The sequence below is a fragment of the Streptomyces atratus genome (assembly GCF_900119365.1).
GTDB lineage: Bacteria > Actinomycetota > Actinomycetes > Streptomycetales > Streptomycetaceae > Streptomyces > Streptomyces atratus_B.
This window is the reverse complement of record NZ_FPJO01000013.1, coordinates 1-57,671: the sequence shown is the minus strand read 5'-3', so window position 1 is coordinate 57,671 and position 57,671 is coordinate 1. Positions and strand designations below refer to the sequence as shown.

At 70.2% G+C, this 57,671-nt stretch carries 39 protein-coding genes, 3 pseudogenes and 1 other annotated feature; of the genes and pseudogenes, 24 read left to right on the top strand and 18 right to left on the bottom strand.

Annotated elements, in window-relative coordinates:
• The first annotated feature begins 42 nt into the window (after positions 1-42).
• Positions 43-534 (top strand): carboxymuconolactone decarboxylase family protein, encoded by a 492-nt coding sequence (locus BT364_RS21870; protein ID WP_072487024.1) that lies wholly within the window; start codon positions 43-45, stop codon positions 532-534.
• A gap of 281 nt (positions 535-815) precedes the next feature.
• Here the strand turns inward: BT364_RS21870 and BT364_RS21865 are convergent, their stop codons facing one another.
• The 4 genes from BT364_RS21865 to BT364_RS21850 form a co-directional block, all read right to left on the bottom strand.
• Positions 816-2,951 (bottom strand): ATP-binding protein, encoded by a 2,136-nt coding sequence (locus BT364_RS21865; RefSeq protein WP_072486918.1) that lies wholly within the window; start codon positions 2,949-2,951, stop codon positions 816-818.
• Positions 2,948-3,652 (bottom strand): Pvc16 family protein, encoded by a 705-nt coding sequence (locus BT364_RS21860; protein ID WP_072486917.1) that lies wholly within the window; start codon positions 3,650-3,652, stop codon positions 2,948-2,950. The genes BT364_RS21865 and BT364_RS21860 overlap by 4 nt, the downstream gene beginning before the upstream one ends.
• The gene (locus tag BT364_RS21855; RefSeq protein ID WP_072486916.1) at positions 3,649-6,786 is read right to left on the bottom strand and encodes a DUF11 domain-containing protein; all 3,138 of its coding nucleotides are present in this window, start codon (positions 6,784-6,786) and stop codon (positions 3,649-3,651) included. The genes BT364_RS21860 and BT364_RS21855 overlap by 4 nt, the downstream gene beginning before the upstream one ends.
• 214 nt (positions 6,787-7,000) lie before the next feature.
• Positions 7,001-7,729: a helix-turn-helix transcriptional regulator gene (locus BT364_RS21850; RefSeq protein WP_072486915.1), complete on the bottom strand. Its 729-nt coding sequence runs from the start codon at positions 7,727-7,729 to the stop codon at positions 7,001-7,003.
• A gap of 240 nt (positions 7,730-7,969) precedes the next feature.
• On the opposite strand from BT364_RS21850, the gene BT364_RS21845 reads away from it, so the two are divergent.
• The 5 genes from BT364_RS21845 (at position 7,970) to BT364_RS41645 (ending at position 12,435) form a co-directional block, all read left to right on the top strand.
• Entirely contained in the window at positions 7,970-9,262 is a 1,293-nt protein-coding gene (locus tag BT364_RS21845) for a COG1470 family protein (RefSeq protein WP_072486914.1), read from the top strand.
• Positions 9,263-9,782: 520 nt separating this feature from the next.
• Entirely contained in the window at positions 9,783-11,312 is a 1,530-nt protein-coding gene (locus BT364_RS21840) for a phage tail sheath family protein (protein WP_072486913.1), read from the top strand.
• Between the two features lie 39 nt (positions 11,313-11,351).
• Positions 11,352-11,792, top strand: a complete 441-nt coding sequence (locus tag BT364_RS21835; RefSeq protein ID WP_072486912.1) for a phage tail protein — start codon at positions 11,352-11,354, stop codon at positions 11,790-11,792.
• Entirely contained in the window at positions 11,789-12,280 is a 492-nt protein-coding gene (locus BT364_RS21830) for a hypothetical protein (protein WP_072486911.1), read from the top strand. Before BT364_RS21835 ends, BT364_RS21830 begins: the two co-directional genes overlap by 4 nt.
• Positions 12,277-12,435 (top strand): DUF6760 family protein, encoded by a 159-nt coding sequence (locus BT364_RS41645; RefSeq protein ID WP_177328192.1) that lies wholly within the window; start codon positions 12,277-12,279, stop codon positions 12,433-12,435. The genes BT364_RS21830 and BT364_RS41645 overlap by 4 nt, the downstream gene beginning before the upstream one ends.
• A 1,404-nt stretch (positions 12,436-13,839) precedes the next feature.
• Here BT364_RS41645 and BT364_RS43155 read toward each other — a convergent pair.
• Entirely contained in the window at positions 13,840-14,013 is a 174-nt protein-coding gene (locus BT364_RS43155) for a hypothetical protein (protein WP_256260134.1), read from the bottom strand.
• An 868-nt stretch (positions 14,014-14,881) separates the two neighbouring features.
• On the opposite strand from BT364_RS43155, the gene BT364_RS43150 reads away from it, so the two are divergent.
• The 10 genes and pseudogenes from BT364_RS43150 to BT364_RS21780 form a co-directional block, all read left to right on the top strand.
• Complete coding sequence (locus BT364_RS43150) at positions 14,882-15,346, top strand: hypothetical protein (RefSeq protein WP_256260133.1); 465 nt, start codon at positions 14,882-14,884, stop codon at positions 15,344-15,346.
• 62 nt (positions 15,347-15,408) lie between these two features.
• Positions 15,409-15,834 (top strand): phage tail protein, encoded by a 426-nt coding sequence (locus BT364_RS21820; RefSeq protein WP_072486909.1) that lies wholly within the window; start codon positions 15,409-15,411, stop codon positions 15,832-15,834.
• Between the two features lie 60 nt (positions 15,835-15,894).
• Positions 15,895-16,617, top strand: coding sequence for a CIS tube protein (locus BT364_RS21815; protein ID WP_072486908.1), 723 nt, complete (start codon positions 15,895-15,897; stop codon positions 16,615-16,617).
• Positions 16,614-18,380 carry a VgrG-related protein gene (locus BT364_RS21810; RefSeq protein ID WP_072486907.1) on the top strand — a complete coding sequence of 589 codons (1,767 nt, stop codon included), beginning with the start codon at positions 16,614-16,616 and terminating at the stop codon, positions 18,378-18,380. Before BT364_RS21815 ends, BT364_RS21810 begins: the two co-directional genes overlap by 4 nt.
• A gap of 60 nt (positions 18,381-18,440) precedes the next feature.
• Positions 18,441-18,758, top strand: a complete 318-nt coding sequence (locus BT364_RS21805; protein ID WP_072486906.1) for a PAAR domain-containing protein — start codon at positions 18,441-18,443, stop codon at positions 18,756-18,758.
• A complete protein-coding gene (locus BT364_RS21800; protein WP_072486905.1) occupies positions 18,755-19,180 on the top strand; it encodes a GPW/gp25 family protein in 426 nt (141 codons plus the stop codon). Before BT364_RS21805 ends, BT364_RS21800 begins: the two co-directional genes overlap by 4 nt.
• Complete coding sequence (locus BT364_RS21795; protein WP_072486904.1) at positions 19,180-21,141, top strand: putative baseplate assembly protein; 1,962 nt, start codon at positions 19,180-19,182, stop codon at positions 21,139-21,141. The genes BT364_RS21800 and BT364_RS21795 overlap by 1 nt, the downstream gene beginning before the upstream one ends.
• Positions 21,138-21,701, top strand: a complete 564-nt coding sequence (locus tag BT364_RS21790) for a phage tail protein I (protein ID WP_072486903.1) — start codon at positions 21,138-21,140, stop codon at positions 21,699-21,701. The genes BT364_RS21795 and BT364_RS21790 overlap by 4 nt, the downstream gene beginning before the upstream one ends.
• A 4-nt stretch (positions 21,702-21,705) precedes the next feature.
• Positions 21,706-22,938 carry a zinc ribbon domain-containing protein gene (locus tag BT364_RS21785; RefSeq protein ID WP_072486902.1) on the top strand — a complete coding sequence of 411 codons (1,233 nt, stop codon included), beginning with the start codon at positions 21,706-21,708 and terminating at the stop codon, positions 22,936-22,938.
• A 163-nt stretch (positions 22,939-23,101) separates the two neighbouring features.
• Positions 23,102-23,281, top strand: a pseudogene (locus BT364_RS21780) (phosphodiester glycosidase family protein); the annotation flags it as partial.
• 149 nt (positions 23,282-23,430) lie between these two features.
• Here the strand turns inward: BT364_RS21780 and BT364_RS21775 are convergent.
• The 8 genes from BT364_RS21775 to BT364_RS21745 all read right to left on the bottom strand — a co-directional run bounded on the left by BT364_RS21775 (position 23,431) and on the right by BT364_RS21745 (position 34,615).
• Complete coding sequence (locus BT364_RS21775; protein ID WP_072487023.1) at positions 23,431-23,889, bottom strand: CBS domain-containing protein; 459 nt, start codon at positions 23,887-23,889, stop codon at positions 23,431-23,433.
• A gap of 266 nt (positions 23,890-24,155) precedes the next feature.
• Positions 24,156-25,163, bottom strand: a complete 1,008-nt coding sequence (sbnA, locus tag BT364_RS21770; RefSeq protein WP_072487022.1) for a 2,3-diaminopropionate biosynthesis protein SbnA — start codon at positions 25,161-25,163, stop codon at positions 24,156-24,158.
• Positions 25,164-25,373: 210 nt separating this feature from the next.
• Positions 25,374-26,444, bottom strand: a complete 1,071-nt coding sequence (sbnB, locus tag BT364_RS21765) for a 2,3-diaminopropionate biosynthesis protein SbnB (RefSeq protein WP_072486901.1) — start codon at positions 26,442-26,444, stop codon at positions 25,374-25,376.
• A complete protein-coding gene (locus tag BT364_RS21760) occupies positions 26,441-27,445 on the bottom strand; it encodes a TauD/TfdA family dioxygenase (protein WP_072486900.1) in 1,005 nt (334 codons plus the stop codon). Before BT364_RS21760 ends, sbnB begins: the two co-directional genes overlap by 4 nt.
• A gap of 23 nt (positions 27,446-27,468) precedes the next feature.
• Positions 27,469-30,723, bottom strand: coding sequence for a non-ribosomal peptide synthetase (locus tag BT364_RS21755; protein ID WP_072486899.1), 3,255 nt, complete (start codon positions 30,721-30,723; stop codon positions 27,469-27,471).
• 63 nt (positions 30,724-30,786) lie between these two features.
• Positions 30,787-33,315 carry a Pls/PosA family non-ribosomal peptide synthetase gene (locus BT364_RS21750; RefSeq protein WP_072486898.1) on the bottom strand — a complete coding sequence of 843 codons (2,529 nt, stop codon included), beginning with the start codon at positions 33,313-33,315 and terminating at the stop codon, positions 30,787-30,789.
• Positions 33,316-33,523: 208 nt separating this feature from the next.
• The gene (locus BT364_RS41030) at positions 33,524-33,742 is read right to left on the bottom strand and encodes a hypothetical protein (protein ID WP_143166525.1); all 219 of its coding nucleotides are present in this window, start codon (positions 33,740-33,742) and stop codon (positions 33,524-33,526) included.
• 231 nt (positions 33,743-33,973) lie between these two features.
• The gene (locus tag BT364_RS21745) at positions 33,974-34,615 is read right to left on the bottom strand and encodes a ScbR family autoregulator-binding transcription factor (RefSeq protein ID WP_072486897.1); all 642 of its coding nucleotides are present in this window, start codon (positions 34,613-34,615) and stop codon (positions 33,974-33,976) included.
• Positions 34,616-35,186: 571 nt separating this feature from the next.
• Here BT364_RS21745 and BT364_RS21740 point away from each other — a divergent pair.
• Positions 35,187-35,873 (top strand): HAD family hydrolase, encoded by a 687-nt coding sequence (locus BT364_RS21740; protein ID WP_072486896.1) that lies wholly within the window; start codon positions 35,187-35,189, stop codon positions 35,871-35,873.
• A 374-nt stretch (positions 35,874-36,247) separates the two neighbouring features.
• Here the strand turns inward: BT364_RS21740 and BT364_RS44285 are convergent, their stop codons facing one another.
• Together BT364_RS44285 and BT364_RS21730 are read right to left on the bottom strand one after the other, a co-directional pair.
• Positions 36,248-36,505: a hypothetical protein gene (locus tag BT364_RS44285; RefSeq protein WP_143166524.1), complete on the bottom strand. Its 258-nt coding sequence runs from the start codon at positions 36,503-36,505 to the stop codon at positions 36,248-36,250.
• A 58-nt stretch (positions 36,506-36,563) separates the two neighbouring features.
• A complete protein-coding gene (locus BT364_RS21730; protein WP_072486894.1) occupies positions 36,564-37,781 on the bottom strand; it encodes a Dyp-type peroxidase in 1,218 nt (405 codons plus the stop codon).
• 30 nt (positions 37,782-37,811) lie between these two features.
• On the opposite strand from BT364_RS21730, the gene BT364_RS21725 reads away from it, so the two are divergent.
• Positions 37,812-39,179, top strand: a complete 1,368-nt coding sequence (locus BT364_RS21725) for a right-handed parallel beta-helix repeat-containing protein (protein ID WP_079179575.1) — start codon at positions 37,812-37,814, stop codon at positions 39,177-39,179.
• A gap of 108 nt (positions 39,180-39,287) precedes the next feature.
• On the opposite strand, the gene BT364_RS21720 is transcribed toward BT364_RS21725, so the two are convergent.
• The 3 genes and pseudogenes from BT364_RS21720 to BT364_RS39260 form a co-directional block, all read right to left on the bottom strand.
• Positions 39,288-40,109, bottom strand: coding sequence for a hypothetical protein (locus BT364_RS21720; protein ID WP_072486893.1), 822 nt, complete (start codon positions 40,107-40,109; stop codon positions 39,288-39,290).
• Between the two features lie 117 nt (positions 40,110-40,226).
• Positions 40,227-42,827, bottom strand: a complete 2,601-nt coding sequence (locus BT364_RS21715; protein ID WP_079179574.1) for an SdrD B-like domain-containing protein — start codon at positions 42,825-42,827, stop codon at positions 40,227-40,229.
• Positions 42,828-43,452: 625 nt separating this feature from the next.
• Positions 43,453-44,688: pseudogene (locus tag BT364_RS39260) on the bottom strand (IS3 family transposase).
• Positions 44,280-44,408: a sequence feature (AL1L pseudoknot), on the bottom strand. Its footprint overlaps the pseudogene before it by 129 nt.
• A 295-nt stretch (positions 44,689-44,983) precedes the next feature.
• On the opposite strand from BT364_RS39260, the gene BT364_RS21700 reads away from it, so the two are divergent.
• The 6 genes and pseudogenes from BT364_RS21700 to BT364_RS21670 form a co-directional block, all read left to right on the top strand.
• Positions 44,984-45,817 (top strand): PIG-L family deacetylase, encoded by an 834-nt coding sequence (locus BT364_RS21700; protein WP_072486890.1) that lies wholly within the window; start codon positions 44,984-44,986, stop codon positions 45,815-45,817.
• Between the two features lie 480 nt (positions 45,818-46,297).
• A pseudogene (locus tag BT364_RS21690) lies at positions 46,298-46,927 on the top strand (transposase family protein); the annotation flags it as partial.
• Between the two features lie 497 nt (positions 46,928-47,424).
• Positions 47,425-48,039: a winged helix-turn-helix domain-containing protein gene (locus BT364_RS21685; protein ID WP_072486888.1), complete on the top strand. Its 615-nt coding sequence runs from the start codon at positions 47,425-47,427 to the stop codon at positions 48,037-48,039.
• 5 nt (positions 48,040-48,044) lie between these two features.
• The gene (locus BT364_RS21680; RefSeq protein ID WP_177328191.1) at positions 48,045-49,478 is read left to right on the top strand and encodes an MFS transporter; all 1,434 of its coding nucleotides are present in this window, start codon (positions 48,045-48,047) and stop codon (positions 49,476-49,478) included.
• Between the two features lie 317 nt (positions 49,479-49,795).
• Entirely contained in the window at positions 49,796-56,539 is a 6,744-nt protein-coding gene (locus BT364_RS21675; protein WP_256260130.1) for a non-ribosomal peptide synthetase, read from the top strand.
• A 47-nt stretch (positions 56,540-56,586) separates the two neighbouring features.
• A partial coding sequence (locus BT364_RS21670; RefSeq protein ID WP_256260129.1) for a condensation domain-containing protein occupies positions 56,587-57,671 on the top strand: 1,085 nt, incomplete at its 3' end.

Genomic DNA, 57,671 nt, shown 5'->3' with positions numbered 1-57,671 from the left:
GCGTACCGGCGCGGTCGGAAGGAGACCGGAGTGAGCGACGCGATGAGTACACCGGACAGTCGGCGGGTCTTCGTCGACAAGCAGTCCCCCAAGGCGTACCACGCTCTGGTCCAGACTTCCGAGGCGGTCCGTGCGACCGCCGCCGACGCCGGCCTGGACCGTGTGCTGGTGGAACTGGTCAATCTCCGCGTCTCGCAGCTCAACGGCTGCGCCTACTGCCTCGATGTGCACACCAGGGCGGCGCTTCGCGCGGGCGAGTCCACGCAGCGCCTCGGAGTGCTGGCGGCCTGGCGCGACACGGAGGTGTTCACACCGCGGGAACGCGCCGCGCTCGCGCTGGCGGAGGCGACAACCGATCCCGCCGACGCCGCCGCACAGGAGGCCGCCTACGGTGCGGCCCGTGAGGTGTTCGGCGACGACGAGATCTCCGCGGTGATATGGGTGGCGATCACGATCAACGCCTTCAACCGGGTCTCGATCCTGAGCAAGCACCCCGTACGCAGGACACCCGGAACGTCCGCCTCGGGACGCTGACTCCCTCGTGTACGGGGCGAGCGGCTGGAGACGAGCCCCCGGTGGGGCGTCAACACCAGCATCCTCAACGCCGAGGAGTCGACGCTCGACTTCTTCCTCGGGGTGTTCGACGAGGTGATGGACCTCTTCCGGAAAACCGGCGACCCGCGCCGACTGGGCCGAGTTCATCGACGGACTCGTGACCCGCATCAAGACCTGAGCGCACCACGACCCCCGTACGGTCCGAACAGGAAGACCGGGGCAGGCTGCCGTGCCCCGACGCGTACAGGTCTGCGGCGGCGCTATCCCGCGCCGCCGCCCCGCGCCCGCTCCAGCCAGGGGCCGAACTCGCTCTCCCGGACCAGCCGGCCGAGTTTGCGGTACTCCTGGAGCACGGCCGAGACGATCTGCTCCATCCCCAGCGGCTTCCCCGATTCCGCTGCCAGATAGGCGGCCGTCACCGCGCAGGCGCGGATCGACCCTCCCGCCAGCTCGAAGCGGCCCGCGCAGAACTCCAGGTCGAGTCCGGCCTCGCGGGGGACCGCCGTCCCGAGACAGCGGTCCCACAGGGCCAGGCGCTGGACGGCGTCCGGCATGGGGAACTCCGCGATCACATCGAGGCGCCGGGTGAAGGCTTCGTCGAGATTGCCCCGCAGATTGGTGGTGAGCACCGCGATCCCGTCGAAGGACTCCATCCGCTGCAACAGATACGCCGACTCCACGTTGGCGTGCCGGTCGTGCGCGTCCTTGACCTGTGAGCGCTTCCCGAAGATGGCGTCCGCCTCGTCGAACAGCAGGATGCCGTTGACATCGGACGCCTCCGCGAAGATCCTTTCGAGGTTCTTCTCGGTCTCCCCGATGTACTTGTCCACCACCGTGGACAGATCCACGACATAGAGCTCCATACCCAGCTCCGACGCCACCACCTCGGCGGACATGGTCTTGCCGGTCCCGGACTCGCCCGCGAACAACGCGATGATCCCGCGCCCCCGGCCGCCACCCGGCCGCATCCGCCACTGACCGAGCACCTGCTCGCGGTGGCGTGCGCGCAGGGCGAGCTCGGACAGCTCGTGACGGGTCGCGGCAGGCAGCACGAGGTCGTCCCAGCCGACCGCCGGCTCGATGCGGCGGGCGAGCCTTTCGAGCCCTGCCCCGTTCTGCGCCCGGACCGCCGTACGCAGGTCCTGCGCGTCCACCGGACGGTCCTCCAGGACGGCCAGCCGGGAAGCGACGACGGCCGCCTTGCGCACCTGCTCGGAGTCGAGCCGGTAGGAGGCGGTGGCCCCGACGAGCTCCTCGTCGGCCGACGCGCTCCCGGCGGGCAGCCCGACCGAAGCGCCGACCTCGGCGAGCGCCCGCCGCCACTGCCGCGCCACGCCCCCCGGACCGGGGGACAGGACAGGGACCGGAACCGGACTCTCCGCCGTCCACAGCGGATCCCAGTTCTTCTTCCCGTACGCGACCAGGGGAGCACCGCCGACCGCGGCGCAGACGCCGCTGAGCAGCCGGGCTCGCTCGGGCCGCTCGGGGGCGAGCGCCTCCAGCGGCCCGAGGACGACCCCGCCGCCGCTCAGCCTGGCCTCGGCCGCCAGAGTCCGTACGGCTTCCGCCGGTTCGGGAAGAGCCGCCAGGGCCGCGATGTCGACCACCAGCGGGCGGCGCCCCGCGGCGAGAAGCGCCTCGACCGCCAGTTTGCCGGGATCGCCGCCCCGGTCGAGCAGATGCACCAGTCCGCTGCCCGTGCCCACCGCCGCCGCGATCCGCAGGACCTCCGGAGCGGTGTCCGGCCCTTCCTCGGACGTGACCGTCCGGACGAGACCTCGCAGCCTCCCGTCGATCTCGTCGTCGCCCAGCAGATACGCGGTGATCCGGTCCGGCACACGCAGCACCCGCGAGAGCAGCGGGCGGTCGGCCTCCAGGACCTCCAGCAGCCCGCCCGCGACCAGCGGGGCGGACGGCGAGAACCGGAAGCGGCCGGAGCCCGCGGCGGGCAGTCCGCAGAGGTCCAGCGCCAGGCCGATCGTGGGCCTGCGCCGGGTGAGGTCGTCGTTGAGATAGCCGTAGAGCCGCTCGAACCGGTTGTCGATGTCCGGGGCCATCGCGACCAGCAGGAGATCGAAGTCCAGCGGGGCCAGGCCGAAGTTCTCGGCGAGCCGCCGGATCCGGCTACCGGGCGGCGACTGCGGGAAAGGCTCGGAGCCGTACGTGGGGACGGGCGAGAACGCGTCGCGGGACTCCATGATCCGCGCGGCCGCCTCGGGGGTGAGGTACTGCCCCCGGTAGGGATCGTCCGGCTGCGGATCGGCGGCCCGCCGGAGCGCCACAGCGGTCCTGACCCGCTGCTCGACGTGGATCAGCCGCTCCCAGAGCTCCTCGATCACCGCTGTCGGGGCGTCGGCCGGTTCGTGAACGGCACGGGTGCCCTGTGTCGTGGTCATCGGGCCGCGCCTCCGCGCCTGCGCCGGCCGGGCGGCAGCTGCCGTTCCCGTTCCGCGGCGAAGCCCTGACCGCCGGGGTCGGACGCCCCGTCGTAGCGCAGCCGGCGCCCCGGTCCTGCCTCGTCGCCGTCCCGTGCGGGCGCGGACTTCACCACCAGGCCTTCGGTGACCGGCGGGCCGGCGGCCGTCCGTTCACCGGCCAGCGGTGCCCACACCCGCAGATCGATCGCGGCCTTGAGCTCACCGCCGAGCGCGGACCACACGTCCGAGGCGGACGGCCCGTCGGTGCCCGGCCCGGCCGCCTCCAGCTCCACTGCCAGCCCGAGCTCGGCGAGACTGCCCGTGTGCATCCGGGCGGGCAGGACGTCAGACCGTACGAGACAGCGCAACACCTCGGAGAGCAGGCGGTGTTCGTCCTGCGGGCGATTGGTCCAGGCCGTCACCAGATAGGTCAGCTCGTACCAGCGCGGCGGGGTCCGCCAGCCGATGACCATTCCCTCCTCGTCGTGCTCCTCGGCCGCGCCGGTGCGCCGGCGGGTCGCGTCCTCACGGATGCGGTGGAGGAAGACGCTGATCGTGGGCGCGTTGCGCCGGGCGGACCAGTCCTTCGTCGGCGCGTCGAAGACCAGGTCGACGCCGCTCTCCTGGAGGCCTGCGTCGACCAGCAACAGCCGCAGCCCCTCGTCCACTTCGTGGATCATCGGCGCCCCACCTCGTCCGGCGGGACGATGGTGCCGCCGACCACCAGGAAGGACGTGGTGACCGGGCTGAACCCGGGGCCCTTGGCGGTGATCGTGCGCGGCCCCGTCTGGTCCTTCGCCAGGATCAGCAACTGCGCGATGAACGTACGGTCCCGGCGCGGGAGGGTGGGCGGTGCGGCCGCCGTGATCCCTGGCTTCCAGGACAGCTTCACGGGTGCCCCGGGCGGGAAGTCCTTGCCCCGCACGGAGGTGACGAACCCCGGCTTGCCGACGGCAGGTACCGCGATGATCCGGGGCTGGAGGATGCGCAGCGGCTTCCTGGACACGTTGTCACGGGGGTTGGCGTCCGTGCCGGTCGTGGTCAGTGTTCCGGTGATGCTGGTCGTCAGCGCCCGGTCCGGCTTGAGCACGACGCGGACGACCGTGGAGGCGTTCGGTGCCAGGTCGGGCAGCGCGCACACCCCGGCGGTGCAGCCCGCCGGAAGCGGACCCGCCGGGATCCGTGCGGGCAGTCCGAGCTTCAGTCGCAGTCCGGTGGCGAGCGCGTTCCGGCCGTTGCGCACGGTGTATGTCACCACCACCCGGCCGCCGACGTAGCCGGGGCTGGGCCGGGCCCGCACGGAGACCGCGGGCCCAGCCTCGGGCTCGGGCGGCTGGGGGGCCGGGGGCCGGGGCGTCGGGGTGGGCGTCGGTTTCTCGGGCGTTTCCTGGACCGGGACGGTGGTGCCGGTGGCGTTGTCCGTGGGGTTCGGGTCGACCACGGTTCCGGCGACCGACCAGCCGATCCGCTGGTCCCCGGCTGTCACCCCGGTCAGCCGGGCGGTGACCTCCACACTCGTCCCCGGCGGGAGCACACCCAGGTCGCACTGGGGCGACTCGGCGCCACAGGGCCCGGCCGGGGTGGTGAGCTCCTCCAGACGCACGCCGGGCGGGGCGTCGACGGTGAGCACGGTGCCGGGCGAGGGTGCGGGACCCCGGTTGGTGACGGTGACCGTCACCGGGACGGAGGAACCGGTCTCCACCGAGGGGCCGGTGGGCGGCGCGGTCAGGGACAGATCGACCGACTGCTGGAAGGCGGGCTCCTTCTGCCGCCCGCCGATCCTCTCGCCGAACGGCGTCAGCGTGCCGGAGGCGAGGTCGAGCACGGACAGCTGCTCCGGGGAGTTCGGCGCGAGCGCCCGGCGTGAACTCAGTACCAGCCGTCCCGCGTCCGGCGACCAGGCCACGTCGCGGGGCTGGAAGGGACCGGTCCGTGAAGTGTCCGGGATCTCCTGGTGGCAGGCGTCGGGGTTGTTCCGCTGGACGGACGGAAGCACGACCCGGCACTGACCGCCGGTCAGCGAGGTCACGACGACACCGGCGCGCTCGTTGACCCGGCCGCCGCCGTCCTTCCGGTTGAAGGCGAGCGAGCTGCCGTCGGGGGAGAACGCGGGACTGTCGTCGATCTTCTTGCATTCACCGGGGCAGATGGTGGCGCTGAGGTCGCGTTGCTGGTCGAGCGCCGCCACCGGGACGGTCCAGACGTGCTTGATGCCGCCGAGGCCCCGGATCACGTGGTTGCGGGTGAAGGCGAGCGTCGTGCCGTCCGACGACCAGGCCGGCTGCGCGTCGCCTCCGGTCAACTGCCCCTCCGGCGGCACGATCCGGCCTGCGATCGCCCCCGTGGCGACGTCCGCGATGAGAATGCTGCTCGGCCCCGGCTGCCCGTCGACCCGGCCGGGTGAGGTCCTGGTGAATGCCAGCTTGGTGCCGTCGGGGGAGAACGTGGGGTCGGTGTCCCAGTCACGGGGACCGCGCCCGGCGAGCGGCAGCGCCGCCTCGTGGGTGCCGTCGGCGTCGGCCAGCCAGATCCGCTCGACGCGCTGCTTCTCCGGACCCTCGAAGCGGGTCAGGACGATGCGCCTGCCGTCCGGTGTGTAGTTCTGCCGCTCGGTCCAGGGGTCGTAGGCCTCCGCCGGGTTGAACAGCGGGTCCTTGGCGGGGTCGGTGTTGGTATTGGCCTCCGGGTCCTCGTCCAGGATGGAGAGCCCGAGGTCCCGCGGGTCCGAACCGTCCTGCCTGACGTCCTGGAGCGTCACGTCGTTCGCCTCGCGGGTGGTCCGCCGTGCCACGACGGGGGTTCCGGAGTCCGCGGGCCCGAGCCAGGTGGGCGATTCGACCGCACGGTCCTCGCCGAGCGTCAGGCCCGGCTCGTTCCCGTCGAAGGCGGTCGTCCGGTAGACGTGGTCGTAGTCCTTGCACCCGCAGGTCGTGTCGGGGCTGAGGAAGAGCAGGCCGTTCCCGTCCGGCAGCCAGGCGGCCGAGCGGGTGCGCCAGTCGGCCTGGACACCGGCCAGCAGCGGGCGGTCGGCTCCGATTCCCTCGGTCACCCGCAGCCGGGGACCCGTCGTCTCGTCCGTGGTGAGGGTGTACGCGATACGAGCACGGTGGGTGTCGTCGTCCACCGGGTTCCACTCCGGCTCGGTCGCGTCGCCGGGCGGGCCGTCACTGATCACCCTCGCCGCGCCGCCGGACACGGCCCGTTCGTAGATCAGACCGGTCCGCCCGGGACCGGAGTCACAGGAGTACGCGATCCGCGAGCCGTCCGGGGAGAAGGTCGGGGAAGTCTCGTTGTTGGGGGTGTCCGTCAGCCGCCGCAGGCCGGAGCCGTCGACCCCGACGATCCACAGTTCACGCTGGACCACACCGTCCGACCCGCGCTCCGCGGAGTCGAACACCACGGTCCGTCCGTCCGGGGAGAGCTCGGGGTGTGCGGCGTCCCGGTCGGTGGTGAGCCTGCGCACCGCTCCGTCCGCATCACGCACGTACACCTGCGGCCGCAGGCTGTCGCGCAGGCTGGTGAAGACCAGTAACTCACCACGTGCGGAGGGGTCCTGGTCGTAGTGGGCCGGTCCGGGACCGAACAGCGGGGCGCTGGTGGCCGGGTCGGTGACCCGGCCGAGGCTGCGGTGTTCGGTACCGGCGTAGGTGATGCGCCCGGCATCCGCCGGGTTTTCGTCCGCCACCGCGGCGATTCGCGGCGCACTCTGGGGCGCGGTCGCGGAACCCGCCACCAGCAGCGGCGCCAACAGCACCACGGCGCCCGTCAGTCGGCCCAGCCGGGTATGCCTCGCAGGGCCAGCAGTGCCGGTCACGGCCCACCTCACAGTCCTTTTGATGACTCTCCAAGACAAGCATCGTGCGCGGGCGGGGCCGAGGACAGGTCCGGAGTACCCGGAGAGGGGGAAGCGACTGTTGCCCTTTGCGGCGCCTCCCCGGCCCCTCGTCCGGCCGCACGGCCGGGAACACCGGCACACCCCCGCGCGGCGACGTCCTCACGCCGTCCGCACGGGAGCCCGGGGACAGCACTCAGATGAGTCCGTGCCGCATGGTGTAGCCGACGGCGTGCGCCCGATTGCGCAGTTCGAGGCGCGTCACCACCTCGTGCAGAACGTTCTTGACGGTGCGTTCGGAGTACGAGGTCTTCTGCGCGATCTCCGCGGTGCCGTAGCCCTCCGACACCAGCCTGATCATCTCCGCCTCCCGCGTCGTGAGAGTGGACAGCGAGAGCCCCCGGGGGTCGAGGACCGTGCGCTGCAGGCTGCTGACATGGTCGAGGAGCTTGCCGAGCAGGTCGCCCGGCAGCACTCCCTCGCCGTTCGCCATGGCCGTCACCAGGTGCACAAGACTGTCCTGGTTCGCCTCCCCGCGCCTGAGGACGGCGGCGACCCCGCACTCGATCATGGTCTGGAGCGCGCCCGATTCGAAGAAACCGACGACGAGTCCGGTGCGGGTCGTGGTGTTGCGCTGGAGACGCTGAAGGAGCTGGACGGTGCGCTCGTCCACCATGTCCACTACTACTAAGGAGACTTGGGCCCGGTCCGCCTCGGCGTCGGCTATCAGCTCTATCTCGGGCCGCGGACGAATCTGGTGCTCCACACCGGTCCGCAGGATCAGGTCCTCCGCGTACACGGCGACGGAGACCCTGCCCCGGGGAGTCTCCTTGGCCCGGCCTTCGGCGGATCGTTCCGCCGCGGTCGGCCTGCGGTAATGGCCGCGTTCGACGGCCGTGTTCTTCATTTCTGCTGTCGTCGTCATTCTTCTGCGTGCCTGTCTTCCTCAGATACTTCCGTCGTTGCTTCCGTCCGATACGCCTTTCTCCGCACTCGACCGCGCCGCCCTCCGGCACGGCGAGCGGGCCCGCGGAGGGGTCGCCGGGACAACGCGCCGTTGTGCCCCCGGGGCACCACTCGTGCCCGATCGTTGCCCTCGCGTCTCTGCTGCGCGGCCGTCGGTGCGGCTTAACGTCGCAGGGTGACCACATCTGCCGAACTCGAAATGTCCACGGTGACGGTGTCGCCCGGTGCCGAGGCGACGACGACCCTGACCGTGCGCAACGATGGCGACATCGTCGAGGCGTACACGTTCGAAGTGGTCGGCGACTGCGCCGCCTGGAGCACCGTCGAGCCGGCACGGGTGTCCCTCTACCCGGGCACCTCCGAAGTGGTGACCGTACGGCTCGCCCCGCCCCGGTCCCATGAGGTGCGGGCCGGCGAGATACCCCTGGGTGTCCGCGTCCTGCCCACGGAGCACCCGGAGTCGGTGGCGGTCCCCGAGGCCACGGTGGTCGTCGGGCCCTTTCACGAGCTCCGGGCGGAGCTCGACCCGCGCCGCCGCTCCGGCTGGCTGGGCGCCCGGTTCCGCACCTCGGTGCAGAACAAGGGGAACACCGCGGTCGACATCGCCCTCACCGGCAAACAGGCCGGGGAGGAGCTGAGACTGGCCTTCACCCCGGGCCAACGGCGCCTGGAACCGGGCGAGTCCGCCGAGATGGGCCTTCGGGTACGGACCCGGAAACTGATCTGGTTCGGCACGCCGGTCACCTGGCCGTTCGAGGTCGAGGCCGCCGAAGGCACCGAAGGGGACACCGACGGCGAGCTGCCCGGCAGGGCCGAGGCGTTGCCGGGCGAGTTTGCCCAACTGCCCGTTCTGCCCAGGTGGTTGCTGATCGTGCTTGCCGCGCTGCTCGCCCTGCTGCTCGCGTGGTTCGCGCTGGTCCGGCCCGCCGTACGGAGCACCGCGAAGCAGGCGGCGCACGAGGCCGCGCAGGAGAAGACACCCCCCGGCGGGCAACAGGGTTCGGCAACAGGGGGCAGTACGGGAGACCCGTCCGGTGGTCAGGGAGACGACAAGGGGCAGGGCAAGCCGAACGGGTCCGGAGGCTCCGGTTCGGGCGGTTCCGGTTCGGCAACGGGCGGGGGAACGGGCGGCACCCAGCAGAGCTCGGCGACGATCGATGTGCAGACCGGATCCGGGGCCAAGAAGAACGGGACGTACCGGGTTCCGAAGGGGAAGGTATTCGGAATCACGGACATCGTGGTGGCGAACTTCCAGGGAGACGAAGGAGTACTGACCATCTCCTTCGGTGAACGGAAGATCACCACCATTGCGCTGGAGACCTTTCGCAACCAGGACTACCACTGGGTCACCCCCATCCAGATCCAGGAGAACGACACGGTCACCGCGTCCGTCACCTGTGCCAAACCCGGCACACCGGCGACCGGAACCCAGGCTTCCGAATGCCATCAGGTGCTCAATGTCAGCGGTGTGCTGAGCGATCTCGCACCGTAGGAACAAGGCTCCTGGCCTCCTGCTTCCCCCACGGAGGATGAGAACAGCAGAAATCCCGACCGAGGGAAACCCGGCTTGCCGGTCGTTGGCAGTTTTCCTTCTCCCGTGCACAGGAGAGGTCAGCCGGCCCGTCCGGGTTCCGTGATGTCTGCAGTGGGTGAGGAGTTTCCGGCCACGGGCCCCTCGGAGATCTCCGGAAGGGCACGTGGAGCGGCCAAGGATCGGATTCGGTTTCCTGGTCCTGAGCGGATAGTCGCTGCCCGCGAATACTGGCTGATTTCCGCCCGTCCCCCTGTCGGCGGACATCTTCCGGAAATCCGCAGTACACGTTGCTGTCACATGACTGGACCGGGAAATGCGGCGACCGAAGCGACCGGTCCGCAAGGGGAAGCATTTCCGTCGCCCGGGTGCCTGGGAAGGCAGCACCGTTGCCCCGTGTCCAGGACTTTGAGACCTACTGTCCGCCACGGCCGCCGAGGAAGACTCGGCGGCGAACGAATGACCACGCGAAGGAGCGAGTATGCCGTCGTACCTCACCCCCGGTGTATACGTGGAGGAGGTGCAGTCCGGAGCCAGGCCCATCGAGGGAGTCGGCACCGCGGTCGCAGCCTTCGTCGGTTTCGCGGAGTCCGGCCCCTTCCACCAGCCGACGCTGGTGACCAACTGGGACCAGTACGTCCAGACCTTCGGCACTTTCACCGCCGACACCTATCTGACCCCCGCGGTCTACGGCTACTTCGCCAACGGCGGCGGCGCGGCCTACATCGTGCGCATCGGCGGCCCCGCGCAGGACCCGGCGGAGCAGTCCGTGTCCGGGTCGGCCACGCCCGCCGCCCTCGGAGGGTTCCAGGTGTCCGCGCGGCCCGGCGCGAGCGCGGACCTCTCCGTCGAGGTCACCGACGCCGAGGGCGAGAACCCTCCGGAGGACCGGTTCCGGCTGCTGGTGCGGCAGGCCGGCAAGGTGGTGGAGACCTACGACGTCTCCAGCCGCAAGAACGTCAAGGGCTATCTCGTCACCCAGGCCCGCCAGTCCAAGCTCATCGAGGTCACCGAGCAGCCCGGCGCGACCCAGACCCGCCCCGAGAACCAGAGCCTCTCCCTCGCGCCCGCCGCTGCCGCCCCCGGAACCGGCGTCGCACGCGTCGACCCGGCCGAGTACGTCGGCGACGCCGCCGCCCGCACGGGGTTCGCGGGCCTCGAAGCGATCGACGAGATCACCATGGTCGCCGTTCCGGACCTGATGAGCGCCTACCAGCGCGGGGACATCGACGCCGAGGGCGTCAAGGCCGTACAGCTGGCGGTGATTTCGCACTGCGAGCAGATGGGTGACCGGGTCGCCGTCCTGGACACCCCGCCGGGCATGAACGCCCAGCGTGTCCGTACCTGGCGCAACGACGACGCCGGATACGACTCGCGCTACGCGACCGTGTACTACCCCTGGCTCAAGGTCTTCGACCCGGCGACCGGCCAGAACGCCCTGGTGCCCCCGAGCGGTCACGTCGCCGGTGTCTGGGCGCGCAGCGACGGCGAGCGCGGTGTGCACAAGGCCCCCGCCAACGAGGTCATCCGCGGCGCGCTGGACCTGGAGATCCGCCTCAGCAAGGGCGAGCAGGACCTGCTCAACCCGATCGGTGTCAACTGCGTACGCGCCTTCCCCGGGCGCGGCATCCGGATCTGGGGAGCGCGCACCCTCTCCTCCGACCCGGCCTGGCGTTACCTCAATGTGCGCCGCCTCTTCAACTACCTGGAGGAGTCGATCCTCCTGGGCACCCAGTGGGTGGTGTTCGAGCCGAACGACGACCGTCTGTGGTCGAGCATCCGGCGCAATGTCACCGCCTTCCTCACCGAGGAGTGGCGCCGGGGCGCCCTGTTCGGCCGCACGGCCGAGGAGGCGTTCTACGTCAAGTGCGACCGTGACAACAACCCGCAGGAGTCGATCGACCTCGGTCAGGTCGTGTGCGAGATCGGCGTCGCTCCGGTGAAGCCCGCGGAGTTCGTGATCTTCCGCCTCGCGCAGTTCTCCGACAGCACCAGCCTTGTCAACGAGTGACCCGACAGGGTCCGTAAACGGAACAGGTGACACAGAGTCATGGCAGAGGGCGATGCTCTTTCCACCCACGTCTTCGGCGTGCAGCTCGGCGGCTATCTCGTCGAGTCGATCCAAGAGATCAGCGGCCTGACCGTCGAGGAGGAAGTCGTCGAGGTCCGTCAAGTGACCGCCGAGGGCAAGCAGATCATCCGCAAGCAGCCCGGCGCGCGTCAGGCGGGCGAGGTGACGATCACCCGAGGACTCGACAAGAGCAGCGAGTTCACCAAATGGATCAAGGAGACGCTCAACAACGGTGCGGTCGACACCGCGCGCCAGAACCTGACCATCGAGATCAAGGACTCGAAGGGTGAGACGGTCCGGCGCATCCAGCTGATGCAGGGCTGGGCCAGCAAGTGGGAGGGCCCCTCGCTGAAGGCCGGCGAATCCAGTGCCGCCACGGAGTCGGTGACCATCACCTTCGAGGAGATCGTGGTCGAATGAGGCGCAGGACCGTTACGTCGGGCGGACTCGACGAAGTCCTCGACAGCCTGGCGTCCGCCCAGCCCGCCGCGCGGGAGGAGGCTGCTCCCGCGCAGCCTCCGGCCCGTGAACAGCAGGGGATGCGTTCGGAGTTCGAGTTCGAGCTCCCGCGCGGCTACGTCGACGACGAGGGCCAGGTCCACCGGCGCGGCTCGATGCGGCTCGCGACGGCGCGGGACGAGCTGCGCCCGCAGATCGACCTGCGGGTGAAGGAGAACCCGGCTTATCTGTCCGTGGTGCTGCTGAGCCAGGTGATCACCCAGCTCGGCACCATCACCGATGTGCACGCCGGGGTCGTCGAGCGGATGTACGCCACGGATGTGGCGTTCCTCCAGGATTTCTACCGCCGGATCAACAGCGAGGGCCACACGCACGCCGCGGTGACCTGCCCGCTGTGCCACGGGTCGTTCGAGGTGGACCTGTCGGGTGGGCGCCTGGGGGAATCGTGACGTACGCGCCCTCCCGGTTGCGGGAGGAGATCGCGTACGTCGCCTACCACTTCCATTGGCAGCGAGAGGACATCCTCGACCTCACCCACGGCGAGCGTCAGGAGTGGGTGCGGGAGATAGCGCGGATCAACACCCGCGTCAACGAAGGCGGGTGATCGTGTGGGGTTCGGAGACTGGTTCCGCCGAGGGGACCGGCAGCAGCCCGGAACGCCGTCCCCGGTCGGGGCCGGGGCCGACACCGGGCGAAGCCCGGAACCGGAGGCCGGCCGGAGCGACAGCGGGGCCGATCGGCGCAACGGTGGTCGGGGCGGCGACTGGGACGGTGGCTGGCGGCAGGTCGCGCCGCCCACGGTGACCGTCGCCCGGTCCTCGATCGGGGTGAGCGACGGACTGCGGTTCAGGGACGGCCTCGCCTCGTGGCAGGACCTCGCGTTCGGCAGCGAGCTCGGCCATGCCGTACTGCCGTCCGCGCCGGTGGGTCTCATCCATGGTGTCGCCCGTCCGGGCGCACCGCGCTCCGAGTCCGCCGGTGGACCGCTGCTGCTGCGTGCCGCCCGGACCGGTGCGGACGAGGAGTCGGAAGCTGCGGCGGGCCCGACGCCTGCGACCGTCCAGCGGACGAGCACCAAGACGTCCTCCCGCGCCCCGTCTCCCCGGTCTTCGTCTCCCCGTACCTCGTCTCCCCGCTCCTCCGGGAGCGGAGCATCGCGGCGGCGGGCCGGCGGGGACGGCGCGACCGCTCCGGAAGCCACGGCAGGGGCAGCCCCTGCGACGAGCACGGCACCGGCCGCGACTCCGGGCCCGGCACCGGAGCGGGCCGCCACGTCGGCATCGCAGCATCCGGCGGACACCGCACCGGCACCCCTCTCGCTCCAGCGGGCCGAGCCCGCGGCCGTACGTCCTCGGCGGATCGCCCCGCCGCTGATCGTTGCGCGGCGTCCGGCGATGGCACTGCGGCAGATCGCCGGAATCCTGCCGCCCACGGCCTCCGCACCGGGCACTTCCGTCACCACCTCCACCGTGCGGCAGGGCGCGTCGCAGCAGACCGCGCCCGCCGTCGCGCCTGGTGTCGCACCGCCGTCGGACCGCACCACTGACCGTCTCACCGCCGACAGCATTCCCACCGCCGACAGTGCCACTGCCGCCCCGGTGCGCCCCGCTCTGGGCAAGCCCCTGCGGGAACTCCCCACCGGGGCCATTCCCTCCGGCCCGCCGGCGCCGAGCGGGGTCGTCCCGTCCGCCCCGGCAGGGCAACAGCCGGCGGACATGCCGGTACTTCAGCGCCAGGAATCGGACACGGCAACCCCGGCGGTGACCGCGCCTTCGTCGGATGCGACCGAGCCGTGGGTACGCCAGCCCTCGTCCCCGTCAAAAGCCCGGGCCCCGGAGGCTCGGGCCCCGCAGCCGTCGCAGCCCGACAGGCCCGGCTCACAGGCTCGGGCCCGCGGCGGGATCGGCACCCCTCTCCCCGGGCTTCCGTCGACGGCCCGACTTCGCAACGACGCTCCGCTGCTCGGCGACCGCCGTGGGACACCCCAGCCGGGAGCCACAGGCCCGCATCAGGGCGCGTCGGGGCAGACTGCGCCCGCCGCACCGGTCATGCCGATGCCGAAGCCCCCGAACGCGCCTTCCGAGATGCCGGTGCGCTCGTCCGTCGTACCTGCTCCGCCCGGTGAGCCCGCACCGCAACCCGCGGCCGTCCAGCGTGCGGTGGACGCCTTGCGTGCGGGCAAACCGGCCACCATCTCTGCCTCTTCCGCTCCGGCTCCTGTTGCGCCGGTCCGTGTCCGCAGGATCATCCCGGAACGGGAGCAGGGACAGGTAGCCGGGCCCGCCGCTGGTGCCGGGGGGTCGACGACGCCCGTCGTCCAGCGGTCGCGGGCTCTCCTCGCGGGCAGGTCCCTGAAGGTGAGCACAGGCTCCGGCGAGGGCTTCTCGGGGCCGACGGCAGGCAGCACTGCGCGGCCGGTCGTGGTGCCCACCTGGCGTCGCGATGTCCAGCAACCGGGGTCCGATGCGCCGTCGCCGTCGCTGACGTCGGGGCCCACTAGTTCGCGTCCCGCCGAACCCGCTGCACCGCACCGGCCCCGTGGAACCGGCCCGGGGCCGACGTCCGGGGGCGTGGTGCCCGAGAGACCGACACCCGGCGGCACCGTCCAACGCCTCGTGCCCGGAAACCCGCCGCCCGGCCCCGCGCGGAGCGGGACGCCTTCAGGCCGGCCGCCCGCGGTTGAACCCGTTCGCGTTCCCGGCACAGGACGGGCAGCAGGTGCAGCACCCGAGGCCAAGACCGGAGCCGCACCCGATGCAGGGCCGGCCGCCGACCGGAAGGCGCGCGGGCCGGCGGGCGGCGGAACCCTCGTGCGGCTCGTGCAACGTGCGGTACGAGGCGGTGCGACAACGTCGCCGTCCCGCCCCGAGCCCCGCCGGCCGGAGCAGCAACTCGCGGAGCCACGTCCCGCCCACCGTCCCGCACCGCCGTCCCCGGCACCACGGCCCGTACCCGCCACCCCGTCCGCTTCGTCCGTGCCGTCCGCCGCTCAGCCGGTTCCGGTTGTGCGCCCGGATCCGCCCGGCCCGCACCGGCCGGGAGCGACCGTCGTGCCCGTACAGCGGATGCCGCTGCCGGTGGTGCCCGAATCCGCCGCTCCGGTGGCCACCGGACCGATGGAGGGAGCCGAGGCGGCCCTCCCCGGGCCACCGAGCCTTGCGGTACGGGTTCCGCAACGCGCACCGGCTCCGGCAGCCGGAGCCTCCGGCGCCACCGGAACTTCTGGTGCCTCCGGGGCCACGGCCGAGGTGCTTCAGCGCGCGGCCGCCGCCGCCGGAATCACCGGCGTTCCGGTGCGGGCGGCCCCGGTGAAGGCTGCCCAGCAACCGGGAAGGACCGGGCCGGCCGGACCGGCCGACTCGCCCTCCGAGGAGGTCCCGGCCGCGAACCGGGTCACCGCGGCGGACATCGAGGAACTGGCCCGCCGTCTGCTCGACCCGGTGAGCCGGCTGATCCGGGCGGACATGCGCAGAGGGCGGGAGCGTACCGGGCGGCTGTACGACGGACGTCGCTGACGGCGGTACGAACAGCCTTACATCGCACGGTACTTGAATACATCAGAGAAGAAGAGAAGCACATGACGGACAACATCTTCGCGACGAGCGTGTTCTTCAAGCTCGTCATCGGGGGCAGCGATCTGGGGGCCTTCCACACCTGCTCGGGTCTGGGCGCCGAGGTGGAGATGGAGCAGTACGCCGAGGGTGGCAACAACGGCTTCACCTGGCAGCTGCCGGGGCGGATCACGTGGACCAACATCACACTGACCCGCCCCGTCACCGCCGACACGCTCAAGATCGCACGGTGGCTGAACGAGACGATCCAGCGGGTCGAGCCCAAGGACGGCGAGATCGTCGCACTCCGTCCGGACCTCAGCCGCATCATCAGCTGGCAGGTGCACGGAATCGTGCCGGTCCGCTGGCAGGGGCCGTCCTTCGACCCCGCCAACTCCCAGGCGGCGATCGAGACACTGGAGATCGCACACGAGGGCCTGGAGCCTTCCTGATGAACCGTCATATTCCGTAGCAGGCAGAGGTATCAGAGAAGACAGGGAAGGAGGAGCGCCATGTCACCCGCTGTCCGTACCAGCCGTGCTCGCGCCCAGCTGACCATCATGGAACCGCCGACGACCGTCGGTGCCAAACCGGGCGGGAACCTCGCCCGGATCACCCTGCAGTTCAACCCCGCGAAGCTGTCGTTGAGCAAGAGCACCGAATGGCGGCGTACGCCGTCCCGGATGGCCGGGCAGTCCGCACTGCCCGAGTTCGTGGGCAGCGGGCCCCGGGCGCTGTCCCTGGAGGTCTTCCTGGACTCCACCGCCACCCATGACAACTCGGTGGAGAAGGCGGTGGAGCAGCTGATGCTGGCATGTGTGCCCACCCCCAGCAGCCTGGCCCGCAAGACACCCGCCAGCCCCTGGGTCCGCTTCGACTGGGGCACGTCGAAGACGACCTCGTTCGACGGCGTGATGTCCAACCTCTCCGTCTCGTACACCCTGTTCGACGTAGACGGGAAGCCGTTGCGCGCCACCTGCGCCCTGTCGATCGAGGAGGCGAGCGTGGACCCGGCGGGCCAGAATCCCACGTCCGGCTCGCGGGAGGCACGTCGTACGCACCGGGTCGTCGCCGGTGACAGCCTGCCGTTGCTGGCCTGGCAGGAGTACGGCGACGCCACCGCGTGGCGCACGATCGCCGAGGCCAACGACGTGGACGACCCGATGCAGTTGATCCCCGGCACGGAGCTGGTCGTGCCCGGACTGGAAGACCACGCCCCGGAGGGCAGCCGGTGACCGCCCCCGGCCGCTCCTTCGCCGCGGACCCCATCGTCGAGGCCCCCGGCGAGCTGCCGGCGGCCTGGGCCGCCCAGCTGGTGAGCTGCGTGGTGGACGAGAACGTCGGCCTGCCGGACACCGCCGTGCTGACGTACCGCGACCCCGATCACAAGCTGCTCACCGCCACCGGGCTCACCATCGGCACCCCGCTGAAGATATCCGTGGTCACCGTGCAGGAGCGGGTGCGCGAGCGGCTGTTCACCGGTGAGGTCACGGCGGTCGAGCTGGACAGCGACACCACCGGTTCGTTCACGGTGGTCCGTGCCTTCTCCAAGGCCCACCGGCTCCAGCGCGGACGGAAGGTGGCGGCCTTCCGCAACATGAAGACCGCGGACATCGTCCGAAAGGTCGCCGCGGGCGCAGGGCTGGCGTGCGGGAAGATCGAGGCCGCGCCCATCACGTACAAGCAGCTGACCCAGCCCAATGTCTCGGACTGGGAGTTCCTCCAGTACCTCGCGGGCGAGAGCGGCGCGCAGGTGCGGGTGGACGACAAGGGCCTGTTGCAGTTCGTGAAGCCGAAGCCCGCCGCCTCCGCCCCCTCGCCCGCCACCTCTGCCACCCGGCACCCGATGGTCCTGGAGTACGGGCGCAACCTGCTGGCTCTGCGGGCCGTGCTGACCGGTGCGGACGGGGCGGACAGTGTGGAGGTGCGCGGCTGGAACGTCGACACCAAGACACGGCTGGTCGCCCGCCAGCAGTCCGTCCGCAGCGACACGGTGTCCCCGGGGATGAGCCCGTCGCTGGCGGCCGGGGCGTTCGGTCCGAACGCCCGGATGACGGTCACCGACACCCCGTACCGGACGCAGGCCGAGGCCACGGCCGTGGCCGGTTCGGTGGCCGCCTCGGTGAGCGCCGGATTCGGCGAGATCGAGGCGGTCGCCGAGGGCAATCCCCAACTGCGGGCGGGCGAGCCGGTGGCCCTCGGCAACGTCGGGCCCGCGTTCGCCGGGCGCTACACGGCGACCGCAGCGCACCACGTACTCGAACCGAACGGTGGCTACCGCACGACCGTGCTGGTGAGCGCGGCCCCCGACCGCTCCCTGGCGGGACTGACCAGCGGCGCTAACGCACCCTCGCGAGGCCCCCGCATGCCGGGTCTCGCGATCGGCGTGGTCACCGACATCCGCGAGGGCAAGGCCGAACGGGGCTGGGTCCGGCTGAAGTTCCCCTGGCTCGACGACACCTATGTGACCGACTGGGTCCGTACGGTGCAGTGGGGCGGCCAGGGCGGCGGCGGGGTGTTCAGCCCCGAGGTCAACGACGAGGTGCTGGTCGGGTTCGAGCAGGGGCTGCTGGACAGCCCGTATGTGCTCGGCGGTCTCTACAACGGGGTCGACAAGCCCTCGCCGCACGACGTGCCGCTGGTCGACCCGACCAGCGGAAAGGTCAATCGTCGTTCCCTGGTGTCCCGTTCGGGCAACCGGCTGGAGCTGCTGGACGCCCCGCGCGGGCCGTCCGGTGTCCGGCTGGCCACCGGCGACAAACGGCTCGAAGTCACCCTGGACGAGCGGCGGAGCGAGATCGCGCTGACGGTGTACGCCCGCGGCGGCACCCGGGCGCTGAGCTCCGTGACGCTCTCCGCGTCCGGGATCACACTCGACGCCGGAACGGGCGACGTGAACATCAAGGGCAGCTCGGTGACCGTCAACGGCAAGACGGGGGTCACGATCGACGGCGGACTGCTCGGTGTGCTCAAGGCCAAGCTCATCAGGATCAACTGACGCCCCACCAACCGTCCGACACCCCCAGAAGTCCCTTTCCCAGCAAGGAGAACACCGACCATGCCCCCCGCAGCCCGCACGGGCGACAGCACCGCCCACGGCGGCCTCATCGGCACCCCGCCCCCGGGTGCGGTGGCCGTCGCCACCGTGCTGATCGGCGGCCGGCCGGCGGCCGTCACCGGGAGCCTGCACGTGTGCGTCGTTCCCCCGCACGCCGCGCTCGGGCCGGGGAATGTGATCACGCCCAACCCGGCCGCCGCGGTCACCGGTCAGGTCCTGATCGGCGGGCTGCCCGCCGCCCGGATGCGGGACAACACCAGCTGCGGCGCGCCCATCATCAGCGGTGCGCTGAACGTACTGATCGGGGGCCCGATGTGAGCGGCGGCGGATTCATCGGACGCGGCTGGGGCTTCCCCCTGCGGGTCGGCGCCACGGGCGGCATCGGCATGGTCGAACGGGACAAGGAGATCGAGGAGGCGATCGGACTGGTGCTCGGCACGGCGCCGGGCGAGCGGCCGATGCGCCCGGAGTTCGGCTGCGGCATCCACGACTACGTCTTCGCACCCGGTGACGGCGCCACCGCCGGGCGCATCGCCCACGAGGTCCGCACCTCGCTGGAGCGGTGGGAGCCGCGCATCGAGGTGACCGACGTGGTGATCGCGTTCGACGCCATCGAGGAGGGCACCTTGTACATCGACGTGCACTACACCGTGCGGGCCACGAACGACCTGCGCAATCTCGTCTTCCCCTTCTACACCATTCCGTCCTCCGAGGGCTCCGAAGAATCGGGAGTGCGCTGATGGCCCTGCCCTCACCCAACCTGGACGACCGCCGCTTCCAGCAGCTCGTCGACGAGGCCAAGCGGTACGTCCAGCAACGCTCACCCGAGTGGACCGACCACAATGTGTCGGACCCCGGGGTCACGCTCATCGAGACGTTCGCGTACATGGTCGACCAGCTGCTGTACCGGCTGAACCGGGTACCGGACAAGAACTACTCGGCCTTCCTCGACCTGCTGGGCGTCACCCTGTTCCCGCCGACGGTGGCGCGGGCGGAGGTCGACTTCTGGCTGTCCGCGCCGCAGCCGGAGACCGTACGGCTCCCGTCGGGCACGGAGGTCGCCACCTCACGCGGCGAGTCCGAGGAGGCGGTGGTGTTCTCCACCTCCGAAGAGCTGCCGATCGTGCCGAGTTCGCTGGTCCGGCTGGTCACCGCGCCGGTGTCCGGCGACCAGACCGACCGCACCGCACCGCTCGGCGCCGGCAAGGACATCCCGTGCTTCCAGTCCCGCCCGGAGCCCGGTGACGCCCTGCTGTTCGGGCTGCCCACCGCCGTGCCCCGCTGCATCGTCGCCGTACGCCTGGACAGCCGGGTGGAGGGCGTCGGCGTCGACCCGCGCCAGCCTCCGCTGGTGTGGGAGGCGTGGGACGGTGCCCGCTGGGTCACCTGCCAGACCGGCACCGACAGCACCGGCGGGCTGAACAGGCCCGGCGAGGTGATCGTGTTCGTCCCTGCCGGACACACCACGTCGGTGACCGCGGGGACCCGGGCGGGATGGCTGCGCTGCCGGGTCACCGCGCCGGAACCGGGCCAGCCGTTCTACTCCGAGTCGCCGACGATCCGGGAGGCCGAGGTGTTCACCGTCGGCGGCACGGCGGACGTCGAACACGCGGAGACCATCATCGACGTCCCGCTCGGCACCTCCGAAGGCGTCGCCGGGCAGCGGTTCTCCGTGAGCAGGGCACCGCTGCTGCTGGACGGGGAGCCGCCGGTCGTCCAGGTGTCCTCCGCGGACGGCTGGCAGAACTGGACCGCGGTGGAGCACTTCGGCGCGTCCTTGCCGCACGACCGGCACGTGCGGATCGACGCCGTCTCCGGCGAGTTCGCGTTCCCGCCGGAGGTACGCGAACCGGACGGAACGATGCGCGCCTATGGAGCGGTGCCCGAGAAGGGCGCACAACTGCGGGTCCCGCGCTACCGGACCGGCGGCGGCGCGGCCGGGAACGTGGCCCGGGGCGCGATCAGTGTGCTGCGCAGCTCGGTGCCGTACGTGGCGGGCGTGGACAACCGCGAGGCAGCCAGGGGCGGGGTCGACGGCGAGACCGTGGAGAACGCGAAGGTCCGGGCGCCGAACATCCTGCGGGTGCAGGAACGGGCGGTCACGGCCGGGGACTACGAGGCCGTCGCCCGCGAGGCCGCGCCTTCGCTGCGCAGGGTCCGGTGCCTGCCCGCCGTCGCGGGCGAAGCGGGCGCGGTACGGGTCCTGGTGGTGCCCGACGCGGTCGCCGACGAGGGCGGCCAGCTCCGCTTCGAGCAGCTGATCCCGTCGGACCCGGTGCTCGCGGCGGTCACGGAGCGGCTCGACGAGCGGCGACTGGTCGGCACCCGGCTGGTGGTGGAACCGCCCGCTTACCAGGGAGTCACCGTGGTCGCCAGGCTGGTGACGGCCGACGGCGACGTGGACCGGGTCCGGGGGGACGCGGTCGCGGCGCTGTTCCGCCACATCGACCCGCTGCGGGGCGGTGCGGACGGGACCGGGTGGCCGTTCGGCAGGCCGGTGCAGTACGGCGAGATCTTCGCCGTGCTCCAGGGCGTGCCAGGGGTGTCCCTCGTGGAGGAGGTACGGATGTTCCCCGCTGACCCGATCACCGGGCGGCGCGGGGCGGCGGTGCAGCGGATCGACGTCGCCCCGGGCGCCCTGGTCTTCTCGCACCAGCACCAGGTGGAGGTCATCGCGAGCGTGGCCGGTGACGGCTCATGACCAGAGCCGCGGTTCCGGGGCTCGCCAGCCGCTACCCGATCGGTGGGCTGCTGCCCGCGCTGTACGCGGACGACGACCTGGCCCAGCGGTTCACCGCGGGCCTCGACACCGTACTGGCGCCCGTCCTGTCCACCCTGGACAACCTCCCGGCCTACTTCGACCCGTCGCTGGCACCGGCCGACTTCCTGCCCTGGCTGTCGTCCTGGGTGGCCGCCGACATCGATCCGGCGTGGCCCGAGGAGCTGCGGCGGGCCGTCGTCGCGCGCGCCGTCGAGCTGCACCGACGCCGCGGCACCCGTCGCGGCCTGATCGAACACCTCCGGCTCTGCTTCGACGTGGGCGCCGATGTCCAGGACGGGGGCGGCGCCACATGGTCGTCCCGGCCGGGCGCCGAGCTGCCTTTGCCACCTACCGGAGAACTGCTGGTGCGCGTCTGGGCGTTGCACGGCGGACCGGTGGACGCGAACCGTGTCCTGGACGTCGTCGCGGCCTCGTGCCCCGTACACCTCACATGCCGGGTGGAGATCCTGCCGGGCCCGCCAGACGAGACAGGAGGCTGACGCGATGCGTTCGTGTCCGGCGTGCGGTTCGGCCAACCGCGAGGACGACGAATTCTGCGGGAACTGCGGCTCCTACCTGGGCTGGTCGTCCAGGACGCCGCAGAACGCGCCCGCCGCTGCGGAACCCGCCGCTCCCGCCCGGCCCACCGAACCGGCGGGCCCGGCAGCCGAGCCCGCGACCGGAAGCCCGGCCGAGCCCGTGACCGGCCCCGCGACCGTTCCCGACCCGCAGCCCGAGGCCCCGCAGCCCGAGGCCCCGCAGGCCGGGGATCAGCCCTCCCCGCGCCCCGAGCCGGCGCGCTCGCGTGCACCGGAACCCGCCGCGCAGCCGCACGCGGAGCCCACACCGGCACCGGTGCCGGAACCGCGACCGGCACCGCCCGCCCCCGTACGACCGGAACCACCGGCGCAGCCCGCTCCTGTCCGGCCGCAAGCACCGCAACCACCGGCACCGGACGAGCCCGTGATCGCGGTGCAGCCGGCCAGGCCGATCGCCCGGCGGCCTGTCGTGAGGCCCGTGACGGAGGACGAGGAGCCGGACGGGCCGCCGTGCCCGGCATGCGGTACCCCGAACCTGCCGGGACGCAAGTTCTGCCGTCGCTGCGCCGCACCGTTGCAGACCAGGGAGCAGCCCGCGCCGCTGCCGTGGTGGCGTACGGTGTGGCCGTTCCGCCGCCGGGTGAGAAGCGGATCGGGCCGGGCGCTGCGACGGACCATGCTGGTGCTGGTGGTCGTCGGGCTGCTGTTCGCGGGCTTCCTGCTCCTGCCGGCCGGGCGCTACGTCTTCGAGGACGTACGGGACAAGCTCGGCGCAACGGCGGAGATCAGCCCGACCGGGGTCACCGCGAGCGCACACGCTCCCGGCCATCCGGCGTCCGCCGCCGTCGACGGACTGACCGACAAATACTGGGGAGCACCCACGCTCGGCTCGTCGCTGACGTGCACCTTCGACAAGCCGTTCAGGCTGGTCGGCGTCGTGGTGTACCCCGGTGTGTCGACGGAGCCCGAGGAATTCCGGCAGGGAGCCAGGCCCACCCGGGCCGATCTGATCATCACCTCTGCGGACGGTGAGGTCCACGAGAAGACAATGACGCTCACCGACAAGCCGGGCCGGCAGACGGTACGGACCGGCATCAGCGACGTCATCTCCGTCCGGCTCGTGCTGAGGGCTGCGTCCGGCCAGGGCGAGGGGCGGCCGATCGCGGTGGGGGAGGTCGAGATCTTCGAGCGCAGCTGAGGCCGGACACCACCCGGAGCAGGCAGGGCGGCGCCGCCCTGCCTGCTCCGGGGAGGCGCTACCCGGCGCGCCCGTCCAGCAACTGCTCAGGCACGAACCCGGCCTCCGCGAGCCACTGCCACAGCCCGCTGGGGATCGGGAAGCGTGCGAACGACCCCGCCTGCTGAGCATCCCCGAGAGCGCCGCCGTCGCCAGGGCACTCGGCCTGCGCGACGCGGTCAATCTCGACGGTGGCGGGTCGACCACGATGGCGGTCGACGGACAAGTGATCAACAATCCGTCCGACGCGGCCGGTGAACGCCCTGTCGGGGATGCACTGCTGATCCTGCCGGACCGGGACTGACCCGGCCCGGTCCGAGAACACCACAACCATCGACCGCCGGGAGCCGCCATGACCGCCGTCCCGATCCGCCGATCCCGCCTCCTGCTCTTCCTCGCCGTGCTGATGATCATCCGCCACGGATGGACACCTCTGTGGGGTTCGGCGAGACCTCAGTCCCCGGACCCGCCGGACATCCCGGCGCCCGCGTATACGCGGCTCGCGAACTCGGCGATCTGTTCGTCGCTCAGATTCTTCGCAAGATTCGCCTCCGTGATCATGCCGACCAGTCGGTGGCCACCCTGGACGTCGATCACCGGCAACCGCTTGATCTGGTGTTCCTCCATGGTCGTCAGGACATCGCCGGCATCCGCTTCGGCATCGATCCAGTGCACCTTGCCCTTGAGCGATCCGGCCTGCACGGTTGCCGGGTCGATGCCCTCGGCGCAGCATTTGACGACGATGTCACGGTCGGTGATCAAGCCTGTGAGCTTGTTGTTGTCGCCGCAGATGGGCAGGCAACCTACGTTCAGATCGCGCATCATCTTCGCCACGTCGAACAGCGACTGATGCGCACCGACGCACTGCACGTTGCCGGACATGATGTCTCGCGCCCGCAGTTTCTCAGTCATGGTTTCCTCCCGTTCCGACAGCGTCGCCTCCTCCGTCATCGATCACAACACGAATGGCTCAACACCGCTCCTCAAAAGCGTCATCGATACAGGGATCCCGAGCGTCGCACCCGACCGGATCGGCCCGAGCGGCCGAGGCGGACACCGGGAAGGGCCGGGCCCCGTCGGTGCTTCCGGCTCCTCGGACGGCGCGCCCTGGACTCACGTGCCTGGAGCCTGTGAGGGTCGCCATTGCGGCTGCCGGTCCGCAGGCCCGCCCGACGGACCTACCGTGCCGCCGGCGGGGGAGCGGCTGCCCAGGAGTCGGCGGTCTCCTTGGCGGATTCGAGCACGTCCTCACCGTAGAGATCCTGCAGCCAGTTGGTCTGGTAGATGGTGTCGAGGTAGCGCTCGCCGAGGTCCGGGCCGACGGCCACCGCGGTGAGTTCGCGCGCGTCATGCCGGGCCAGCCAGTCCGTTGCGCCGCTGATCACCGTGCCGGTGGAGCCGCCGAACAGGAATCCGCGCCTGGCCAGACGATGACAGGCACGTATGGTGTCCGCCTCCTCGACAAGAATCACCTCGTCGACATAGGACTCGTCGAGCAGCGGCGGGCGCATGCTCATGCCCAGACCGGGAATCATCCGGCGGCCCGGCGAACCGCCGAAGGAGACCGAGCCGACGCTGTCCACCGCGATGATCCGCACGGGCCGGTGCCATCCCCGGAAGTAGCGCGCACAGCCCATCAGGGTCCCGGTGGTGCCGGCTCCGATGAACAGCACGTCCAGCCGCGGGAACTGACGGGCGACCTCCGGCGCGGTCGTGCGGTAGTGCGCCTTCCAGTTGCTCGGATTGGTGTACTGACTGAGCCACACATACCGGTCGTCGGAGGCGCACAGCGCGCGGAGGTAATCGAGCCGCGCGCCGAGAAAACCGCAGCCCGCCTCCTGTTCGGTGATCACATGCACCTGGCTGCCCAGCGCCTCCATCATCATTCTGTTCGACAGATTGCCGCGGGAGTCCGTCACACACAGGAACCGGTAGCCCTTGCTCGCCGCGATCATGCTCAGCGCCACGCCGAGGTTTCCGGACGAGGACTCGACCAGGATCGATTCCGGCGTCAGGATTCCATCCCGCTCAGCGGCCTCCACCATCTCGGTCGCGGCCTTCAACTTGATCGAGCCGGCGAAGTTGAAGCCCTCGCACTTCAGGAAGAGCGAGTGCCCGAAGATCGACCGGAGGTCGACATAGAGATCCTCTTCATTGAAGGCGTAAGGAGTGGATATGACGGGCACCATGGTCTCCTCTGTCTGGTGCAGAGCACTTTCGGAACCATCCGGCCGTGGGCGGGCTCCTCGCCTGTGCGGGCGGGACCCCGTCTCCAACCGGCGGGGCGGGGCCCTGTGCCAGCGGCCGCTGTCTCGTGCGTCAGGACCTGCTGCGACGTGACCTGGTGGTCTCGCCCGGGGTCGGCCTTGAAGGAGCCTCCTGCGCTCTCGCCCGGCTCATCCGTACCGGCTCATCTCGTGGAAGAAGTCGTCGACGACGTACAACTCTCCATTGCGGGCCACTTCGGTGTAGACGTACTTGCCCACCGCGAGGTCGAGCACCCCGAGGCCGAAGGGCGAGAACACCACCGGCCGGTCCGTCGGCACCGTCACCCGCCCGGCCATCACGTCGTCCAACGTGCCGTGCAGGAAATCCCGGTTGCCGGTGAGCTGCTCGGCCAGATGCGGCGACGTGTCGGCCTTGAGGCAGTGCTCGACATCATCGACGATGTTGGTCGAGGCGAGCAGGATCTCCGGCGCGAGGTCGCGCAGCGACACGTGCAGCACCAGCGGATTGTGTGCGAACCAAGACAGGTCACTGACGTGTGGTTGACCGGCGACCGTGGCGAAGACGACCAGGTCGCTGTTTCGGATCAACTGCTCGGCGCTGTCGTGCACGGTGATCCGGCCGACGGTGTCCGACTGCTCCAGGTAGCACCGGAAGCCTGCCGCGCTTTCGGCGGACAGGTCATGTACGCCGATCTCGTCGAACGACCAGCCGGTGCCGACCAGGAAGGTGTGGATGTAGCGGGCGATCAAGCCCACCCCGAAGAACCCGACGCGCGTCGGTCGCGGCCGGTCGCGGCTGAGCCAGTCGGCCGCCGACGCCGCCGACGCGGCCGTCCGGGTGGCGCTGATGATCGAACTCTCCAGACAGGCGAACGGGTAGCCGGTGTCGTGATCGTTGAGGATCAGCACCGCCGATGCCCTTGGAATACCGGCCGCTACGTTCTCCGGGAAGCTGGAGATCCACTTCAGGCCGTCCACCCGTGTCTTCCCACCGATCGAGGAGGGCAGCGCGATGATCCGGGAGGACGGGCGGTCGGGGAAACGCAGGAAGTACGACGGCGGGTTCACCGAATCACCGGAGCCGTGCACCCGGTAGGTGGCCTCGACCAGCTCCGTGATCCGCTTCTCGCATCCGTGCAGCGTGCGCTGGACCTGGGCACCGGAGATCACCGCGAACGGTGGCACGGTGACCGGTGCGACCCCTGCGGGCTTTCTCGGGGTGGAATCGACGGCTGTCATCGCGCGGTCACCTCCACGGTCGGCGAGCAGTCGTCCAGACGCACCGGATCGGCCATGGCGACCAGCACCTCGCGCGGTCCCTCGAAGGGCTCCCTGCTGTGCGCGGTGCGGACGTTGTCGACGATCATCAGGTCGCCGGCCTGCCACGGTTCGCGTACGGTGTTCGCCTCGTAGACGCTGTTGAGCAGCTGCACGACGTCCTCGCCGATCGGGTCGCCGTTGCCGAAGCGGGTGTTGAACGGCAGCCCGTCGGCGCCGTAGACGTCCACCAGGTACTCGTGCACCTCGGGGGCCATCGTCCACTCGTTGAGGAACGCGATCTGATTGAACCAGCAGCGTCGGCCGGTGACCGGGTGGCGCACCACGGCGCTGCGGCGCTGTCTGGTGCGCAGTCCACCGTCGGGCTGCCACTCGAACGAGATCGCGTTGGCGCGGCAGTAGCGCTCGACGGCGCCCCGGTCCTCGGTGCCGAAGGCCTCGGCGACGGACGCGCCGATCTCGTCGTTGTAGCTGCGGGTCAGCAGCCAGCCCTCGCGCTCGAACCGCTCGGTCAGCTCGGTGGGCAGCGCGTCGAGCACGGTCGGTGAGTCGGCCACCGCGGTCGCCCCGCCTTCGGGGGGAGCGCTGAGACAGGCGAACATCATCAGGCCGGGGAACTCAAGCGTGTAGCTCAGCTCGTGGTGCATGCACATGGGCTGGTTCGGCGGCCACTTCGATGAGGAGTACACCCCGTCGGAGTAGGCCTCCCGGGGCGCGAAGGCCTCCCGCTCGGTCATCAGACCGGTGGCCAGCTTCGAGAAGACGGCTCCGGTCTCGGCCGCGTCACGCAGCCCGAGGCCGCGGACCAGGACCGAACCGTGCTCGGCGACGACTGCGCGCAGCGCGTCCCGGCGCTCGGCCGCCCAGGCCGGCGCGTCGCCGGTGGCCTCGGCCCGCAGCCGTGGGGGTTTGCCGGATTCCAGTTCCACGTCGACCAGCGACGCCGTGGATGTGGACGACATCTCGATCTCCTTTCGACTGAGACTCAGGAAGAAGCGAACAATTCGGTGGCCTGCAGCACGGCCTTTGCCGCCTCGGCCGGACGGGTACGCAGGAAGTAGTGGCCGCCGTCGGCGAGCTCGTGCAGGTCGACCTGTCCGGCCAGAAGCTGCCAGTCGCGGTACCGGCGCGGGTAATCCGCCGTGCTCGGGTCGTCCGCGGCCACGACCACGGTGACCGGCACGGACAGCTTCTGAGCGGGCGGGCGCTCCAGGGCGTCGGTGAAATAGCGATGAGCGGACACACAGTCGTGCCGGCAGGCGGCGCCGACGTGCTCGGCGTGCTGCGCACCCAGCTCACCGAGTGCGGTGCAGCCGCCGTCCGCACTCAGGTTCGCGGCGATCTCGGCGTTGCTCCGCCCGGCCATCTCGTCGACGGTGGCGCGCCGGTCCTCGGCGTCACCGAGCAGTTGCGCGCCGAGAAACACCCGTTGGACGTCCACCCCGCGCTCCCGCAGCTTTCTGGCTGTCTCCACGGCCAGCGCGGCGCCCGAGGAGTGGCCCCACAGCAGGACCCTGGTCAGACCGCGCCCGGTGATCTCGTCGACGACCTGCTCGACCACCTGCGTCATCGGCGCGAGCGGCTCGCTCTCGGCGGCCACGTCGTGACCGGGCAGCTCGACGGCGTAGACCGCCGGTCCACCGTCCGGCAGTGCCCTGGCCATCGGCTGGAAGTTCACCGCGTTGCCGCCGGCGTAGGGGAAGCACACCAGGGCCGCGGTCTGCGCACCGTCCGATTCCGACAGCGGCTGAAGCAGCCCGCCACGCCGCTCGGACCTGCCGTCGACCAGCCCGGCCAGATCGGCGAGGACCGGGTGCCGGGTGACGTCCTTGAGGGACACAGCACGGTCCAGGACGATGGCCAGCTTCACTGCCGACAGCGACGTGCCGCCCCGGTCGAAGAAGTGGTCCCGCCGTCCGATCTGGTTCTGCGGGATGCCGAGTACCTTCGCCCAGGCGGCCGCCAACTGCTGCTCGGTCGGCGTATCCGGCGCGTGGAAGTCGCCCCGGACGACACCGAGTTCTCCGGCGAGTGCCTGCAGAGTCCTTCTGTCGATTTTGCTGTTGGCCGTCAGCGGCAGAGTCTCCCGCCAGTGGAAGGCCGACGGGACCATGTACGCGGGCAGCGACGCACCGAGCCGGTCCAGCACGATGTCGACATCGAGCGGCCGCCGACCGGAGTAGAAGGCCACCAGGTGCTTGCTCCGGTCGGCCCGCTCGGCGACCACGACCGCACCGTCGCGGACACCGGGCACCTGCAACAGGGTGTTCTCGATCTCGCCGATCTCGATCCGGAAGCCACGGATCTTCACCTGGGTGTCGCGGCGGCCGAGGAACTCCAGCTTTCCCTCGGGCGTCCAGCGGCCGTAGTCGCCGCCCCGGTAGAGACGGGCGCCCTCACGGTGCGGATCGGCCAGGTAGGCCTGCCGGGTGCGCTCGGGGTCGTTGACGTATCCGCGGCCGACGCAGACGCCGGAGAAGACGATCAGACCGGGGGCTCCGAGCGGCACCGGGACCAGGTGCTCGTCGACGACGTAGACGTGCACATTGTTGACCGCGGGACCCAGCAGGACCCGGTCTCCGCAGGGCACGCGGTCCATGACCTCGTGGTTGGTGTCGTCCGAGGTCTCGGTCAGCCCGTAGGCGTTGACCAGCTTGATCCCGGGCTGGGCGGCGAACCAGCGCTGCACGAGCTCCTTCTTCAGCGCCTCGCCCGTGACCGACACACACCGCAGGTCCGGCAGCTCGCGGGGGTGCTGATTCAGCCAGGACACGACCACGTCCAGGTAGGAGGGTACGACCTGGAGGACAGCGACCCGGCCGTCGACGATCTTGTCGACGAACCGCTGGACGTTCAGGATCACCTCCTGCTCCACCAGCAGGGTCCGCCCCCCGACCAGGAGCCCGGACACCAGCTGCCACAGCGAGATGTCGAAGCACTGGGGCGCGGTCTGGGCGACCACTTGTCCCTCGCCGATCCCCAAGTCGTCGATCTTGGCGTAGAGGTGGTTCAGCATGCCCGCGTGCTCGCACATCGCGCCCTTGGGCTCACCTGTGGAGCCGGAGGTGAAGTAGATGTAGGCGAGCTGGTCCGGAGCGACGGGGAGGCCCAGATCATCGTCGGGATGGTCTTCCTCGTAGGCCGCGCCGACGAAGAGCTTCCGGACCCCGGGCAGTGAGCCGAGGGCCTGGTCGAGCGTGGCGGTGCTGCCGGGTTCGGTCAGCACGAGCCCGCATGCGGCGCGGGAGAGCATGGTCGCGAGGCGGTCGACCGGGAAATGCGGCTCGATGGGCAGGTACACGCCGCCGGCCTTGAAGACCGCGAGGACGGCGGCCATCCAGTCCAGGTTGCGCTCGGTCACCACCGCGACGGCATCCTCGGGGCGCAGTCCCCGCGCCAGCAGGGCCCGGCCCACCCGGTTGGCGCGCGCGTTGAGTTCTCGGTACGTCAGTTGCAGCTCCCCGTGCACCGCGGCGACGGCGTCCGGGTGTGACGCCACCCGCTGCTCGAACAGTTCGTGGAACCGGTGGTCCGGCAGTTCCCGGCGCGGACCGGCGAGTTCTTCGAGCTGGAAGTGGAGTTCCCCGGCGGAGAGCAGGCTCTGCCGCCCGTGCTCGGCGTCCGGATCGGCGGCGATCAGCGCGAGTGCGGTGAGGTGGTAACCGGCGATCCTGACGGCGCAGTCCTCGTCGAGCGCGTCGGTCCGGTACCGCAGCCGCAGCACAAGGTGGCCGCCGCGTTGCGAGAATCCCACCCACAACACGGTGTTACGGGTGACTTCGCCGCCCATGCCATGCGGATCGAACACGACCTCGATCGACGGCTCGGCCAGGCCCAGTTCGCGCCTGAGCTCATCGACCGGGAAGTCCTTGTGCGACAGCAGTTCCGACGCGACTCGATGGGCGTCCAGCAGCAGCGTCCGCCACGAGTCGGGCTCGGTCGTCAGCCGGCACAGCAGCGGCCGGTCGCCTTCCGCACCGACATATCCGGTCGCGACCTCGTGCTCGCCGGACAATGCGGCGATCACCTTGGCGTGCGCTGCCAGCAGCACCGAGTCGAGCGGCAGCGCCAGTTCCTCGGCGAGCCGTTCCAACGCCGCCACGACGTCGTCCGGGATCGGCGCCTCGTGTTCGTCGATGCCCTTCACCGGATTGAGCGTCCACCGCGGGATTTCGGTGAATCCGCCGGCGACGAGCACATCGCGCCAGAATTCCCGGTCGGCCTGCGCTTGCATTCCCATCTGGCCGTCTCTTTCCATTCGCCTTCGCTACCGTGCTGTTCCGCGCCGAGAAGGACGGAGCTGCTATCCCTCCCGCGTCAGCGCCTCGGGCTGATGGGGGGCGTCTCGCATCTCCGTGGCGGGGTTTCCTCCCCAGCGTGCGTGCTGGGGGACCTCTTCGCCCTTCATGAGGAAGGAGTCGGGTGCGAGCACCGCGCCGGCGCCCACCGTCACGCCGTAATGGACATGGGCTCCCACGCCGATGGTGCAGCCGGCGTCGAGGGTGCTGCGATCGGATTTGAAGGTGCCGTCCTCCTGCGAGTGGCACTGGACCTTGCTTCCCGCATTGAGCGTGCAGTCGTTCCCGATGGTGGTGAGCGTCCGCTCCGTCATATAGCAGCCGTCATCGAAGACCCTGCTGCCGATCCGAACCCCCAGCATCCGCCAGATCACGTTCTTGAAAGGCGTGCCGTTGAAGATGTTGAGGTAGGTGTCGGGCACCTTCCAGAGGCGCTCGTGCCACCAGAAGTAGGGGTCGTAGATGGAGCACACCTGTGGTTGCAGCGCGCGGAATGCCGCGATGCCGCGCTCCACCAGTACGAAATAGACGGCGGTGAACCCGAGGCTGAACACCAGGAATGCGGCGATCAGTACATGCCCGTAGGAGTCGTACAGCTCGGCGTTCGCCAGGCCGAACATCGTGAGCACGAAGAAGTGCAGCCACCGCACGAGAAGGAAGAAGACCATCGAGCGGATGTTGTAGCGGTTCTTCGCAGCGAGACTGCGGCGCAACTCGTCACCGGTGCGCAGATGGTCGAACCGGGAATCACGCTCGACCGACCGGGGAATCTCGAAGCACGGCGAGCCGAGCAGTCCCACCCCCTCGCGCACCTCGCCCTCGAGCGGAACCATCACCTTCGTCGCGAGGAGACAGTTCTCGCCTGTCCTGGCCCCCGAGGGATAGGCGATGTTGTTCCCGAGGAAGCTGTATGCCCCGATCGAGGCCCGGGACACCCGGAACGACGTGCTCGAATAGTCGGCGTTGACGATGGAGAGCCCGTCGGCGACCATCGTCCCGCTCCCGACCGAGCACAGGAACGGGGTCTCGTGTTGCACTTCCGTGCCGAAGTTCGACCCGGTCTGCTCGACCCGGGACAGGTCGTATCCGATGCCGCGCAAGTAGTGGACGATGTAGGAGCTGTCACCGAACAGCCATGTGAAGAACTTGATGTTGGTCATGCGCCCGATCGCCCGGTGCACCGAGTAGTGAAACCCGTACAGCGGATAGACCTTGTCCGGCTTGACGACCAGGTTCAGCAGGCGCGGAACAGTGAACATCACGGTCAGGCCCACGACGACGAAGCCGAAGAACAGCAGCAGGGAAAGGAGCAGCGCGTCGATGTAGAGATCCGGCGATGTGAGCTGCACCGTGCCCGGTTCCAGCCGGTCGTGCAGCGCCGGCACCAGGGTTACCAGCATGTACGCGCCCCCGACAGCCAGTGGCACGTAGAGAAAGAACAACTGAAACACGGTGATGAGACCGAAGCCGGCCCGGCGCAGCGTGCCGCATGTGGCCGGCTCGATCCTCAGGTAGTCGTGCTGCGTGAGCTGTGCCGGGGACCCGTGCCAGCGCTGACCGCCCGGCACCGCCTGGCCGCTGTACAGCGTGGACGTGTGGCCGAGTTGAGCCCCGTCACCCATCGACGTGTCGATGTCGAGCACGGTCTTCTCGCCGATGAACACGTCCCGGCCGAGGGTGACCCGGCCGGTCTGGATACGGCCGGCGTGCGCCCGGTAGCAGAGGAAGAACGAGTCCTTGCGGATCACCGTGCCGGCACCGACTGTGAGCAGGTCGGGGCAGACCGGAACGCTGTGGGAGAGGATCGTGACCCCTTTGCCGATCCGTGCGCCCAGCGCTCGCAGGTACAGCACGTACAAGGGATTGCCGACGAAGAACATCATCGGGTTGGCGTGGATCAGCACCTTGACGGTCCAGAAGCGCAGATAGGTCAGACCCCAGACCGGGAACTCGCGCGGTTTCCAACGGCCGATGAGGAGCCATTTGGCCGCGATGGGGAAGGTGCAGAGAGCGACGAGGCCGACGCCCCCGAAGACGAACGACCGCAGGTAGACATCGATCACACCCGACCCGGCGGAGACCCAGGAATAGCCTCGGTCGGCAACAAGCCCGGCGAGGAACGAGTAGCCCAGGAAGAGCAGGAACTGCAGGGTTCCGCACAGTGCGTACCGCACCGTGCGGACTGGGGTCACCACCTCGGTCGGTGCCGGGACCGACGGCTCGACGGGCGCGGCATTCGCGAGCCCCGTCGCCAGGCTGCGGATCGTCGGATGCCGGTAGATGTCCTTCATCGACGCCGAGGGAAGGTCCGCCCGCTTCCTGACACGTGCGCAGAAATGGGCCATTACCAAAGAGTTGGCGCCGAGGTCATCGAAGAAATGGCCGTCGATCGGCACCCGTTCGACGCACATGACGTCAGCCAGCACCTCTGCGAGGTCCTTCTCGATGCCGGTCTCCGGGCTGGTGTACTTGCGTATACCGACCGCGGATTCATCCGGCCCGGGCGTCAAGACGTCGAGGGATTTCTCCTCCATGCGAGCTCCTTGAGGAACTTTCGAGCGTCGCCGCCATTACGGTCGGCGCCCCGTACTCGCGTTTTTCGATGGCCGGAGCGAGTGGTCCGGAATTCACGAGGTCGGGATCAGTTGTCCGGTATCCCGAACCGCTGCCTCAGTCTTAGCCGACCACCGTCGGGCTGCCACTCGAACTCGGCCGCACCGGTGCGGCAGCAGCTCTCCCGGTTCACGCCTCGTCCACGACCTTGCCCGGCGGTACGGCGAACTGCGCATGCGCCTCGATGTACTGCATGCGAGTGGTGCATGCCTGATCCGGAAGGGGCTGCGCAGGGGCGCGGGCGGTGACGACGTCCGGCGCATCGCAGTTGTGGGGCGACGGAGCGACATCCGCGCGCTTCTCAGTGGTGGCGCGGTGGCACGCGCGGCCGCAACCATCTGATGTCACCCGATCAGCGAGGTACGCCCGCGAGCCAGCAGAGTGATCCTGGTCAGCCTCCGAGACCATTCACCCGCTGGTGTCATAGTGCGGCTGACGTATCACGAAGCGATTGTGCAGGACGGAGCCGGACCGCTACAGCCTTGCGCCGCATGACCGGCTGGTGATCGAGCCCGGTGGCGGCGTCACGGGTGCGGCACGTCTCTGTGGAGACCGGGACCGACGGTTCGGCCGGGAGGTTCACCCGGTGGGCGTCGGCCGGTGGTGCGCCAGGGCCCGCGCCACCAGGGCGGCGGGCTCGGGGCGTGCCTGCAACGCCTTCAGGATCAGCAGCCACCACCGGTGCAGCCGGTCGGAGAGATCCTCATGCTCCGCCATCTCCTCGGTGAGGTCGTACAGCCCGAAGAACGCGCACACCAACGTCGCGGCGGTGCCCGACGGCTCGACTTCCTCGGCCAGTTCGCCGTCGGCACGCGCCTCGGCCAGAAGGCGCGTGACGGCAGCTGTCCAGACGGCGAAGGGCGTGGGTATGGCGACGTCGATGGTGCGGCGCTCAGCCCACAGACGCGCGCCGGCCCGGGTCATGACGTCGTCGCGCAGTGCCTTGGCGATATCGAAGCTGAGGGCGACCAGCTTCTCCAGCGGCGGGACCCCGGGGGCGGCATAACGGTCGGCCAACAACGTCCAGGCTGCGAACTGTTCGCGCACGACCGCCAGTGCGAGTTTCTCCTTGCTGGAGTAGTGGAAGTAGACGGCTCCGCTGGTGCGCCCCGAAAGGTCGCTGATCTCATTGATGCTTGTCCGTGCGTACCCTTGTTCAACGAAAAGGTGTGCTGCGGCTTCCAGTAGAGCCCTTCGGGTCGCGCGCGCCCTGTCCTGCATATGTGTTCCGCCCTCGTTCGTCAGTTCCCATTTTTTTGATCCGGGAAGGTCGTGCGCCGCGGCGCACTGACGGCGCTCCGTGCCGTTAATGCGTGGAGATTATTATTGTTATTGGGCTGTGTGTGAGTACGGCCAATGGCGGAAAATCACCCTTCGCCGGTGCTGCCGGGCGCGGTCACCGATCTGCGGGGTTCGGCGTATGCGGCCAAGTCCTGTTCTGTCCAACGGAGTTGAAGGGGTGAAAGGCCTCATTCAGCTGTCGCCGATTGTCGCGCGCGCATCGCGAGTACTTGGAAATGTGCGTGCCGTCAAACACTCAAAATGATGATTGCGCCCTCTCGGTCGGGAAATTAACGTAGTCACCACGATGTTTCTGGGGTCATCCGGAGAAGATCGGACGATGTCCATCGCTGGAGGGCCCGGAGGCGAAGCATCAGCCTTCATGCGTGGTCGAGCGGGGCTCGTTCGACGGCGCACCTTCTGCGGCCGAGCGGGCCTCTCCGTAGTCCCCTGCTTCTTACTGCGAGCACTGACGACGCGGGGTGGCGCGCTCTTCGAGAACGGCAGGCAAATGACACCTCGTCATATCTTCACATGGTCCCCGGCTGCCATCGTCTTCGACTGTGACGGAACCCTGATGGACACCGAAAGACACTGGCAGGACGCGCGCAGCCGGGTCTTCGGAGAGTTCGGGCTGAAGCCCCGCCCGGGCTTCGCCGAGCGGGCCAAGGGCGTGCACTACACCGAATGCGGCAGCCTCATGGCCAGAGAGACCGGGAAGCCGCAACTCGCGGACGACATGGCGCAGGCGCTCCTGAGCCACTTCATGGCGCTCGTTGCCGAAGACCCCGTGACCATGCCGGGTGCGGCGGCACTGGTCCGCCTCGCCGCCCGCCATGTCCCGCTCGCGGTCGCCAGCAACTGCCCTTTGGATGTGGTCGAGTTCAGCCTTGCCCGGGTTGGTCTGCGCAGCTACTTCGCCCATGTCGTCGTCGCGGGTGACGGTCTGCTGCCGAAACCCCATCCGGACGTCTACGCCACCGCGGTCCGCCTGTGCAGCGTGCGGCCGGAGGAAGCGATGGCTGTGGAGGACTCGGTCACCGGCGTCGAGTCGGCCCGGAGAGCAGGCATGCGCGTGCTCGGCGTGGGACCTCGACCGGCCGAAGAGGGCGCTGACCAGGCCGACCTGTGGCTGCGCACTCTGGCTGATCCGGAACTCCAGGCATGGGCCCATGCCTGGGCGAACGGGGCCGCCTAGTACTCCAGCGGGATTCGGTTCCGGCTGTATGGGTGCGGACCTGGCGGAGTGTGCACGTCGAGCGGGCCAGAACATGAGGTCCTGTCCCGCTTCTGCGCCAAGTTCCTTGACGGCCTGCAAGAGCACGCCAACCGCCTCATTGAACAGCCGATCAAGGAGTGGGCTCGCGTCGGCCGAGACGAATCACCGGCCGAGCGTGCCAACAGGTGCCTGACAGAGGAAATCCCTGGTCAGGCACCTGTTTTCGTGCCCCTGGAAGAAGCCGAGCCTCTTCGCCGAGTACGACACGAGCAGGTTCTTGGTCCGCTGGTCAACCGTCGCTGACCTGCTGAGTTGGGCTCGCCTTCGCCAGCCGGTAAACCGTGTCGTCGTCCTCATGGCCGAGGGGTGTACTCGATGAAGCGGACCGGATCCCGGCGCTCACGGTCGCCTGCCGCGACGATCTCCGACAGGCAGGAGCCGTCGTCGAAGGCTTCGAGGACCGGGAGCACGATGTTCTTGCGGACGCGCCACAACAGGTCCGCGCCCGTGCCCGAGGCGGCCCGCCACAGCTCGAAGCCGGTGATGCCGCGGCCGGCCATCAGCAGCATTCCCGGCCCGAGCCGGCCCAGCTCCCGGCTCTTCCCAGGCACGTCCCAGCTCTGACCAGCCGTTCCGGGGCACTTCCGGGCGGAGGGAGCGAGGCGGACTTCACGTCCAGAGCTGTTCGCCGAGAGTCCCGGCGGATGCTGCGCCGGGCAGGACGTAGGCCACCGCCGAGGCCCGGTGTTGGAGGAACGGGGTGAGGGCGTCGCGGGCGGCCAGCCGGTTCTGGATGCGGGTGAACTGGGCGGAGTCGCGCATGAAGGCGCAGAAGAGAAGGCCACGGTCGGTCGGGCCGTCGTCGTAGCTGTAGCTGCGGCGGAGCATACGGGCACCGCCGTCGAAGCGAGGGCTGGCGAGACGCACGTGGGCGGTGGCGGGGATGACGTAGGAACCGTCGGGGTTCTTCGCGTAGATGTCCGGCTCGTCATGCTCGGCGGTGCCACTGAGGGCGACGCCGTCGCGGGCACGGCGGCCGATCGCCCGGTCGCGCCGGCTCTCGGAGAGGGCCGCGAAGCCGGTGACGTCCATGCGGATCCTGCGGTAGACCAGAACGGTGCCGTTCCCGTTCCCGTGGGCTCCGGGAGGGCCCCAGACCCACTGCTCGGCCGCCGCGTGATCGGGGTTGGCGGTGCCGTCCTTGGAGCCGAACAAGTTGCGCGGGGTGGTGCCCGGGGCCGTGTGGGGCAGGAAGCCGGACTGTGTCCAGCGAGGCACGGCGCCGACCGCGTGTGCGGCCCCGCCGACGAGTTCGGCAACGACGGTGAGCGTCCAGCGGTCCGCTGCGCACAGTTGGACCAGAAGATCGCCGTTGCTGCGGCGCGGGTCGAGGCGGTCGCCGGGGAACGGCGGCAACTCCTCCAGTGAGGCTGGGACGTTGAGGTCGAGCCGAGCGGCGAGAGCAGGGCCGATGCCGACCAGGGAGGTGAGCCGGGTCGCGCCACCGCCTTGGAGCCGTGGGTCCGGCGGGGCGTCGGAGGCCGCGGTGGCGAGCGTGCTGGTCAGCGCGCCGAGGACGCTGCGAAGGGCCTTCCGGCCGGTGGCGGCCGAGGTCTGGGGGAGGTCGAAGGAGAGCAGGTACGTCGCCGGTTGCTGGGGCGCCGTGACACCTGCCTGCCGGGCGCCGTGGAAGGGAATCGCGGCCTCGGCCGGCGGGGCGCCGGTGGTGGCACGGCCGGCTGTCCGGTCGTCTCTCGCCAGTTCGTCGGCTGCCGCGCCGACCCCGGCGGCCAGCACCGCTCCGGCTGCGAGCAGTGCCCGACGCCGCCCGAAGCCGGTTGCCGCGGGTCGGAACGGATCCTGCGCATTTCCCTGTTCGGTGGGCATAGGCCTATTGGAGACGATAAAACATCTGACATGCAAACCCTGTCTGTGGAACGCCTGTTGAACCGCTCGGCAGTCCCGGCACCGGTGTTCCGGGCGGCGCGGCGTCTGTCGGCACTGGTCGTCTCGGTCGCGTTGGCGGCCACCGGATGCTCCGGTGCGGGGTCGGCGTCCGGCGATGCGCGGCATCCGGCGGGGAGCGTGCTGCGCGTCCCGCAGGATTTCCCCTCGGTGCAGCAGGCGGTGGATACCGCTCGTGAGGGCGAGACGGTCCTGATCGGCCCAGGGGTGTACCGGGAGAGCGTGCGTGTCACCAAGCCCCGCTTGGTGCTGCGCGGAACGGACCGCAACAAGGTGGTCTTCGACGGCGGTCTGCGTCTGGCCAACGGCATCACCGTGACCGGCGCCGGCTCGGTGGTCGAGAACCTCACCGTGCACGGATACCTCGCCAACGGCGTACTGTTCACCGGCGTCACCGACGAGCGGTTGCAGCAGCGCGGCGCCGGCGGCTCTGCCTACGACCCGCTGGACACCACCCGCTTTCCTCCCGTCCGGGGCTTCCGCGCGACCCGGGTGACGGCGTATAACAACGGCCTGTACGGCATCTACGCCTTTGACGCGCGCGACGGAGTGATCGAGGACTCCTACGCCTCCGGGCACGCCGACTCCGGCATCTACGTCGGCCAGTGCAAGCCCTGCGGCACCGTCGTCCGTGGCAACACCGTGGAGCGCAACGCGGTCGGCATCGAGCTGACCAATGCCTCGGACAGCCTGTCGGTGCTGGGCAACCGCGTCGCCCGCAACCGGGTCGGCGTCACAGTCAACTCCAACGACCTGGAGGCCCTCGCCCCGCAGCACGGCGCGGTGATCGCGGGCAACGTGGTCGCCGACAACAACGCCGCCGACACGCCCGAGCAGGCGGACGGGGGCTTCGGTATCGGCATCGGTATCGGCGGCGGCACCGCGAACCGCGTCCAGCGCAACCTGGTCCGAGGAAACCGGGCGGCCGGAGTGGTCGTCACCGACCCGCCGGGGCATCCGGCGAGCGGCAATCGCGTCGAAGGCAACCGCGCCACCGGCAACGGCATCGACCTCGTGCTGGCCTCGGCCGACCCCGGCAACTGTTTCGCGGGCAACCGGCCCGACACCCAGAGCCCGAACGGCCTGGAGGGTCGCGCAGGCTGCGGCACCCGCGGCCGGGGCGCGCTGCCCACCGGCCGGACCGCGCCGGTGCAGGCGCCGCCCGGCGTCCCGTTCAGCCGGGTGCCGGCCCCACCCGCCCAACCGTCCATGCCGGACCCGACGGCCCCTGGCAGGCCGGCGACCGGCCTGCCAGGGGCCGTCGACGCGGCCGCGTATCCGCTCCCGAAGGACGTGGACGCCGTGCCGTACTCACGCTGAGCATGGCGCCGCGGTGGACTCGGCCCCCGTTCACCGTGCCGCCCCGAAGGGTGGGGCGAGGAGGGCCGTCGGCAACCCCGGAAGCCGGGGCGCATCGGCACCGCGATGTCAGCCGGTGCCCCACGGCGCCTCGGGGAGCTTCGCGCGGCCCTCACGTCCGGAGAACTCCACGGTGGTCGGAGTTCCCAGGCCCGGCATCCGCATCGTCACCCGCCGCAGGCCGCCGTCAGCGTCGACCCAGTACGTCAGTGGCGACCGTCCGTCGTCAGGACCCGCACCGGGCGTGACGCCCTGGGCGCGCGGCCCGGCGAACCGGTCGTAGTTGCGGCCGTCGACGCGGTCGCGACCCAGCCAGCGAGCTCCGGACTGTGCGAGCAACAGCGGGTTGTCGGGGCGGTCCGCGCCGAGTCCGATCAGCAATTGGAGCCCGGCGTCCAGGGGATCGGTCGTGTAGGAGCGCGCGGACCAGCCCGAGCGCGGGATGTGCTCGGCCTGCTGCCAGGGCGGTCTGTTGTCGCCCTTGGGCACGGAGGCCAGGCCGAGGCCGCCGGTGTCCCAGACGATCAGCCCGTGGTCGAGCTGCCCGGTGGCGGGCCCGGAAGTGCCGGAGGATCCGGTGACTTGGTAGCTCCCCACGGCCTGGTGGGTTCGGTAGTCCACGACCCCCTTGACCCGCACCACCACTCCGCCGCCCTCGGTGGCGGTCAGGGTCACCGCCACGGGACTGGCCTGGTGCAGATTCAGCCGCGACAGCGCCAGCCTGGACGCCTCCTCCATCGTCACCGGTCGTTCGGCGGTGGTGTCGTCGGAGTAGGTCCGGTAAGCGGCCATGCCGCCCACTGCGGCGCCGCACGCCGTGATCGCGATCAGTGTTCTCAACCAGAGGGCCCGACGTGGCGTACGGCCGTCGGCCTTCCTCTTCCGAGCCATGCGGTCGCCTTCTCTCATCGGTCGGTCACACAGGAGGGCGGGTTCGCGAACCGCTGGTCCGCGAACCCGCCCGGGCCGGCCCGGACAGTCACCGGTGCCGGTCGCCCCGTTCCGGGGCTAGCGGTGCTGTGCCCTTCGCCTGCGCATCAGTACGACCAGTGCCGCACCGAGGACTGTGAGCGCGGCGCAGCCGGCCAGGGCCAGCGGAACCACCTGGCTCATACCGGTGGAAGCCAGGCCCGAGTCGGGTGCGTGGCCGGGTGCACCCGGTGCCCCTGGCGCCCCCGGCGAACCCGGCTTGCCCGGTGTGTCCGGTACCGGCGTCGTCGGTGTCGGTGTCGGCTCGGTGGCGGGAAGCCGTCGGTTGACCGCTGTCACCGAGACCCCGTCGTCGAGGTTGTCGGAGGTCAGCACCAGCGGCCCGAACACGGTCACGTCCGGTGCGACGTAACCTGCGGGCGGGCTGACCTCCTGCCAGTAGTACATGCCCGGTGCGCCGGTGCCGCGGCAGATACCGTCGGTCCCGGTCATGCAGGGCTTGCCGACCTTCGTGTCCGGCTCCGCCCCGGTGGTCTGCAGTTCGTCGGAGCCGTTACTCTCCTTCCACAGCTGGAATTTCGCCCGGGCCAGCGCTCTGCCGTCCTGGTCGTGCTTGACCAGGCGCAGCACGCCTTCCTGTTGCCGGAAGCCGAAGTCGTAGGTGTGGTCGTTCTCTCCGGGCCCGCCGGTGGTCAACGCCCGCTCCGGGAAGCGCGCGTCGCGCGGGACGATGCCCTTGGAGTCGATGAAGTGGTTGTCGCCGACATCCGCTTCCGTGGGCACCCACCGGTAGAGCGGGCCGTCCTTGGCGTAGTCGGCCGGTTTGTCGAGGCGGATGGTGTACTCGGTCCTCGGCTGGAGGCCACCGGTGACATTGGAGTCGTCGAAGTAGTACTCGCCACGCGCCGTCGTCTCGGTCGTCCCCACGCGCTTGCCCGACTCGTCGTACAGGTTGACGGTCGCGCCCACGACAGGGCGCTGGACCGGGTTCTGGATGCCCTTGCGCTCGGGGTCGTACCAGACCCGGTTGCCGATCTGGAGCGGGGCCTGGTCGCAGAGCACCTCCAGGTCGCCCATCGAGGCGCCCTTGCCGAACGGGGCGATGCTTCCCGGTGGGTTGAGGCGCAGGCCGCCCTTCGGGTCCTGCTTTCCGTCGCGCTTGACGAAGGCGGTGCCGTACCCGAAGGCGGTGCTGTTGGGGTCGAAGCCGGCGGTCGCGATGGTGTCCTCGACCTTGGAGAGCGCCATGCCCGCGAAGGACGCGTTGTGATGGGAGCCCATCCGGCTGTTGTCGAAGAAGCGGGTGCCCCGGGGGGAGAGTCCGCAACCGTTGTTGGTGTCCATCACGTACACCCCGTCTGCCAGGCATGCCTTGTTCAGGTCGCCGCCTGACAAGACGTTGGCGGGTGCGTTGGGTGTGGGACCGGCCGGGGCGCGGTCGCCGAAGCGGTCGCGGAAGGCCAGCAGCATGGAGCCGTCGGCCTCGAATCCGATCTCGCCCAACTCCGGTTCGGGTTGGGCCAGATAGCTCTGGCAAGCCTGTCCGTTCTGGGAGGTCGGGAAGGTGTTGGTCCAGGGGAACCAGCCCGCGCCGTCGCACGGGCCATTGCCGACCGTGGACTCACGCGGGTAGTCCAGCGGCTGGTCCAGCACCGCCTTGCGGAACGCTCCGGTGGCGAGGTCGAAGGGCATGACCACCGCGCGCAGGTCCGAGAGCTTCCCGGTGGACTCGCCGGAGCACACGCCGCCGAGGTAGCCGACGCCGTCCTGCAGGCCGAGGCCGAAGGGGCGCCAGTCCCCGGCCGTCGAACAGCCCGGGTCCGGGATGGCGTGGACGGCCTTCGGCGCCGAAGCGGTCGCCGCCGTGGCGTCGTAGCGGTAGAGCTTGCGGTTGTTGAGGTTGACGACGAACAGGTCCTTGCCGTCATCGGTGATCTTGATGCCGCCCAGGCTCTCCTTGCCCGGAACGGCAAGGAAGGCGTCGTCGGTACCCGACCCGTGCGCCGTCGTCCCCGCGTCCGGGACGACGGCGAACAGCGTGGTTTTCTTCTGTGCGAGGTCGGTCACGTAGATCCCCCCGGCGCCGCCCGGACCGTAGTCCGTGGTGCGCTTGGCCACTGCAGAGGAGAACACCCGCTTGTCGGCCTTGTTCCACGCGATGCCGAACAATGTACCGGTCTCGGCGTTGGTGGCGATGTTCGTGACGTTGACGTCGACGCCGTCCTGGCCGCGCGCGTTGTACGGGAAGGAGACCAGCGTGCGCTGGGTCCCGCCCTCACGCGTGGCGGGCTGACAGGTCGTCATCAGTGGCGCGTTCTTCTGGCAGTAGTCACCCGGACTCCACAACCCGGTGGTGTATGCCACGTTCTTCCCGCCGGAGAGGTCGACGAACTCCTCATTGCTGCTCAACTGGTTGGGGGCACCGTCCAGTCCCTGGCGCGAGGCGAAGGCCGGGAACAGCGCATCCGGCTTCGGATTCACCACCTGCACCCGGTACTTGCCGCTGGTGGTCCCACCCGCCGCCGGAGTCAGTGTCACGGTGCCGTCGGCCGCCGTGACCCCCTCGATGCCCGTTCCGGCGTCGTCGGTGAGGGTCACCCTGACGCCCGCGAGGCCCGGTTCCAGCGCGGGTGTCCACACTCCGCTGTTGTCGACGGCCCGGATCACCCGGACCGTCACTGACCCGTCCTCCGTCTGTGAATGCGCCGCAGGCGCGACGGCTAACGAGCTACTACCGATTCCCAAGGCGAGCGCGGCCAGGCAACCGACGGTGCGGCGACCGAGCATGCCCGGCCGCCGCCGACGCGGCTCGGGCGCGGCTCCCTTCGCTTGTTCATTCGTAGATGTCATCTCCTGCTCTCAGCGTTTAGAAGGGCCTGATGCCCTGCTCGTGAGGGAGTACCTAGAGATGCGGAGAACCGCCTTGACAGCGATCTTAGAAGGGCTTTGAGCAAGATCGTGGCGGAATGGCGAACTTGTCCTCCGTCGAACTGTCACGCGACGGCCTCCGAGCGCATCGCAGGCGGGCGGCGACGTGGCGAGCGAGGCGCAGACCGTACGGGCGACGGTGGAGTCAAGCCCCGGGTTTCGTGGAGAGTGAGTTAGACCGACCGGCAATTGGGGGGTGGGTGAAGGAGCGGGGCTGGGCACGCACATCTGCCGCGTTGTCGTCAATCAACAACTTCCCCAAGCTCTCGGCTTCGCTCGAGCAGGGGAGACCCCATTGCGTTGCCTCAATCCTCCGCCTTGCAGCTGCATGCACCCAGCCCCGCTCCTTCACCCACTCCCCAATTGCCGGTCGGTCTTAGCTGGTTTTCTGGAGTGATGCTGGGGGTTGGGCCGCGTAGTGGGCGGCTTCGTGCTCGGCGGGGGTGACGTGACCGAGTTCGCCGTGCAGGCGCCGCTGGTTGAACCAGTCGATGTACTCGGCGACGGCGATCTCGACGTCGTTGATGGACGTCCAGGGGCCCTTGTTGCGGATCAGTTCGGCCTTGAAGAGGCTGTTGAACGCCTCGGCGAGGGCGTTGTCATACGAGTCGCCCTTGGAACCGACCGAGGCCACGGCCGCCTCGTCGGCGAGGCGTTCGGTGTAGCGAATGGCACGGTATTGAACGCCGCGGTCGGAGTGGTGCGTGAGGCCGGTGAGGTCGGCGCCGGTGTGCCGACGGCGCCAGATCGCCATCTCCAGCGCGTGAAGGGCGAGGTCGGTGTAGAGCTGGTGGCGACCTGCCAGCCGACGACCAGGCGGGAGAAGACATCGATGACGAAGGCCGCGTGGACCCAGCCGGAGAACGTTCTGATGTAGGTGATGTCGGCAACCCACAACTGGTTCGGGGTAGTTGCGGTGAACTGCCGCTCGACCAGATCGGCCGGACGGTCGGTCTCCGGAGCAGGGCGGGTGGTGCGTGGGCCCTTGGCCCGGATCACGCCGCGAAGCCCCGCCTGACGCATGAGGCGTTCGACCGTGCAGCGGGCCACCTCGACTCCCTCGCGGACCAGGGCGGCGTGGACCTTGCGGGCTCCGCAGACACCGTAGTTGTCGGCGTGGATCCGGCGTATCTCCTGGGGGAGTTGCTCGTCGCGCAGGCTGCGGGCCGACGGCGGACGGGTGTGGGCAGCGTATCAGGTGCTCGGCGCGATCGGCGCATCCGTCTCGGCGAGGACGTCGCAGATCGGCTGGACGCCGAACGTCTCCTTGTACTGGTCGGTGTAGGCGATCTTCATCGCAGTGGACGGTCCAGCTCCGCGGCGAAGAAAGCCGAGGCGGACTTCAATATCGCGTTCGCCCGCCGCAGTTCCTTCACCTCCCGCCCCAGCTCCGCGATCCGGGCAGCCTCCGAGGTAGTCCCGGGCACGAATCCCTCGTCGGTCTCGGCCCGTTTCACCCAGCCCCGCAGGGCCTCGGGGTGCACGTCCAACTGGTCGGCGATCCGCTTGATCGCTCCGGCCCGGCCGGGTCCTTGCGGACCTCGATGGCCAGACGCGTCGCGCGTTCACGCAGTTCGTCGGGGTACTTACGGGGAGCAGCCGTGATCGGCATCCTTCCGGGTCTTGATGATCTCCATCAAACCCGGGGCGGTTCGACGTGGCGCTGAGACGTGCAGGTCGCGCCTGTACCGCGTTCGCGTCGAAACTCCGACGCCTGACAGGCCAATTGGCTGCGCCGGGAACAGCGGTCCGGTCGGCACGGTTGCATCGACCGAGGACCGGCGCCGTACGGGCGGGGAGACACGGAGACTGCAAGGGTGTCCGCCCCGCCAGGATCCGGGCCCCAGGGGCGCGGTGCGCCCGCCGCGCCCTCGGACCAACCCGTATTTCTGCAGGAGGACTGTTTCATGATTGACCGGCCCTTGACGCTCATGGCAGTACACGCCCACCCCGACGACGAGGCCACCGGAACCGGAGGGGTCCTCGCGCGGTACGCGGCGGAAGGCATCCGCACGGTTCTCGTGACATGTACCGACGGCGGTTGCGGTGACGGACCGGGGGGCGTCAAGCCGGGCGATCCCGGGCACGATCCGGCGGCCGTCGCCCTGATGCGCCGCCAAGAACTCAAGGCGAGCTGTGACGTCCTGAAGGTCAGCGATCTGGAACTGCTGGACTATGCCGACTCCGGGATGATCGGCTGGCCGAGCAATGGCGCCCCCGGATCCTTCTGGCAGACCCCCGTGGAGGAAGGTGCTGCCCGACTTGCGGAACTCATGCGTCACTACCGACCCGATGTGGTCGTCACCTACGACGAGAACGGCTTCTACGGCCACCCCGACCACATTCAGGCCCACCGCATCACGATGGCGGCGCTGGAGATGACCGCGCTGACACCGAAGGTGTACTGGACGACGATGCCTCGCTCGATGATGCAGCGGTTCGGGGAGACCATGCGCGAGTTTCATGAGGACATGCCGGAACCGGATCCTGCCGAGGCCGCCGCGATGGCCGAGATCGGTCTGCCCGACGATGAGATCACCACGTGGGTGGACACCACCGCATTCAGCGGTCAGAAGTTCGATGCGCTGGCCGCGCACGCCAGTCAGGGCGAGAACATCTTCTTCCTCAAGATGGGCAAGGAGAGATTCGGCGAGTTGATGGGCATGGAGACCTTCGTACGTGTCAAGGACGCCACCGGCGCGGCCGTACCCGAGAACGATCTCTTCGCCGGACTGCGCTGATCCGCTGCGTGTCGTCATTACCGTGTTGACGCCGGCGTGGACTGGACAGTTCGCCAGTCGGGTGGCGGCCGGCACGGTACTGGGTCTCCTGCCCGCAGTCGGGCTGTCCACGACGCCCGAATGTCGCAGAGCGGGAACCATGAGTGGCGACAACTCGCCATGGACGGGCTGCTGTTTGCGGGTGGGCTTCGGGCCGCTTCGGAGCCGGACTCCTTTGCTGTACACATGACCGTGCTGTGTGAAGACGCAGGGTGCTCGGTCCGGCCAGTTGGTGACATCCTTCTCTGGAGGACCTTCGGGCTGCCTGTCGAACTCACCGTCGCTGAACGCACGTCTGGGCTGGTTCCGATCGGGGGCGAGGAGTGAGCTGATTCCGACCTGTCGGCGGTGTCCGTCAGTCGGGCGGGCTCTGCGACGCGATGAAGCTCCTGGCAGGAGGTGTCACGACCAAGGTCCACCGTGCCCCACCAGGAGCTTCGCGTGTTTGTCCACCCGTCGTCGATTGGTCTGTCCAGCCGGACCCTGCGCTGCCTGAGCGCTCAGCTGTGTGCCCGGGGGCGACCGGGACGTGCCGGCGGCGTCTGCCCGCAGACCGGCAGGCCCTGCCCGTCTTGGCTCACCTGCGGTGCGGCGATACCTGTGCCCGGCTCGCCGCCGGGTTCCGCATCGGCATCGCGACCGTCCATCGCTGCACACGCGAGGTCATCGACGTCCTGGCCGCCCTCGCCCCGACCACGACCGAGGCGATGAAGACCATCCGGACCAAGGCGTTCGTGATCCCGGACGGCACCCTCCTGCCGATCGGCCGGATCGCCGCCGACACCCCGTACCGCTCCGGGAAACACAGCGCCACGGCATGAACGCCCACGTCCTCACCGTTCCGTTCGGTCGGCTGCTGCGGGCGTCCCCCGCCCTGCCCGGGTCTGTCCACGACCTGACCGCCGCACGCACCTGCGGGATCACCGACGCGCTCGCCGCGGCCGAGCCGAAGTGCTGCGAGGACAGGGCGTACCAGGGAGTCGGCCACCCCTACGGAAGCTTCGCTGCAGCACCAACCGCATCACCGCGATCGTCCAGACCGCTCTCGTCCTCCATCACGCATGGCGTGAGGTTGGCAAAGGCTCAGTGAGGTGGGCGATGTGGAAGTGCCGGGAGGGGAAGCGGCCGAAGCCGGTGGTCTTGCCGCACCGGATACGCGTCTTCGACGCGGGCGTGTGCGCGGTGGTGGACTTTTAGGTGCTGCAGGGAGCCCTCGCCGCAGAGGGTGTCGGGGAGGAAGGGTTTGGGGACCTGGAGCGCATCCTGGACCGGGCGAACGCGGCCGGCGCCCTCATCGACCACGCGCTGTGTTCCGGGAGCCCAGGCACCCCGTGAGCGGAGGCGGCGCCATGGGGGCCGGCGGGCGCCCCGAGGTCGACCGCGACGCGCTGCCGTTCCTCTACGTGCGCCGTAGCAGGAAGAGGTCCCTCCGGCGGTACGGAGTCCAGCCGTGAGTCGGTGCTGGTATCAGTCCGCGTACCGCCGGAATTCAGCCACCTCCTCGACTGCAAAGACTTCTGTGCACAGGAGTCTGTGCACAGAAGTCTTTGTCATCTACCTTGGGCCTCATGGAACCTCCTGAGCAGCCCTCCCAAGTGCAACTGACCGCTCGTAACCTGCGGGGTGTCGCACATCCGCTGCGGGTGCGGATGCTGACGGTCCTGCGGACGGAGGGGCCGGCCACGGCCACCACGCTCGCCCGGCGGTTGAACCAGAACACCGGCGCGACCAGCTATCACCTGCGCCAGCTAGCCGAGTACGGCTTCATCGTCGAGGCGCCGTCCCGGGGCGGCCGCCGTGAGCGCTGGTGGCAGGCGGCGCACGTCAACACGGTCGTACCGGACGATTCGGTGCTGGCGGGCGATGACGGTCTCGGCACCGCCTATTTGCAGGCGCTCGGCCAGGTCTGGTCCGACGCGATGACGACCGCCATCGACGCGACCACCTCGCTGTCGCCCGAGTGGCGCGACGCCCAGGACTTCGGCGACTACGTGCTCACGCTCACCCCGGCCGAGGCCGAAGAGCTGTCGGCGGATATCCACCAACTGCTCCGCCGACGCAACTCCTCGCCCGAACCGGCAGGTTCGCCGCTGCCCGAGGGCGCGGCGCGAGTCGCCTTCCAGTTCCAGTTGTTCCCCACCGGCGCAGACCGGCACGTCTCCCACCCCACCGACTCGGAGTGAGAAAGATGACCTCTCGGCACGCGGCCGCCCAGCAAGCGGCGGACAGTGGCACACGCAAACCATCTCCGGACGCCCCGGACGCCCCGGACGCCCCGGACGCCCCGGACGCCCCGGAGGGCGGGCCCCGGGTCCTGCGCGGACTGGTCGGCATGCTGTCGGCCAACGCGGCTTCCCTGTCGGCCAATCGGGTGCTCTCGATCGCCCTGCCCTGGTTCGTCCTGACGACGACCGGCAGCGTCGGCAAGACGGGTCTGGTCGCTTTCTTTCAGATAGTCCCCTACGTGGTGGCCCAGGCGCTGGCGGGGCCGATCATCGACCGGGTCGGCCCCAAGCGCATCAGCGTGGCCGGCGACCTGGCCTCCACCATCGCGACGGCCACCGCCCCGTTGCTCTACCTGACGGGACACCTGTCCTTCGGTCTGCTGCTGGGGCTGCTGGCCGTGGTCGGCGCGGCGGACGGCCCGGCCAACGGGGCCAAGGGGCTCTTCGTGCCCGCGGCCACCCGCGCGGCCCGGGTGCCGCTGGAACGGGGGACCGGTCTGTCGGCGGCGGTCGAACGGACCGCGACGACCATCGGACCGGCCGTCGCCGGTGTGGTCGTCGCCTCCTTCGGCAGCCTTTACGCCCTGTGGATCACCGCCTGCCTGTTCGGTGTGTCGGCGCTGATCGTCTCCACCACCCTCAGCGACCCGGTGCCCGAGCCGCACGAGACGCCGGTCGAGGAGGCCGAGGGCTATCTCTCGCGGCTGCGTCAGGGCGCCGTGTTCCTGCGCGACGCCAAGCTGCTGCGGTCCATCGTGTGCATGCTCGCCGTGACCAACCTGCTCGACCAGGCGTTCATGTCCGTGCTGCTGCCGGTCTGGGCGAAGGAGACGGGCAACGGTGCGGGAGCCATTGGCCTGGTGGTCAGTGTCTTCGCCGCGACATCGATCGTCGCCGCGCTCGTGGCCGCGGGAGTGGCCGAGCGGCTGCCCCGGCGTACCGTCTATCTGATCGGCTTCACGCTGGGCGGCGTCCCGCGCTTCGTGGCCATGGCCACGGGGGCGCCCCTGTGGCTGGTGCTGGTGGTGCTGGCGGTGGGTGGCCTGGGCTCAGGCTTCGTCAATCCGATCGTGGGGGCCGTGACGTACGAACTGATCCCCACTCCGCTGCTGGGACGGGTCAAGACGCTGGCTCAGGCCGTCACCTGGGCGGGCATCCCCTTCGGCGGACTGCTGGGCGCGGGACTGGTGACGGTGGCGGGCACCTCGGGCGCGCTGTGGATCGTGGGCGGGCTCTACCTCGTCGCCATCGGTGTGCCGGCCCTGAACCGGGAGTGGGCGGGCATGCGCAAGCGGACGGTGTCCGACGCGAGCCCTGTCGGCACCGAGCACGGGAATGGGAGCATGGCCGGTAAGGCTTCGGTTCCCGGGGAAGCGGCGGCCAAGGAAGCCGCGTAGGCGGCGGTACGGGACCGGCACCGGCCGGGCGGTGGACCGCCTGTCGGCCGCCGGTTCCGTGTCCCCGCCTCTGCCCGGACGGCAGATCTCCGCCACGGCGAGCGGAACTCCGCTGACCGGGCGCGGTGTTCACGCCCGGACCGGCGTAAGTGCCCACGCCCGACGGGTAGAAGTGCCCACGCCCGACGGGCAGAAGTGGCCACGTCCGACGGGCAGAAGTGACCAGTTATCTCCTCCAGATCGCTCTGCGAGCATCGGATTCGGCTGAGTTTCCGAGGGTTTTCGCAAACGGTCGATGACGAGGAACTGGTGGACACATGACGACGAAGCCGATGATGGCCGCGGCCTCCGGCCAGAGGGCCGAGCAGGGCGGTTTCTCTCCTGCGGAAGCCCGCATCGCAACAGTGTGGAATGCGGTGCTCGGCGCCGAGGTGACCGGGGCGGAGGACGAATTCTTCCGGCTCGGCGGAACCCGCCCGCAGGCGGCGGAAATGGCACGCCGGATCGCGGAGGAATTCGGTTCGGAATTCGGCGCGGAAACACTGCCGGAGCCGTTGACGGTGCGGGGGGTGGCGTCGTTCCTCGCGGAGGAAGCTCTGCTGCGGACCCACCGGCTGTTCGAGTCGGCCGACTTCGATGCCGAGGGCGCGACGGACGCCATGGACGCCCTGGTGGCGGCCGGGGCTCCGGACGACGCTCCGGTCATCCCCCGCGCGCCCCGGCACGGACGTCCGCTGCCGCTGTCGTTCGCGCAGCACCGACTGTGGTTCCTGGACCAGTTGGAGCCCGGCCGGGCCGAGTACCTGATCCCCATGGGACTGCGCATCCGCGGCCCGCTGGACGTCCCTGCGCTGCGCGCGTCGCTGTCGGAGCTGGTGAGCCGGCACGAGGTGCTGCGCACCCGCTTCGCCAGCGACGCGGACGGCAACCCCGGCCAGGTCGTCGACCCACCCCGGCCGCTGCCGCTCGCCGTTCACGACCTGCGGTCCGTCGCCGGACAGGACGCGCGCGAGGAGGAGGCCGCCGCGATCGTGGACACCGAGGGCTTCCGCCCGATGGACCTCGGCACCGGACCGATGGTGCGTGCGCTGCTGATCCGGCTGGCCGACGAGGAACACCTTCTCTATCTGACGGTACATCACATCGCCTTCGACGGATGGTCGGCGGGGGTGCTGTCCCGGGAGCTGACCGCGCTGTACGGCGCGCGGGCCGCGGGCAAGGCCGCCGGCCTGTCCGAACCTCCCCTCCAGTACGCCGACTTCGCGGCCTGGCAGCGCCAGTGGTTCACCGGCGAGGTGCTGGCGGAGCAACTGGACTACTGGCGCGCCCGACTGGCCGGCATCGAACCGCTGGAGCTGCCCACCGACCGCCGACGTCCGGCGCGGCGCAGCGGCAACGGTGCCATGCTCACCTTCCGCGTGCCGGCGGAGACCGCCGACGGCGCCCGCAGGCTCTCCCAGGAGACCGGCGCGAGCCTGTTCATGACCCTGCTGGCGGTCTTCCAGGTGGTGCTGTCGCGCTACAGCGGCCAGGAGGACATCACGGTAGGCACCCCGATCGCGGGCCGCAACCGGGCCGAGATCGAGAACATGATCGGCTTCTTCGTGAACACGCTGGTCATGCGCACCGACCTGTCCGGTGACCCGACGTTCGCCGAACTGCTGGCCCGGGTCAAGGACACCGCGCTGGGTGCCTACGACCACCAGGACCTGCCCTTCGAACGCTTGGTGGAGGAGCTGGCCCCGCAGCGGGACCTGTCGCGCAATCCGCTGTTCCAGACGATGTTCGTCCTCCAGAACACCCCCGACAGCCGGTCTTGGGAACTGCCGGGCCTGACCGTGCGCCAGCTCGACGTGTCCGCCCAGGACTCCAAGTTCGACTTCACCTTCTACGCCACCGAGGCCGCCGACGGCGCTCTGGACGGCACCATCGTGTACTCCACCGACCTGTTCGACGAAGCCACGATGGTGCGGCTCGCCGGGCACTTCGAGACGCTGCTGGCTGCCGCCTGCGCCACCCCGGACGCCCGGCTGTCCGAGCTTCCGATGCTGACCGCCGCCGAGCGCCGGACGATCCTCGGCGAGTGGAACGGGGCCGACACCGACGCCCCGGACACGGTGACCGTCACCCGGCTGATCGAGGAACAGACCGCTCGCCACCCCGACGCGCCGGCCGTGACCTGCGGTGCCGACCGGCTGACCTATCGTCAGCTCGACGAGCGGGCCGAGTGGATCGCCGGCCGGCTGCGCGAGCGTGGTGCCGGGCCGGGCACCCTGGTCGCGGTCTGCCTGGACCGCGGTACGGACATGGTGTGCGCGCTGCTCGGCATCCACAAGTCGGGGGCGGCATACGTGCCGCTGGACCCGGCGTACCCCACGGACCGGCTCGCCCACATGGTCGAGGACAGCGGCGCCCCACTGATCGTCACCCAGTCCGCGCACACCGGCCGCCTGCCCGCCCACACGCCGACGCTGCTGCTGGACGGGGACTGGCCAGAGCGGCCCCACACCGCCTCCGCCGGTCCGGTGGCGCAGGCCGGCCCGGACGACGTGGCCTACGTGATCTACACCAGTGGTTCCACCGGCCGCCCCAAGGGCGTGCAGATCACCCACGGCGCGCTGCGTGCGCGGATGCGGGAGACACGCCGTGAGCTGGGGCTCACGCCCGAGGACCGGGTCCTGCAGTTCGCCTCGATCGCGTTCGACTCGTCGGTGGGTCAGATGTTCGCCCCGCTCGTCTCCGGGGCGGGTCTGGTGCTGCGCGACGACACCTGGGACTCGGGCCGGCTGGCGGCGGCGCTGCGCGAGCACCGGGTCACGGTGGCATGGCTCACCCCGTCGGCGTTCGGGGCACTGGCCGCCGACCTGGACGGGCCGGACGCGCTGGGCCCGCAGCTGCGACTGGTCAGGCTCGGCGGCGAGGCGCTCCAGCGGGAACAGGTCAGGCAGTGGTTCCGGCACTGCGCGGTGCCTCTGGTCAACGGTTACGGCCCCACGGAGGCCGCGCAAGAGGCGACGACCGCCAGGATCAACGGTCCCGTCGACCGGGTGCCGATCGGCCGGCCGGTCGCCAACGCGAAGGTGTTCGTGGTCGACCGCCACGGCCGGCCGGTGCCGGTGGGCGTGCCGGGCGAGATGTGGATCGGCTGCCCCGGGCTGGCCCGCGGCTATCTGTACCGGCCCGAGCTGACCGGCGAGAAGTTCACCATCGTGGACGTGGACGGCACGCCGCGGCGTGTCTACCGCACCGGTGACCTCGCCCGGTGGCTGCCGGACGGGCGGTTGGAGTTCGTGGGCCGCTCCGACAACCAGGTCAAGCTGCGCGGCTACCGCATCGAACTGGGCGAGATCGAGACGGCGTTGCTCGCCCACCCCACGATCACCGGCGCCACCGTCGTGCTGCGCGAGGACGTTCCCGGTGTGCAGAGGCTGGTGGCGTACGTGGTGCCCGTGGGCCCCCTCGACGCGAGCGCGCTGCGCGCCCACCTCCAGCGCGACCTGCCGGACTACATGGTGCCCACGGCGTTTGTGCCGCTGGAGCGCATCCCGCTCACCCCGAACGGCAAGACAGACCGCCGGGCACTTCCCGCGCCTGCCTCCGACCGGTCCGGACTGGGCGCCGCGTACACCGAGCCGCGCACGGACATCGAACGCACGGTGACCGAGGTGTGGTCCGAGGTGCTGGGCGTCGACCGGATCGGCGTGCACGACGACTTCTTCGCGCTGGGCGGGCATTCGCTGCTGGCCACCCAGGTCGTGTCGCGGCTGCGCCGGCGGTTGGGCGCCGATGTGCCGGTGCGCACGCTGTTCAGCGCGCCGACCCCGGCGCTGTTGGCCGCGGCCGTGACGGAGCTGGATGGCACGGAGGTCGGCCGCATCCCGGCGGCGCCGCGCCACAGCGCTCCGCCGCCACTCAGCTTTGCGCAGCAACGGCTTTGGTTTCTGAACCAGTTGGAGCCGGGTCGGGCCGAATATCTGCTGCCCTTCGCCTTCCGCATCCACGGCCCCCTGGACACTGACGCCCTGAACGCCGCGTTCACCGCGGTGGTGGCGCGCCACGAGATCCTGCGCACCCGGTTCGGTACGGACGCGGCGGGCTCCCCGGCGCAGCTGATCGACCCGGCGCTGCCGGTGCGGATGCTGGTACGGGACCTGCGCCGGATGGGTGACACGGCTGCCCGCGAGGACGCCCTGGCGGAGGTGCTGCGCGAGGACGGACTGCGGCCGGTCGACCTCGGCACCGGACCGATGCTGCGCGCGCTGCTGGTACGGCTGGCCGACGAGGAGTACGTCCTGGCGGTCACCGTGCACCACATCGCCTTCGACGGCTGGTCGGTGGGTGTGCTGGTGCGCGAGCTGTCCGCGCGGTACGCAGAAGCCCTCTCGGACCGCTCCGGCACGCCCGGGCCGGATCCACTGCCGGTGCAGTACGCCGACTACGCGGTGTGGCAGCGCGCCTGGCTGTCCGGTGCGCCGCTGGATCGGCAACTCTCTTACTGGCGCGATCGGTTGAGCGGACTGGAGCCGCTGGAGCTGCCGACCGACCACGCGCGGCCGGCGGAGCGCGGCGGGCGGGGCGAGGTGGTCCGGTTCTCGGTGCCCGCCGAGGTCGCCGCCCGTGCCCGCGCGGTGTCCGCCGAGAGCGGCGCGAGCCTGTTCATGACCCTGCTGGCCGTCTTCCAGCTGCTGCTGGCCCGCTACAGCGGGCAGCGGGACATCGCGGTCGGCAGCCCGGTCGCCGGTCGCAACCGTGCCGAGACGGAGGATCTGATCGGTTTCTTCGTCAACACCCTCGTCCTGCGCACCGACCTGTCCGGCGACCTGACGTTCGCCGAACTGCTGGCCCGGGTCAAGGACACCGCGCTGGGTGCCTACGACCACCAGGACCTGCCCTTCGAACGCCTCGTGGAGGAACTCGCCCCCGACCGCGACCTGTCCCGCAACCCCCTGTTCCAGACCCTGTTCGCGTTGCAGAACATGCCGGGCGCGGACGCCTGGAACCTGCCGGGCCTGACGGCGGAGCCCGTCGAGCCCCCGGTCCGGGACGCCAAGTTCGACCTGTCGATGTACCTCGCGGAGGCGGCGGACGGCACGCTGGACGGCGCCGTGGTCTACGCGGACGACCTCTTCACCGAGGACACCGCGCGCCGCCTGGCCGGTCACTTCACCAACCTGCTGGCCGCGGCCACGATTCGCCCGCACAGCGCGCTGTCCGAGGTGGAGATGCTGGACGCGGGGGAGCGGCACCGTGTCCTCACCGAGTGGAACGACACCGCCGCGCCCGTTCCGGCAGCGACACTGCACCGGTTGTTCGAGCAGCGGGCGGCACAGGACCCGGACGCGGTCGCAGTCGTCTGCGGCACGGACATTCTGACGTACCGTCAGCTCGATGAGCGGGCCAACCGTCTGGCCCACCGGCTGCGCGCTGTGCCGGGCATCGGTCCGGACGTACCCGTGGGCGTCTGCCTGGAACGCTCGCCCGCCATGGTGTGGACGTTGCTCGGCATCCTGAAGGCCGGTGCCGCGTACGTCCCGCTCGACCCGGAGCACCCGGAGGAACGGCTGGCGTACCTGGTGGCGGACTCCGGCGCGCCGCTGATCGTCACCGACATCGCGCACGCCGCCCTGCTGCCGGACGGCCCGGACCTGCTGGCCGTGGACCGCCCCGCCGACCTGCCGGACACCCTGCCCACGGACGCGCCGGAACCCGTCGCGGACCTCGGCGACCTGTGCTACCTGATCTACACCAGCGGTTCCACGGGCCGCCCGAAGGGCGTCCGCATCGAACACCGCGGAGTGGTCAACTACCTGGCCGGCATGCAGCACGCGTTCCCGATCGCTCCGGGCGAGGGCTTCCTCCAGGCCACGCCGCTGTCCTTCGACGTGTCGGCGTACGAGATCTTCTGGCCCCTGTGGCAGGGTGCCACGGTCGTGCTGGTGCCGGGCTCCGACCGGCTCGACATGGCCGAGGTGTCCCGCCTGATGCGCGCCCACCGCGTGGTCGGCCTGCACTTCGTGCCGAGCCTGCTGGACTTGTTCGTCTCCCGGGTACGGCCCGGGGACTGCACGCACCTGCGGTACGCCTTCGCCAGTGGCGAGCCGCTCCAGCCGACGCTGGTGAGCCGGTTCACCGAGAGCTTCCCCGGTGACCTCGTCAACCTGTACGGCGCCACCGAGGTCTCGGTGGACACGACGTACTGGCGGGCCTCGCGCACGGACCCGGCCGGACCGGTCCTCGCGGGCCGTCCCATGGTCAACCAGACCGTGTACGTCCTGGACCCGGACCGCCGCCCCGTGCCTGCGGGTGTGCTGGGCGAGGTGTACCTCGGTGGCGACAGCGTCGGGCGCGGTTACCACCAGCGGCCCGACCTCACCGCCGAGCGTTTCGTCGCCGACCCGTTCCGCGGCGGCCGGATGTACCGCACGGGCGATCTCGGCCGGTTCACCGCAGACGGCGAACTGGACCTGCTGGGACGGATCGACCGTCAGGTGAAACTGCGCGGCGTCCGGGTCGAACTCGGCGAGATCGAGGCGACGCTGCTCACCCGCGGCGCGGTCGGGGCCTGCGCGGTGGTGGTCCGGGAGGACACTCCCGGCGACAAGCGGCTGGTCGCCTACTGCGTGCCCGCGCCCGACGCCACGGTGGACGTCGGCGCGCTGCGCGAGTGGGCCGCCGAACGCCTGCCTCGCGCCATGATGCCGTCCGCGTTCGCGATCCTGCCGGAACTGCCGCTCAACCGGAACGGCAAGGTCGACCACGCGGCACTGCCGGCCCCCGGGAACGACGGCGACAGCACGGCCGGATACACCGCGCCACGGGACGAGATCGAGGCGGAGATCGCCGGGATCATGGCCGCCGTGCTCGGCGTCGAACGCGTAGGGGTCCACGAGAGGTTCTTCGACGTCGGCGGGCACTCCCTGCTCGCCCTCCAGCTCGTCAATCAGGTCGAGTCGGTGACCGGAGTACGCATCGGCCTGCGACGCCTTTTTCAGTCGCCGACCGTCATCGGCATCAAGCAACAGCTCATCGAATTGTTCGACGCGCAGGAACAGCTTTCCTGAAACAGCGGCCCATTGCCCACGCAAGAAGACGAAGAGGACGGAACATCATGGGCGAGAACTCGGTGGAGGCACGGCTGCTGTCCCGCATGCGGCGGCGTGCGGAAGCGGCCCGGATCGTACGGGCTGACCGGGAGGCCGGACCGCTGCCGCTGCCGCTGTCGTTCGCGCAGCAGCGGCTGTGGTTCCTGGACCGGCTGACGCCGGACAGCGCGGAATACCTGGTGCCGACGGTGCTGCGGGTGCGCGGCGCGCTGGACGTCCCCGCGCTCGGCACAGCACTGTCAGGTCTGGTGGCCCGGCACGAGGTGCTGCGGACGGCGTTCCCGGCGGACGACAACGGCACACCGCGGCAGGTGATCAGCGCACCCTGGCCGGTGGAGGTCACGGTCCACGACCTGCGGGCCGAGGCGGACACGGAGACCCGCGCGGGCGAGGTACTGCGCACCGAGGCGACGCGTCCGTTCGACCTGGAGGCCGGGCGGCTCCTGCGGGCCGACGTGGTGCAGCTCGCGGACGACGACCACTTCCTGCTGCTGATGGTGCACCACATCGCTTCGGACGGCTGGTCCTCCGGGATTCTGGCCCGCGAACTGCGCGAGCTGTACGCGGCCGCCGTTGTCGGACGCGAGGCTTCGCTGCCCGAACTCCTCATTCAGTATGCGGACTTCGCCGCCTGGCAGCGGGAGCAACTCAGCGGGGATTTCCTGGAGAGGCAGTTGACGTACTGGCGCGAGCGCCTCGCCCACGTGACGCCGCTCGAGCTTCCCGCCGACCACCAGCGTCCGGCGCAGCCGAGCGGCGGCGGTGACGTGGTCACCTTCTCGGTGCCGTCGGAGGTGACGGAGGCGCTGCGGGCGACGGCGAGCGGGCAGGGCGCGAGCCTGTTCATGGCGCTGCTGTCCCTGTTCCAGATCGTTCTGGCCCGCTACTGCCGCCAGGACGACATCGCGGTCGGCACCCCGGTCGCCGGCCGTAACCGTGCCGAGACGGAGGGTCTGATCGGTTTCTTCGTCAATACTCTCGTCCTGCGTACCGACCTGTCCGGTGACCCGGCGTTCACCGAACTCCTCGACCGGGTCAAGGACACCGCGCTCGGTGCCTACGACCACCAGGACCTGCCCTTCGAACGCCT

Coding starts and splice junctions, on each gene's coding strand:
- BT364_RS21775 (WP_072487023.1), bottom strand. CDS start 23,889: ATGACTGAGAAACTGCGGGCGCGAGACATCATGTCCGGCAACGTGCAG.
- BT364_RS21785 (WP_072486902.1), top strand. CDS start 21,706: ATGCGTTCGTGTCCGGCGTGCGGTTCGGCCAACCGCGAGGACGACGAA.
- BT364_RS21830 (WP_072486911.1), top strand. CDS start 11,789: ATGAGGCGCAGGACCGTTACGTCGGGCGGACTCGACGAAGTCCTCGAC.
- BT364_RS21680 (WP_177328191.1), top strand. CDS start 48,045: ATGACCTCTCGGCACGCGGCCGCCCAGCAAGCGGCGGACAGTGGCACA.
- BT364_RS21675 (WP_256260130.1), top strand. CDS start 49,796: ATGACGACGAAGCCGATGATGGCCGCGGCCTCCGGCCAGAGGGCCGAG.
- BT364_RS21740 (WP_072486896.1), top strand. CDS start 35,187: ATGACACCTCGTCATATCTTCACATGGTCCCCGGCTGCCATCGTCTTC.
- BT364_RS21790 (WP_072486903.1), top strand. CDS start 21,138: ATGACCAGAGCCGCGGTTCCGGGGCTCGCCAGCCGCTACCCGATCGGT.
- BT364_RS21720 (WP_072486893.1), bottom strand. CDS start 40,109: ATGGCTCGGAAGAGGAAGGCCGACGGCCGTACGCCACGTCGGGCCCTC.
- sbnB (WP_072486901.1), bottom strand. CDS start 26,444: ATGACAGCCGTCGATTCCACCCCGAGAAAGCCCGCAGGGGTCGCACCG.
- BT364_RS21760 (WP_072486900.1), bottom strand. CDS start 27,445: ATGTCGTCCACATCCACGGCGTCGCTGGTCGACGTGGAACTGGAATCC.
- BT364_RS21805 (WP_072486906.1), top strand. CDS start 18,441: ATGCCCCCCGCAGCCCGCACGGGCGACAGCACCGCCCACGGCGGCCTC.
- BT364_RS21725 (WP_079179575.1), top strand. CDS start 37,812: ATGCAAACCCTGTCTGTGGAACGCCTGTTGAACCGCTCGGCAGTCCCG.
- BT364_RS21685 (WP_072486888.1), top strand. CDS start 47,425: ATGGAACCTCCTGAGCAGCCCTCCCAAGTGCAACTGACCGCTCGTAAC.
- BT364_RS21865 (WP_072486918.1), bottom strand. CDS start 2,951: ATGACCACGACACAGGGCACCCGTGCCGTTCACGAACCGGCCGACGCC.
- BT364_RS21815 (WP_072486908.1), top strand. CDS start 15,895: ATGTCACCCGCTGTCCGTACCAGCCGTGCTCGCGCCCAGCTGACCATC.
- BT364_RS21755 (WP_072486899.1), bottom strand. CDS start 30,723: ATGGGAATGCAAGCGCAGGCCGACCGGGAATTCTGGCGCGATGTGCTC.
- BT364_RS21845 (WP_072486914.1), top strand. CDS start 7,970: ATGTCCACGGTGACGGTGTCGCCCGGTGCCGAGGCGACGACGACCCTG.
- BT364_RS21795 (WP_072486904.1), top strand. CDS start 19,180: ATGGCCCTGCCCTCACCCAACCTGGACGACCGCCGCTTCCAGCAGCTC.
- BT364_RS21750 (WP_072486898.1), bottom strand. CDS start 33,315: ATGGAGGAGAAATCCCTCGACGTCTTGACGCCCGGGCCGGATGAATCC.
- BT364_RS21840 (WP_072486913.1), top strand. CDS start 9,783: ATGCCGTCGTACCTCACCCCCGGTGTATACGTGGAGGAGGTGCAGTCC.
- BT364_RS21730 (WP_072486894.1), bottom strand. CDS start 37,781: ATGCCCACCGAACAGGGAAATGCGCAGGATCCGTTCCGACCCGCGGCA.
- BT364_RS21850 (WP_072486915.1), bottom strand. CDS start 7,729: ATGACGACGACAGCAGAAATGAAGAACACGGCCGTCGAACGCGGCCAT.
- BT364_RS21870 (WP_072487024.1), top strand. CDS start 43: ATGAGTACACCGGACAGTCGGCGGGTCTTCGTCGACAAGCAGTCCCCC.
- BT364_RS21835 (WP_072486912.1), top strand. CDS start 11,352: ATGGCAGAGGGCGATGCTCTTTCCACCCACGTCTTCGGCGTGCAGCTC.
- BT364_RS21820 (WP_072486909.1), top strand. CDS start 15,409: ATGACGGACAACATCTTCGCGACGAGCGTGTTCTTCAAGCTCGTCATC.
- BT364_RS21745 (WP_072486897.1), bottom strand. CDS start 34,615: ATGCAGGACAGGGCGCGCGCGACCCGAAGGGCTCTACTGGAAGCCGCA.
- BT364_RS21700 (WP_072486890.1), top strand. CDS start 44,984: ATGATTGACCGGCCCTTGACGCTCATGGCAGTACACGCCCACCCCGAC.
- BT364_RS21860 (WP_072486917.1), bottom strand. CDS start 3,652: ATGATCCACGAAGTGGACGAGGGGCTGCGGCTGTTGCTGGTCGACGCA.